We start from the raw sequence: 46,248 nt of genomic DNA on the forward strand, positions 1-46,248 counted from the left end.
AAGCCCTTCTTCAGGGCCAGCTCGCGGACCGCCGCGTACGAACCCGCGAAGCCGATACCGGCGATGACGACCGCGCCGGCCACGACCACGCCGATCAGAATGCGGTGCATCCGAGTCAGCTGCATTGGCGCGGCCACCTGTACCCCCTTCCTGCTTGGTTGTGGAGTGATGTGGCTGTTCGGCTGCAGACGTGCACCCGGGGGTGCGCCGGGAGTCGCGGGGCTGTGGGGGTCTCTGTGCTCATCCGGCTACCGGACCTTGCGCGCTGGGCTGCCCGAGCCGTCCAGTAGTGCCTGGATGAGCTGTTCGGTTTCCGTCTCCAAGGAGCAGTCCAGTGCCCGGTTGACCTGCTGGACGCGAGTGATGGCGGTATGCAGCCCTTGCCGGTTCCCGGCCGCACTTTCAATCCGCAGCCAGTCGCGGTAGAGGAGTTCAGCGGTGTGGTCGACATCAAGACCGGTCACGATGGCGCGGCGGGCGGCGTTGAGGTCGTGACCTGGTCCGTCGGCGGTGCGGTAGGTCGCGACGGTGTGCGCCACGTCGATGATCCGCGTGATCATCTCCTGCTGGTGGGGCAGGGCCCAGGGCAGCGGCGAGCCCCCGAACGGCTTGCCGCGGACCAGGGTCAGCGCCTCCTCCAAATCAGGAAGACCAGACGGGCCCTGAGGCAGTGCGTGTTCGACGAGTTGGAGGAAGCGGCTCCAGTCGCATCGCACTGCGGGGGAGAGCCTGTAGGGGTCTTCGCCGGATTTGCGGCGCGGCACGTAGGGGTTGCCGGCCGGATCGCTGCCGAGGGAACGGCGCAGGCCTTGCATCCGGGCGTTGAGGGTGCTGAACTCCCAGGGACTGACGGGGTCCATGTCCGTGCAGACGGCGTCCGCGCTTCGCCCGGGGCGGAAGAACAGCAAAGCAGCGAGTTGCGCCATCCGCGGGCCGTGGCCGGTGCTGTCCACTCCCGTGACTTCGACCGGGCCGAGAACCCGGATCTCCGGCGCATGCGGGTCGTGTGCCGCGCCCTCAACCGCCTCCACCACCACGGCCTGGCGTTCTTCGGCGGCGTTCTCGGCGTCAGTGTCCTCGGCTGCCGGCGCCCCTTGGGCCGTGGCCACCGGCGTCTGGTCACCCGTGGCCTGGTTTTCCTCGGCCTGGGGCGCCGGTGGGATGGGCAGGAGGGGAAGTCCGGTCGGGTCGGTGGTGGCGGCGAGCAGGGCCGGGAAGACGTTGCCGTTGACGTCTGCGGCCTCCGTGGCCGAAGGGCTTATGCCGGTATCGGCCGCGGGCGCGGCTGGCTCCTGGGGCTGGGGCTGGGGTTGCAGGCTGCCGGGTTCTTGTGGGACGTCCTGCCACGGGCCGTCAGCGGGGTGAGCCGACTGCGCGGATACCTTCAGGGCGGTGGTGATCTGCAGGTATGCGGCGTGCTCCAGGCGCTGCACTGTGATGTGGGTGCCGGTGGAGTCGAGTGGCTGCGGGGTGCTGAGTGAGGCGTTGAGGATCTCCGCCTCGGGGAAGTGCGCGGCGGCGGTAGGTGCCGGGGCGATGAGGGTGACGGGAAGCGTGCCGGCCTTGTCGATGGCCTCTGCGAACTCCCAGGCGGTGTCCGGGTCCAGGGACGATGCGCACAGCAGTACGTAGGGTTGGTGACTGGTTTCGGGCATCTGGTGGGCCTCCAGCAGTCGCTCGCTCAGGTCGCGCAGCGCATGGGTGGCGTGGCGCATGTGGGCGATCCGGGCGGTGGGCAGCAGGTGCGGCAGCTCGTCGCCGAACCCGATCGTCACCACTTCGACGTCGCTTGCCCACGGGCTCATCCCCAGTTCCAGGGCGAGCGAGGTGCACACCTCGGTGATGTGGACCGGATTGCCGTCCAGCAGTACGGCGGGCGTCCGGGGGAGGTTGAGCAGCAGCAGGTCACCGGCAGTGGTGTGGCCGATGGTGACCAGCCCCGGATACGGCGCCGGCACTTTGCCGGCGGTCTCCTCGTCCAGGACGACGGCGCCGGAGTCCAGCACCCACCAACCGGCCTTGCCGGCCACGAAGGGTGCCGGCGGTTCCTGGACCAGGTCGTCGGGCAGCACCTCAACGGTGCGGGCACCGATCCGTGCGGCCCTCAGCGTCGGCAAAGCCGCAGCGTCATCCCGTTGGGCCACTTCGCGGGCCAGGGTCCTCAAAACCGTGTCCAGACGGGCGGCACCGCCCGGTTCGGCGGCCGCCGCCAGCTTCGCCTCTGCCGGGGAAGTCTCCGGCGCGATGGCGATCTTTTCGCCCGGCTTGCGGCGGCGTCGCTGCAGCGTCCGTCGCAGGGCGAGGGCGCTGGTGATGGCGGCGGCCAGCAGCGCGCCGGCGCCCAGAACAGTACGCCGTACCAGCGGACTGTCGGCCGGCGTCGGAGCCGGCGTCTGGGACGCCGTGGCCGCAGGGGAGGAAGCGCTGCCGTTCTGTTCGGCCGACGCCGACGGCGAGGCAGCCGAGGAGGAAGGGCTGGTGCTGGGCTGCGGCGCCGCGGAAGCAGGAGCGGAAGGAGAACTCTCTAGGTTGGGTTGCTCGGCGGGACGGCTGCTCGGTGCGCGGGGAGTTGACGACGTCGGCGCGGGCGCGGGCGTCGTGCGCTGGCCCGGCGCGGGCGCCTGTCCGTTGCTGGTGTCATCGCCCGGCTGCCGGCCACCGTCCGGTGCCTGAGTAGCCGGGGGAGTGGTCCCCTGCTTGTCTGCCTTGCTGCTGTCGCTGCTGTCGCTGCTGTCGCTGCTGTCGCTGCTGTCGCTGCTGTCGCTGCTGTCGGCGTTGTTGCCGCTGTTTCGCGGTGTCGTCTGCTGGTCAGGCGGAGCGCCCGGTACCGTGACCTGCTGTCCTGCGTAGATCACGTTGGGGTCGGTGATGGCGGGCAGGCCGTGCGGTTGTGGCTTGCCCTCGCTGGCCGCGAACAGCTCGGGCCACTTGCCGCCGTCGCCGAGTTCGTTCTCCGCGATCTTCGACAGGTAGTCGCCCGAGTGGACGGTGAGGGCGTGCTCGCTCTCCCCGGCAGAGGCCGTACGGCCGTCTCCTAGCTGTGTACGGACGCCACCAGTGCCGGCGTCGGTGTAGGGCATCTCCAACTGCCAGCCGGGCTGCAGAAAGCTGTTGGCGTGAAAGATTTGCCCGTCGGGCATGGTCCGGCCCTCGTTCAGTTCCGCGATCTGGCGCCATCGCTGGCCGTCGCCCAGTTCCCGCTCGGCGATGCCCCACAGGCTCTGCGCCGGCCGCACCTCGCGCACCGTGTAGGGGGCGGGGGATGCCGGCGTGCTCGCGGTGGAGGACGGGGAGGCATGATCGGCGTCGCCGCCATGCGCGGCCCCAGCCTCCTGGCCGGGAATGCTGGGGGCCGTGGCCGGTGCGGCCTGGGCATCGGAGGCCAGCGCCGAACTCGTCGGCAGCAACACCAGGATGCTGCCGATCAACAGTGCGGCAGCGCGATGCGAGGCACCCATTCCTCGCGGGGCATGCCAGTTCCTGCCCCGCAGCTGCGCGAACAGTTCGCGAATCGCGCAGTAGCTGAACTGAGCCCATCCGATCCAGCCCACGCAGGCGAGCAGCAGCAGAAACGTCCCGCCGGTGTCCTGCCGGTCCAGCAGATGCGTGAGGTCGTCGTGGGTGGAAGCCCAGATGACGGGGGTGACCCAGGCCAACAGCAACGGAAGCCCCACGATCACGGCCACCAGGACGAGCAGGCTCAAGCTGGCCCTGAGAACACGGGCCAGGGTGCGGCCCACCGCTGCGGCGGGGGAGTGGGGGGTGCGCATCAGGTTCCTTCGGGAGCGGTGACGCCATGCAGAAGGCTGGCTGCGGCCTGGCCGGTTACTGACAACGAGCCGATCCCGACCGCCGACAGAAACTTCGTGTCGTAGGTGCCGGTGACGTGGACGGTGAGGGTTTTGCCGTCGCTGGACACGCTGACCGTGCCGGTGGCGCCGGCCGAGCGCAGGTAGGCCTGGGCGGCGGCCTGCGCGGCCTGCGGGTCCACGACGATCGCGGTGCCGTTGATGGCCTCGGCGGGGTCGATGGCCTGCCCGCCGGCCCGCGCTGCTTCGCCGGCGATGTAGTCGGCCCGCTCGATGGCGCGCATGGTGCTGCCGCCGTCGACGGCGACGCCGATGATGCCGATCAGCGCGAAGACGCACACCGCGACGAACACGGTGACACCCCCACGATCGTCACACCGAGCCGACCACCGCCCCGTCCGCTGCCGCAAGATCATCGGATGCCCCCGTCGCACACGGCAGGGCGGCAGAAAGGGGCCACGCCCGGCTCTACGGCATCGACCTTGCCGATCATCTTGGCCTTACTGGTTGCATGCCGCCGAGGCGACCAAGACTCGTCTCGCCAGGCGCCGGGCCGGTCGGCTGCTGCCGTAGTCTCACGGCCATGCCCGCCGTTCCTACCGCCTGCCACTGTGTCGTCTGCCAGGACCTCAACGAACTGGATTCCCGCACTCAGGCGAGCGTCGACACCATCCATCGGCACGGCTGGCAGGTCATGATGATCCCCGCCGACGACCTGGGACCTGGCTGGGCCTACACCATCGGCCTGTGGCACCAGCACCGGATACCCGAGCTGGCGATGTTCGGCCTGGACATCTCGCGGATGCAGACCCTCCTCAACGACCTCGCTCGGCAGGCTGTCGAGGGCCGACTCCTGGAAGCCGACCAGGAACTGCACGATCTTGCGGACGTCCCGATCGTCCTCAAGCGTGTGGACTACCGCTGGTACAAGGCGTTCTTCGGCACTGCGATCGGCTACTACCGCAAGCCGCCGTTCCCGTTCCTTCAGGCCGTCTGGCCCAACCGTGACGGAGTCTTCCCCTGGCAGCCCGGCGGAGAAGACCTCCTGGACAGCCAGCCCCGGCTGGCGCTGTGTCCCGACGAACACCCCGCCGGAATTTGGACGCAGGACCTGTGAAGAGACGACCGCTGCGCCGTCGCGGACAATGACGTCATGACGCGCTGGTTTCGCAGCTACTGGGCCGACGAAGACCTCTGGTACTACTTCGAGGCCGACGCCGATGGCCAGGTCACCCGCCAGGTGGAACTGCACGGACCACTCGAGAAACCCGTCGTCGCGGCCGCGTCGACCGAATGGGAAGTCGCCCAGGAGGCCGGAACCCTCGCGGACTACGAAGGCACGTTCGGCGCCACGGCCGAGACTCCTGTGCATGAGTGGGATCCGCACGAGCCGCAGGACCTCACCGCCGAAGAATTCGAAACCGTCTGGCTCACAGCACGAGCAATCTGCCAGGCACGAGCCCGAGCACGCGTGAGGCATGGAGCGTGAATCCGAGCCTCCTTGTGTGCTCACGGCTCACCACCCGCCCTTCGGCTTGCACGACTCCACGGCACGTGCGCGAACCCAAGGGCTCTCTGCCGGTATTGGTCCACCACCGAGGTAGCCGTCGACGTGAGCGTCCGGGCTCCGGGTACACCGGGCAGGAGCAGGTCTGAGAGGTTGACTGTGCAGGTCACGGTCGCGGTGACTGTGCCGACCTGCCCGACCGGCACGCTCAGGCCGCCGGTATCAATCCGGACGGATGTCGACGCGCACGTGATGCCCTGATCGTTCAGGGATTCGGCGGCCGCCGCCTGGGCGGCGCTCTGTGCGGAGGCGGCGGTGCGGTGGATGGAGGCTTCCCGGGCTGCGTCCTGGGCAGCAGAGTCGATCTTCGCTCCTGACGTGACGAGCCGGCCACCGGCGATCGCCAGACACAAAAACATGATCAGCGACGGGAGGATGATGGCGGCTTCGATCGCGGTACTGCCTTCATCGCTGCGGAGCCTGCGAGCCCAGTGGGCCATGATGCGGATGGTGTTCATTCTCCCGGGACCGTCCAGCGCTCCACCGGCCCGGACGCGGACTGCGAAACCTGCAGGCCCAAGATGCCTGGAATCAGCGAGATCGCATCGCCGGTGACCTCTACCCGTACCCGCTGGCCGTTGCTGTCGGCGGATACGCGGTAATCGCGCAGGCTGTCGCCCGCGGTGCGCTCCAGCACGCCCCGTGCCTGGGCGGCGCCGTCGGCCGGGTCTGCCTGGTAGGAGCGGGCGGCCGTGGCTCCCTCGCGGGCAGCGGTCAGCGCGATCTGCCGTGCGAAGTACCACATGGAGGCCTGGATGACGGCGAGGGTGGCGAGCAGTACGAACGGGAAGACGATCGCCATCTGGACGGACGTGTCGCCGCGGTCCTCGCGCCACCGTCGCCCCTGCCACCAGTCCTGAAGCTGTTTGGTGGAAGCCATCACAGGCCGCTGAGCTTGCCGTTGTACTTGCCGATCACAATGGCGATGGTCCCGGCGATCAGGACGGCGCCGGTGACGGCGGCCACCCAGATGATGACGGTGGTGGTGCTGATATCCCCGCGCTCGGGCCGGCGCTGGGCCTCCTGAAGGCTTTCCTGCAGGCGAGTGGTCAGCCAGTGCACCGCACGGTAGGTACGGGCCGCGGTGTGTTGCATGATCTGTACTCCTCCTTCAGCGGTTCACGGTTCAGCGGCTTACGGTTGAGCGGGTTGAGATGGTCTAGACGGTGAGCATGCGGATGACCGCGGGAAAGGCCATCAGGAGCATGACCAGAACGGCGAGCAGGGCGCCCGGAGCGGTCATTTTCTCGCTGGCGGTATTCGCCTCCGCGGCCTGATCGGCAAGCAGTTCGGCATTGAGGGCGCTCGTGCGGGCCCGCAGCGCCTTGTAGACGGCGGCGCCGTCGGTGGCCGAGCCGCGCATGATGTCGGCGACGTCGGTAAGCACCGGAAGGTCATACTCATCAGCGAGGTCTGTCAGCGCCTGGTAGGGCGGAATCTTCTCCATACGGGCCCGGCGCAAAGCCCCCTGCAGATACAAAAAGGGCCAGCCGTCGCCGACTACGGCGGCCTTCTCCAATGCTTCCGCGGGGCCGGCGTCGGCAGCCCGCTTTAGCGCGACCAGGTCGAGATAGGCGGACAGGGCGTGGGCGAACTCCTCCCGCGCCCGGTTGGCCTGGTCCCGCACCGCGAGATCCGGGGTGATGAACAGCAGCCCCGCGATGAGGACTCCGACACCGCCAGGTACGTAGAACGGCAGGGAGACGCCCGCGATGATCCACGGGATCGTCGCGATGACCGGGCAGAGCAGGCCGCAAGCGGCCAGTGTCGTCTTCTTCAGCATGAACTGGCCCGGACCCTGTCCGAGCAGGGCCAGGTCGGTGGTGGGGATCCGGACACCGGGCAGACGCTCGAGGCGGGCCAGCAGCCACCGGCCCCACCGCTCCTCACGGTCCAGTTCCGGCTCAGGCATGGTCAGGCCGGCCGGGGCGCTGCGCGCGAGAGCGGCCCCCAAGGCGGGCTGCGGGGAAAGGAGTTCACGCACCAGCATGGCCAGGCCGGCACCGATCGTGCCACCGCTTGCCACGACGGGAAGAAGGTTCACGAGCTGACTCCTTCCGGCTCACGGCCGGCGACCGGGACGTCCGGCTCCCTCACGGGCACGGCAGGCAGGCGGACCGTGCTGGACGGGTCAGAGATCAAGAAGCGGGGGATGCGGCGGAAGGAACCCAGCTGCCGCATCAAGGCGAGGACCCCGATGAAGCCGGCCGTCAGGAACGCGAGCACCAACTGCCCCAGAAGGGTCGAGTACGGCTTCGTGTAGGACGGCACGAAGAACCCGGCCACCACCACACCCACGGTCATGATGGTCATCCACCGCACCGTGGTCCGCGGCTTGGCCCGGTCGGCCTCGATCGACCGTTTGCGGGCTACCTCGTCACGGACGGTTCCCGCGAGATCCTCCAGCGCCTGGGCCAGGCCGGGACCGCGGTCGCCCGCAGACAGGATGAGCGCGGCGATCACCTTGTCCGCGGTGACGTCGTCGAGCTCCTCGGCGAACGCGCGCAGCGCTGCCTCCGGGCGCCACCCCAGGCGCAGCCGGTCGGACAGGTTGATGATCTGCCCGGCGAGCTCTTCGGGCGCCCCCTGACGGCTGGTGATCATCGCCTGTTCCAGGCCCATGCCGAGGCGGAGCAGGCCGGCCAGCCGCTGCGTCCACTCGCTCAAACCCTCCAGCTGGCCGATGCGTTCCTGCGCCATGTGCGCGGGAGTGATCAGCCAGGGCACGCCGACGACGGCCGCACCCAGCAGCGCGCCGCCCACGAAATTCCCCGAAATAAGCCACACGCCCGCGAAAACCACGACCGCCGCGACGGTGAGGGTGCGCCGGCGTAGCCGCACGTCCTGGCTCTGCTCCTTCCCAGCACGCACGGCATGCCACCGCTGCCGCAGCGCTGCCCCGCGCGGCGCCGTGGTGCCCACAAGACCCGCGACGACACCCATCAGCCCGCCGATGACGGCCATGCCACTGAGCAGCCCCCATAACAGGATCATCGGCGCACCCCCGCTCCCACCTTCAATGGCAGCGGCGCCTGCCAGGCCCCGTAGGGCTGCCGCAGCAGGGCGGAGTCGAAACCGACGCGGCGCAGGTCATCGATGCAGCCCGGATCCATCCGCGGCACCGCCCGCAGCTCACCGAACTCGGCACCGGGGGAAAAGACTTCGTTGGTGGCGGGACGGCCCGACTCGCCGATCCCGGTCAGTTCCAGAACGTGGGAGACGTAGCGGTGGCGGCGGCCGCCGATCTGCGTCTCGTCCGTCATGTCGACGTACACGATGAAATCCAGACCGTTCGCCGTCTGCCGGTAGGCCAGCTGCTCGGACAAGTTGTCCTGGGCGAGCGCATACAGCTCGGCGATCCGGTCGAAGATGATGTCCGGACGGCGGGCGTGAATGGTGCACAGATTGCCGCCCGAGCCGTTCGTCAACGCCTGCATCATCGCGACGACTTCCGGACCGCGGACCTCACCGACCACGATCCGCTCCAACGACATCCGCAACGCCGGATGCATCAGATCCAGGAGCGTGACCTCACCGGCACCGCGCCCGGTGACGTCCTTCTCCCCGTTGGACTCCCGGCCCACCAAGGAGACGACCTGGCGGTGATAGCCGTTGGTGTGGGCGAACAGTTCGTCCTCGGTCTGGATGGTGGCAAACCGCGTCTCCGGGTCGAACTCCTTGAGCAACGCACGCAGCAGCGTCGTCTTCCCGGCCTTCTGCTTCCCCGCGATCATGATGTTCTTCTCCGCGCGCACACACGCGCCCAGGAACTCCCGCAGGACCCCGTCGATCGTGCCCAGCCGGACCAGGTCGTCCAAATCGGCGTGGGAGACCCGGTGGCGGCGGATGACCGCATAGGTCATCGGCCCAAGACCGGTGATGGCCTGTAAGCGGGAGCCGTCCTGCAAAGCCAGGGCGAGGGTGGGGTTCGCAGTGGAGATGGTCCGCTCGCTGTGCCCGGAATCGCGGGCCAGCTCCCGCAACAGCTCCAGGAGTTCCTCCTCCGAGTCCGCGATCGGCCCGACCATCCGGCGCTGGCCGTCGCCGTAGTCGAGCCACACCTCGCTCGGCCCCTGAATGATGATGTCCTCAACCCGGTCATCGTCCAGATACGGCTGGAGCCGCCCGGCACGAAACAGCAGGTCGTAGACACCGCGGCGCAGGGCTTCGTCCTCCTGCGGCGCCATTGCCTGGGCATCCGACCACAGGGCGACCGCCTCATTGATCCAGTCCAGACAGCGCTGCTCCTCGCTCGCCCGATCCATGTCGGGCGTGGTCTTCAGCAGCTCCTCGCGCTGCTTGGCCACCTGGCCCGCGATGTGCCGGGCAACCTTGTAATCGATCGTGACCTGAGGCGCCATCGCGCTCAGCACGCGCGTACTCGACACGCCGCCGGCAAGGTCGGAGGCGGGGGCGCCGTTCGCCTGAAGCGGCCGCGCCCGCTGCGGGCGGCCGGGCCGTGCAGCCACGACGGGCTCGGTGTGCAGAGGCCTACCGCGCACGGGTCACCGCCCCTCCCACAGCACCCATCCTGCCTGGATCAAGACGGGCGCGGCGCACCGCGGCCCGCTGCACCAGCAGCGTGCTGCTCGTTCGGGCCGCCTTCATCAGCGCCGAGTTGATGAAGTGACGCGGCTGCTCCGCCCCGTCGGACAACACCTTCGCGTCCCTCGGCGCATACGGCAGGGTCGCCACCACTGGCACCTGAAGCACGCGCTGCACTTCACCTGCGGGATACGGACCCTCGTTGATCATCAGCACACCGACGTCACCGACCCGCTCCTGCAGAGCGCGCACCCGGCCTTCGGCTGCCTGCAGACAGCGAAGGGTGTTGCGCACGACCACGAACACCGCGTCGGCCTGCTCGGCCAGGACACCACAAGGGCCGAACGCCCCGCGCCGGCCGAGGTCGATGAGGACATCGTGTCCGTGTTCAGCGTCGATACCGCGGAACATCTGCGACAGCGCCTTCCATACCGCTCCCAGGCTCGCCGCCTGCGCGGGATCGGTGATCCCCGGCAGCAGCAGCCGGTCCCGCGGCGACTCCTTCTTCCCGTCCTCGCCGCTCAGGTCAATCAACTGACGCCAGAATGCGTCCCCGAGGGCGCCCTGCCGGGCAGCGACCGAAAGGTTCCGCAGTCCGTACCGGTCACCGAGCGTGCCCTGCAACAGCCCGTGCAGCACAGCGCTGCCGTCCGGATCGCACTCCGCCAGGATCATCCGCCGCCCCGCCTCCAACGGCCAAGACAGCAGCAACGCGAGAGCACTCGTGGTCACCCCCGGCGCACCGCTGCAACCTGCCAGCGCGATGACAGCCATCAGCTACCGTCCGGCGCAGCGAGAACCAAGCGCAGCGCGTCGGCCGCCACCCAAGCCGCGGCCACCGGGCCCTCCGCGGCAGACGTGGCGACGTCGACCACCACGACCCCCGTACCAGGCGCAGCGCTCGAGGCCTTCTCGACGCGTCCGTCAATCGTCTGCGGCACGGCCTCGGACGTCTTACCGGCATCCGCCCCACCCTGAGCCGGGACATGCACCAGCTCCACCCTCTGACCCGGCACCAGAGCCGTGGCCGGGATCTGCTTGGGCTCCAAACCGACCGGCACCAACTGCTCACCGGCCTTCACCAACGAGTCCCTCGTCACCTGCGACGGTGCGAGCAAAGAGCCGGGCCTCAGTTCCACAGCAGCCCGCTTGCCCACCACCGAGTCCAAGTCGTCACTGCGCACTGACTTGACGGCCGGATCCAGGGCGATGGACGCCTTGCCTAAATCGCCTTCCCTCAGGACCTGGCCCACTTGGACGTCACGGACCACGGTGACCACCTCGGTGCGGTCGCCGACCTGCAGCAGCAGGACAGCAACACCAGCGCCCCCGGCGGCAATCAGAGCCAATGACAGGGCGATGACGCCCGGGCGGCGCCGGCGGGCGGAGACCCGCGGTGGAGTCACCGCAGCGGCCACCTGCCCCAGCGCGGGCGAGGGCGTGCGTTCTACCGTTTTACTCAACGCTTCATCCTTTCGGCGCCCTACCTGACGACCTGAACTTCGCCCGTCGTCACGTGCATTTGAGACTGCTGGGTCTGGGTGAGCTGGCCGTTCTGCCCACCGCCGCCGGCAGTGACCTCCCAGTTGATCGCCCACGTCGACGTCGCGGTCAGCTGGTACCTGCCGCCCTGCGCCGCAGCCGACGTCTTGCTGTAGACGTGCCCGCAGGTCGGGGACTCCGACATACCGACAGACGCTCGATAGACCGTCCCTGGCCCGCGGCACGTCACCGTGGTGCCGTCACCCATTCGCCAGACGATCTGAGAGACCTTGGCCGTGGCGGTGACGGTCACACCGCCGGCGGATGCCGACGCGGACTGAGGGCCGTATGTGGTCGCCTTCTGGTTGACCCACATCCACACCGGCACACCCACGGTGTACTTCCCCGCCGCCCGCGGGCTGGCGATGTCCGGACCCCGCAGCCGCATCTTCCGCACAGCCTCCCGAGCCAGTACCTCCGGATCAACGGCCGCGCCTCCGCCGGGCGGCTGGGCGAACCACTGCGAGGTCATCTCCGGGTTGTCGGGGCAGTAGGAGTCGAAGACCGTGCCGTCGTCCGGATCATGGCCCTCCCAGCGCGGATCACCTGACGGTGGTTGGGGGTCGGCCTGCTTGAAATAGCAGTTGCGGCCGTTGACCCAGTCGCCGAAGTCCTTCAGGTTGCAGGGCACTGGGTGGTGGCCGACCCGGTCGTCGTAACACGCGGGCTTGGCAGTCTCGCCGGTCGAGGCATGCTCACCTCTCCCGCCCTTGCCCGAGGTGGTGGCGGTGTCGTCCGCTACAACACGGCACAGGCCTTTTTCGTTGCAGACGACTTTGCCTCCCGCGTACGCGACAACTTCCGTTGCCCCCGAGATGACCAGCGAAGCCAGCACTGCGCCTGCCACGAGGCGCCAACTCAGCATGTCTTCTCCTTGTCGGCCTTCTCGTCGGTGACCAGCCACCGCGAGTACTGCTTTTGGAGATGAGCAGTGATGGTGTAGCGCTTGATCTGGTTGGGCGGGACTACGCTCTTGCCGGTCTTCTTGTTGATTGACTCCCACGTGTTCAAGTCGAAGCACACGGTGAGGATGGCTCGCGTACCGGAGGCATCGAGCTCTACGTCGTCCTCCGAGGCCGCCGCCTTGGGTTCACCTCTGACGACGATGCCGTTCTGCATGTTGACGAAAACGGTGTCCTTCGCATCCCGCAGTGCATTGCCTGTGGCGTACTTGGTGATGTTGCTGCCGGCGAATGAGGACTTTGCATACGCCTTAACCTCTTCAACGGTCATGCCCTCGTATGCGGCGATGACGGCCTTGCGAGCCTGGGCCTCGTCTGCGGACACGGTTTTCGTCGGAGCCGTAATGCTGGGAGTGGGTGAATGGTCGTCCTTGGGTTCATCGCTGGAGGAACAGGCAGCCGCCGTGGCGATCGAGGCAAGGGCAATTAGCGCTGTGGATACAGTGCGCCGAGGTGTGACGCGAACAGTGGTGGGCTTTGCCGTGCTGCGGTGTTCTCGTGTCACGTTGTCTCCCCGTGCGAACGCGCTGCGTGACGCTGGACGCTCTGGGCCCGGCGGTGCTGCGATCCCGCGCGGGGTGTGTTCCAGCTGCAATGATTCGTTTGCGTAGTGGCAAGATTACGCATATGCCAGTCGTCCTCTTCGATCCCTTGTTCGTTCACTGGGTCAACTCCAGTCACTTTTCGACCTGATCTGGTGCGAGTCGGTGGGGTGAGTTCGCTGTCCTTGCGGGTGCTGGTACGGGGGTGTGTCCTGGCTTGAGGTGTGATGGTGAGTCAGTTTTCGCCGAATCCGGCCGTCCTCTGCGGGTGTTGCCACGCCAAAGTGGCCAGTTGTGACATGGCTGAATTACCCCCTCTGGAACGGGTCGGACGTTCTGATTCCGCGCTGCTTCGCTATGTGTGAGAGCGGCGGGAGTTGATCGTCTCGCCGGCTGCGGTGGCCCACCGGTTGGTGGTCGGTGACGTTCACGGCCGGGTGCGTGGCGGTGTGCAGCATCCGAAGTCCTGTGGGTGAGGGACGGCATCTTGCCGCCCTTGGACTGGTTTGCAGGGCTCGTGCGGGACGGCGTCTGACAGTGTGCAGAAGTAAAGTAGCGATTCGCGTGAGCAAACTTCAATGCTTTTGGTGAAGGATGGAAAGTTGGCTGGTTGGGCCGGTGGGGCCTGCAGTTGGTGGGTGGGAGCCCAGTTGGGTCCAGGGGCGTGGGTTGCCGCCGGTCAGAGGCGTCCACACGTGAGCGGTGGGCCCGTGGAGCTCGAGGTCGTCCAAAACCGCGGCGCCGAGTGGCACCTGTCGGGCCAGCGTGGCTACGAGTGGGTGTTGGGCGACCATGCCATGCAGGTCGCTGATCCGGTTGTTCAGCACGTACTTGGAGGCCCCAGTGAGCACGAACAGGATCCGGGGATATACGGGATACCAGCGCAGCCAGACCGCGCCGGGAACGGCCGACTGCCGCGGGCGTTGGCGCCCCATGGGCTGCGGCTGGTAGGACCACAGCCGCGCGTACTCGATCAGCTTCGACGCGAGCCGCTCGCTGCTCATGGTCGTGCGGTCGACCTCGACGAACGCCTTGAGCTTCGTGCGCTGATCTGCGCCGATGACCGTGTAGTGCATCAGCGCATCCGCGATGATCTTCTCGCCGTCGTTGAGCGGATGACAGACCTCGGGCGTCCAGTCCAGGTGCCCGTGCTCGTCACCACGCCTGCGGGCATTGGTCACGAACGCCAGATGAGTGCGGACCACGGTCAGGGTGTGCGGCGTCTTGAGCGAGGCAGCGGTGGCCGAGGTGATCGGATACGGTGGCCGGCCCCGCAGTGCGGGGAAGTCCCGGACCAGTCGGGCTCCCTGGCCCGTCAGGTACCAGGCGCGAGAGCGATTGGATGCCGGCAGCACCGTGTAGTCCACGAGGCCATCACGGCGCAGCTTGTTCAGCGGCGTGGAGACGGTCTGCCGCGCAGTGGCGGGCCGCAGCAGGATGTGGAGCTGGTTCGTGGTCGCCATGCGGTGCTGCCCCAGCACGGCCAGGAGTTGATGCGGCAGCGGCTCGACCGGGCTCGGAGCGTGACCGGAGGACGCGGTTTTGAAGGTGATGGTCACTCGTAACCCTTCTGCAGCCGTGCGGCCGGCGGGGTGGGCGGGGCGAGTTGGGCGAGGAAACGGTTCACACGGTCCAACTGGTCGGCGGCGTGGGTGGTGAGCTGGCTCAGAGGCTCGGCGCCGGCCATGGCGCGGGCGGCGCGCTCCAGCGCTGCCGTCTGGCGGGGGCGTGCGTAGTTGGCGAAGACCTCGTCGAGGTGCGGGCCGGTGATCTGGACGGGCCCGACGCGACGGCCTGTGACGGTCAGCGACATGTAGTGCTCGAAGCGGTCCAGGGTGGCGACGAGGCCGGGGCCGGGGTTGTCGCCCCATTCCGCAGTGATCGGGGCGATGGCGGACTGTGAACCGGCAGTGGACGCCAGCGTGGACGCGTTTTGGATGAGGGACAGCCGCACCGGCAGGGGCAGGCGTGCCAGCAACTGGGTCATGCCGTGGACGTGGACTTTGTACTTGCGGAAGTCCTCGAACATGCTGGCGATCGTTTCCGCGGCTGCTCCGGTCAGGGTGATCAGCTCGTCGAAGTAGGGGCGGAACGGGACCCGGTGGGCTTCGGGGATGTCGCGGCGAGAACGCACGGCGCGCAGCAGGTCACGGGCGAGCAGTGCGGTGATCAGCCGGTCGGTGGGTCCGTTGCCGCCCGGGCACACCCACACGATCATGCGGGTGTCCATGGCGGCGCGGATGTTGTAGCGGCCGGCGGGCTGGCCGAGGAAGGCGCGGGTGATGGGGTTGGCGGCGAGTCGGGCGATCGGGTTGAGGATCACGGCGAAGGAGTCCGGCGGCAGGGTGGGGAACACCCTCTGCCACCAGGAGCGGGTCTCCTCGTCCAGGCGCCCCTGAACACCGGCGAGCGCTGCAGCGCGGAAGACCGGATCGGTGAGCAGCGACCGCATGTGGAAGATCGTGGCCTGGTCCTCGGGCCGCCCGGCCTGGCAGGCGGCTTCGTTGACAGCCACCAGCACCGCCAGCGAGGCGGTGAGAATGGTCAGAGCGCGGGGGGTGCTGGCATCGTCCCAGCCGAGCGCGGAGACGTAGGCGTCCGCGGTGGCCTCGACGACCTCGTGCGCCACCTGGCCCTGGTGCATGCCCAGCGGGTTCCATGAACCCACCTGCGCGGCGGGACCGTGGGCGTTGAGGTCCACGAGCGCGATCCGCTCCATCAGCGCGTCGTGAGCCAAAAAAGGCAGAGCGCGGGGCCAGGAATCGCGGTGCGGGTCGAGGAACATCAGCCCGCCGCCGGAGTGAGCCCAGCCGATCGCCTGCGCCAGGGCGCGTTCGGTCTTGCCACCGCCCGCCTTGCCCACGCCGACCTCGAACAGGGTCTCCTCGGCGTAGCTGGCGACCAGGCGCCGGCGGCCGTCGGGGCTGCGATAAATGCCCTGCAGCAGCAGTTTGGGGTTGTCGAACTCGAAGGTCGGCAGGTCGTCGGCGAGCAGCGGCAGCCGGCAGTGCACCGTGGGCGGCTTGAGCAGGCCGGTCAACTCCTCCAGGCGCACCCAGTTGGGGCGGGGCGGCCGGCATTGACCAAGCCGCCAGCGGCGCTCGAAGCTGCGCCGGCTGGGCCAGCGATCCGCCCCCAGCCGCCACGGGCCGATCCGCCATCCGCGCATCGCCCACCGCGAGCCGCCGCCGAACACGTCGAACGCAGCCTGCAGCTGGGCGAGCCGGGCCTCGGAGCGGCCTTCCACGTTCGAGGCGCACATCACCAGCAGCTGCACCCGCACGAGGTGGTCGTCATCGGCGAGCTTGCCCAAAGCCTCCGCAGCCTCCACCCGGCGGGGGACGGGCGGCATGACCAGGCGGCGGCCACCGGCGCTCTGCTTGCCACTGACCAGCTGCTGCAGCTGCCAGGCGATGGAGTCCTCCATGCCGGTGGCGTCCTGCCGCACCCACCGGGCCGCCCGCTGGGTCTCGCGCCGTTCCCTGCGCCGGGCGTCCGCCATCAGCTGCAAACGACGGGCCCGCAGCGCCCATTTGGGGGCCCGCTGGATGTCGAGCCGGACCTCGGCCAGGTCCCCCAGCTCTGCCCGCAGATCGGAGACTGCGTCGATCAAAGGCTGCAGCGGGTCCGGTTCCAGCGGCACCTCCCGCAGCGGGGCCGTGGGCTTGCCGCGAAGGATGAACTCCGCCCGCACCGCGTGCTCCCGCGGTGTGTCGAGGAGGGGACGGGCCCGCTGCACGGTGACGGCCGGCCCGAACGGCGTGATGGACAGCAGGCGTTCACCCCCGGCGGGACCTTCGATCCGGTAGCGCAACGGGCTCGAGCCGTCGGCGCGCAGCCGGATCTGCACCGTCTTCGACCGCCGGGGCGCCCACCACGGCATGCTCGTCGAGGCGCGGGCAAGCTGGACCCCGCGGCGGAAGATCTCCTCCAGGCCCGGATTGAAATGCCGCGACGGCACAAGTTCCAACGCCATCCGCTCGGCCGAGGCCTTCCGCGCCAGACGGCGCACCACCATCTCGCCCACGGCCCAGCCCGCGGCGCCGGCCGCCACAGGCACCCACCAGTAGGCGATCAGCCAGCCGGCGGCATCGACCAGGCCGGCCAGCCAACCCAGGATCGGACCGGCCGCCACATGATCGGCCCGGTCGGTCAGGTACGGGGCTGAGGCGTCCACGTGGATGCCCCTTTCGATGGTGCACGGGTGAAGTACCAGTCGGTGATGCGCCGGTCGGTGTAGCTGCCGCCGCGATCCACGCCCGCCCACACCAGGTGCACCACCGCCCGGTCCGGGCGGCCGTCCCGGCGGGCAACGACAGCCTGGATACGGAAGCGGGCGGTAGCGAACGCCGGCGCGATCGCCCGGCCCGGGTCGCCGAAGAACGCCGGCCAGTTGGCGCGGCCGATCCCGGTGGCGTCCGCCCGCAGCAGGTCCCGGCCGGCCGCGAGAAGCTCGTGTTCGTCGCTGATGGCAAGGTCGGCGGGCCAGGCGTCATCGAGCGACTGCTGGATGGCGCCATCGCCGGCCATGCCCTCGCCGTGCGGCGGCAGCGCGGACACGCCGGCTGGCTGCATCGACGCGCTGAAGGCCGGAGCTGGCCCGGGCGCCGCGGGCTGTGCAATGCCGCCGTCTGAAGCGGTCGCAGCAGGGTGCGCCGTGGGGGCGCTCTCGGGCGGTGGAGGCGAGGCAGCGGGTGCGCTTGGCGCATGCGACACCCTCAGCAGCATCACCCCGGCCACGACCAGGACCACGGTGGCGATCAGCAACAGGTGGGGCGAGCGCGCCGGGGAGGCGGTCACAGCAGGCGGGCCCCTCCCGCATAGCCCGGCATCGCGTTGACCGCATCCAGGCGGACCACAGCACCAGGCCGGGGCGCGTTGACCATCTGCCCGCGGCCGAGATAAATCCCGACGTGATAGATCGTGGCGTCATATCCGGGAGCGTCGGCGTAGAAGACGAGGTCGCCAGCCTTGAGCGCGCCGGTCCCCAAAGCGGCTGGGATGCGCCTGCCGACGCCGGCCTGCGCGGCCGCGGTACGCGGCAGGCGGATGCCGGCGGTGGCGTAGGCGAACGTGGTCAGCCCCGAGCAGTCGAAGCCCTTGATGCTCGCGCCGCTCTTGCCGCTGGGGGAGCAGCACACCCCGAACGAGGTTCCGGCGGCGTTGCCGCCGCCCCACGAGTAGGGCACACCGCGCTGGGAGAGCGCCGCCTCGATCACGGTGTGGAGCTTCCCGGACACGTTTGTGAGGTCCGGGTCCTTGGCGGCCGCCGTGTACTGGTCGATCCACCCCAGCACGTTCGCCACGTAGGCACGGGAGTGGTTGTACTGCCAGATCGCGGCCTTCAGCTGCGCCCGCTTGTTCAGGTCACGGCCGCCGCCGCAGAGATAGACCGCGGCGCCGAGCGCGGCGTCGTCGGCGTTGTGCGGATCGGCGGTCTTGTCCCCGTTCGCGTCCTTCCCGACGCCCTCCCAGGTAGACGGCAGAAACTGGAACGGGCCGACCGCGCGCTCCCCGCTGGCGGTACCGTCCCACTCGCCGTGGTCGGTGTCGGGGAAGGCGGTGGTGTTCCCGCCGGCTCCGCTGCCGCTCAGGAGCACCCCGTAGATCTTCGGGCGGATGTCGCCGCCTGTGGCGATGGTGCGGCCGATGGCGTGGTTCGACTCGACCTTGGCGATTCCGGCGAGGATCGGCCAGCGCATGCCCCTACACCTGGGCACCTGCCGGCCGACCAGCTGGACGGCCTTCTTGTAGGCGCTGAGCATGCGCACCGGGATGTCCGCCGCGCTGCCGTCGGCGATCCCGCCGTCGTCACCCGCATTCGCCTGCAGCGCCACGTAGGCACTGATCGCGTTCGACACCGGCGCGGCGCAGCACACCGCCGACAACAGCAGCAGCACGCCCACGCATCCCCACCGCCCCAGGCGGCGCCGCGACGCCCTCACTCCTCCTCACCGTGCTCGTTTCGCCACTGCTCCCGCATCTGGCGCAGCCGCTCGGCTTGGCGTTGGCGTTCCGCCTCGGACGCGTTGCGCCTCAACCGGTCCCGCATCTGGGCGTGCGCCTCATCGCGCGGAGTGCTGCGGGCGCGCGCTGCGCCGGGAGGCGACGGCCGGTCCGGCCCGGCACCTGAGGGTGTGCCGGTGCGGTCTGTGGGTTCCATGCGGGGCAGATACACCCGCTCCCCGGTGGAGGCGGCGCGGCCGTCGTTCCTGGAGGGTGGCTGGCTGGGCCGGGGAGCGGGGGGACGCGGACGGGGCCGGACGGGGAGATCACGGGCCCTGATGGAACGCGCGGGCGATGGTGCGACCGGGGGAGCCGCTGGGTGGGCAGCAACCGGCGGTGGGGTGGTTCCAGGAGGCTCCGCTGGCGGGGTGGCAGGAGTGGCCGGCAGCCGGCCGGGCCGTGCCGGGCTGGCGCCGTCTGTGCTGCCGGTGTGGTTCTGCCGGGCGGGGGAGATGCGGCGGGTGGTGGCTGCCCAGGCCCGGCCATCCTCGCTGAGGGTGTTGCCCCACACCCGTACCTGCTGGCGGGCGTCCTGGGAGAACCGCGATCCGCCGGCGCGGACCCGGCCGACATTGGCCGGCAGGCCGACCGTCGCTCCATAGGCGAGGCGGCCGCCGCGGTTCAGGATGCGGTAGCCGCGCAAGCGCACCAGACGGTTGTGGGCGCGCGTCGACAACAGCGTGCGGTCAGAGTTCTGGTCGTGCAGTACCTGACCCGAGTGACGGTCGACGATCTGACCGTCCTCGTCACGGTAGCGATCGGACGGACCACCAGGACGGCGCGGCCCCCCACCGCCGCCGCCCGGGCCGTCGGACGGGCCACCCGCATCCGGATCACCGTCCGCCGTGGGCTTGCGCCACTTGGCCAGCTGCTCCCGATCCGGACGCCGGCCGATCAACAGCCAGTGGGAGCCCTTCACACCCAGCCGCGCCCCGGCCCCGCCCACAGCAGCCGCCGCCGTCAGCGGAGCGAGACCGCGTCCTGCTTCGGCCGTGGCGTCGGCGAGCATCCGGCCGGTGTCCACCGGCATGCCCGCCCCGTCAAACAGCGACGTCAGTGCGCCCATCAGGCGCTGCCGGGTGCCGAGCAGCCCGAACCGGCCACCACCGCCGCCGGTGAACGCACGCAAGCCCCCGCCATAACCACCCAACGCGGTCGGGGAGTTCATGGCGAGCGCGGCACCGAGCTCGGAGGTGTCGCCGGGCATGTGGGTGCCGCCGACTTTGGCGTAGCGCATCCGCATGGCCATGCGCCGGCCGAAAGACGTGACCGAGGTCAGCAGGCGACGGTGGCCGGCCGCGCCTGCGATGGCGAGGACATCGATCAGCAGGATCCGTTCGACCATCAGGTCGGGCCCGTCAGTGACGGTGGCGTCGATGGCGATGCCGAAGAACGGCACGAAGGCACAGATCCCCACCACGGTCAGGACCGAGATGCCCCAGATCGACAGCCATTTCCACACGCTCTGGCGCGCAGGCCCGGGCAGCATGCCCGCGACGAAGGTGACACCGCCCGCGGCCGCGGCCGCCGCACAGATGCCCTGGGTGCCCAGCAGCACGATCGCGCTGGACAGGAGCATGCCGCAGATGAACAGCGCGGCGATCAGCAGCAAGGCGCCGCCCCCGACGCGCCACCAGGTGGGCTTTGCGGCATAGGCGGCGCACGACTTTCCGACCGGGCCGGACTTCTTCATATCGGCGAGGAACGCGGCGAACGCCTGGTCCTCGTCGGTGACGATCGCCTGGGAGGCGTCGAGGAGCTCGCCTCCGGGCGTGAACGTCGGAAGCTCGTCGCTGCTGGGCGGCTTGCCGTCGACGCCCCGCTCGCAGTACTTCTTGCCCGGCCCGTGGACCAGGCTGCAGGCGTCCTTCGCCTTGTCCGACGGCGTCGAGCTGGGCAGGTACCCGCCGGTGACCCACTTCAAATGGACGGCGTAGGCCTTGCGGTCGGCAGGCTTGGCCGGATCGAGGATGCGTCCGTACTGAAGGAGCATGTACGGCTTGACGATCAGAGCGTTGGTGATCGAGTCCTGGATGGGGCGGGCCACCTCTGCTGCGGAGACCGGCCCGTCGCCTTCACTCTCCTCGCACCGGAGTTCGGCATTGCCGGCCATGCCCGCGCACGGGTCATCGCTGGTGAGTTTGCCGCCCCAGTCGTAGGAGTTGACGGATCGCTGGGCGACCTCGGCGGCCACCTGCTGGGACTGCCCCAGCGGCCCGTCCTGGGCCAGCAGGGTGTCGGGGCGGATGAGAGCTGATGCGGCGATCGCCCCGATGAGCAGGGTGAGGAAGATTTCGCCCAGACCGCGGCCCACCCGGCCACGCACGATCATGAATCCGGCGAAGACGAACGCCCAGGCCAGCAGCAGTGCTTTCAACCCCAATGTGTCGACGACCACGGTGTCGTAGGCGTCGGCGGCCTTCTGTGCCGGCCGGGTGAGGAGCTTCAGCAGCGGGAAGCGGAAAGCGACCTCGATCGCCCACCCAGCCAGGCCCACCAGGAGCCGGATCAGGGTGAACAGCCCGGACAGGGCGAAGGCCAGGGCCTGCGTCTTGAAGGCGACGATGGAACCGCCCTCGGCGCTCAGCTCATACCCGTTGATCGGCACACCCTCGGACGAGTAGATGTTCAGCGGGGCAAGCAGATCTCCGGTATCACTGGTGCTGCCGGCCGCATACACGACCTGGCTGTTCACCATGACGAACACGCCAGTGAGCAGAACGACGAAGCCGGCCGAACGCAGGGCCGCGCGGTCTGGACGCAACACGTCAGCGCCGCCTCTGCCCAGCGGCGTACCGCAGCCGCCACACCACCAGGGCAGCCACACCCGCACCGGCGGGTACCAACCTGGCCACGGCACCGGCCATGTCCTGCTGGCCGGCGGCGGTGGTCGTGGCGCCGCGCCCGCAGTACACCTTGGCCGGGCCGACGATCAAGGCGCACGGATCCCGGTGCGCGGCGTCGGCGGCGAAGGCCCGTCCGATGTGCGGCCACCACGCATCCGGCAGGCCCACCCCGAGGGTGAGAATCACCGCGCCAGCGACGACGGCGATCACGGTCAGGATGCTCGCAGCCACGGCGGCGCACCGGGAGCGGCCCCAGAAAGACATGGTCATCAGACGTGCTCCCTCGGACAGGCATCCACTACCTCGCCGGTACCAGGCACGGACGGCGGGACGACGCTCATGCGGCGCCCCGGCGTGGTGGTGATGGAGGTGGTGATGCGCTCGATGCGGGGGATGGAGACCTTGATACGGCCGGTGTTCTGCCGCGGGCAGGTCAGCAGGAACTCGCCCTCCCGGCCCTTCATGCCGACAGGGGACAGACCGGTGGTCACCAGCCGCAGCAGCTCGCCGTCGTGCGGATCGAGCCCGACGAACTCCAGGCCACGGCGGGCACGTTCGCGGTCGGCGGTGCGGGCGAGTGCGCGGTAGGCCATCAGGCCTCGGTCGGGACCGAGTTCCTCGGCATCGTGGGATCCGGCGATCAGGCCGGCGCCGTGCTTGCGGCCGTCGTGGAGGATCTCGTGGACCAGGGCGGTGCCCTCGGCGGACGAGGTGAGCCAATACAGCTCGTCCAGGACCACCGCGGTGAACCGCCCGGGATCCTCGAACGCGGTCTGCCGGGCGATCGCGGCGATCAAGTAGAGCACCGCCCGGCCGATCAGCGCCTCCAACGGCTGTTGGTGCAGGACCTCGGGGTTGGCGAACGCGGCCTTCGGGGGCAGCTTCAGCCCCGTGGTGGTGATCACGATCATGTCGGAGGCGCTGGAGGCGTCAAGCCGCACCGGAGGCAGCGCCGGATCGAAGACCATCCGGGCCAGGGAATTGCTGGCGACGACGCGGATGAGGCCGGCGAGGGTGGCCGCCGCGTCCTGTCGTTTGCCCACCTCGCTCGCGGCCATCTCCTCGAGGACCTCATGGACACGGTGCATCGACGGCTCCGGACCGGCGGCGGCCTGCTCGACGGCGTGGTGCAGGACCTCGCCGCTGGTGCTCATCGGACCGATGCCGAGCTGCAGGGTGAGGTAGGACAGGGCGTAATGCCGTCCCTCGTGCCCGGCGAACATCCGCAGCGGGTCGATGGACACCTCGGCCTGCGCAGCGTCGATGATCTGGACGCGGCCCTTGGCAGCGGTGCGGGCAAAGGTCGCCCACTCGCGCACGGGGGTGCGGTCGATGCAGATCGCGCAACCGCCGCGCGCCCACACCGCCTCGGCGATCAACTTCTGCAGCACGCTCTTGCCCGCGCCAAGATCCCCGACGAGGCCCATCGAGGCGGAGGCGTCGACCTTGGGCGCATCCGCCACGTTGATCATGACGGGGCGGGTGGTGCCGCAGTCCAGGTCGATGCCGAGGAACATGCCGTTGGGGTCGCCGACCTCCGCAGCGGTGAAGGCCCCACCCAGTGCCCAGTCTTCGGAGATCTGATGCTGGGTGAACTCCCGCACCACACCGGGCCGCACGGTGCCGGGCAGCCCCAGAGTGAACAGGGCCTCCTGCAGGCCGGCCGGACGCACCACCCGGTAGTCGGCGCCGCCGAGCAGCGACGCGAGGGCGCGGGCCCGGGCGTCGCATACGGCGGCGGTCGGACCCCACACCGTCAGCACCGTGACGGACTGCACCTCGACCTCCACGCTGGTGCGGGAGAGACGGGCATCCAGCTCGCCAAGGTCGCGGGCGGCCTCGGCCAACGACGCGGGCATGCCGGTGGGGCGGGCGTCGTACTGGTCGGCCTGGTCGATGAGTTCGTTCTTCTTGCGCCGCACCTGGGCTCGGGCCTTCTCCGCGGGCACGAGCATCAGGTCGACGGTGTAGTCGACGGGAAAGTCCAGCGTCTCCAGCTGGGCGAACAGGTCGGCGGCGTCCTGGCTGACTGCAGGCGGGCACTCGGCCAGCGCCAATTGCGCCTGATAGCCGGCCCCGGCGTCCGTTTCGACCTGCAGCCAGCGCCGCCCGAGCGGTGACCCGGTATTCACTCGCCACCAGGCATTGCGGCCCGACCGCGTGATCTGGCCCGCGCTCTTGAGCTCGTCCACGTCGTCGAGTTCGGGGTCGATGCCGCCTTCCTGCAGGCGCACTTGGCCCAGATCGGCGTAGCTGGGGGAGCGCAGCACCCCGCCGCGGAGCTGCCCGCCATACATCTCACTGGTCTCGGCCTCCGCCAGCAGCGGCTCAGCAAGGCCGCGGTGCAGGGCGTGCTGGATCATCCACACGATCTCCGCCGGGCGGGCCGGGCGGAAGGCGATGCCGCCGGCGAGTGTGGCCTCAACCCGGGAGGCCTGCTCGCGATACGCGCTCACCTCGCGGCGGGTTACCGGCGCCGGCCGCATGCCTAGCACCGGGGCGAGTTCGGCCCACGCCGCGCCGAGGGTCTCCGACACCTGCAGGCTGCTTGCTTCGGTCTGCAGGGGTATGGCCAACCACAGGGTGCGGCGATGCATCTCCTGGTCGTCCAGCAGGTCGAAGGCGGCCTCGACGTTCTCGACCCACGGGTGCCGGCGCGCACCGGGTGCCTGTTCAGCCGGTTCGATGCCCTCGATCATTCTGAGGGCGATCTCACCCGGGTCGACCTGGGCACACATGCCGTACAGGCGAGGAGCTCCGGACAGCGAGCGCACCAAGTGGGTGATCTTTAACAGTTGTTCGTCGCGGACGGAGGCGGGCACGTAGGTGCCCTGGACGGCTTCCTCGCGACGGCCGTGCGCGTCGGGGCCCGGGTGCAGGCGGTAGAGCGCCCAGACGCTGCCCTGCGTCGACCACACCAGGTGCCCGGCGATGTGACGGATCGGAACCCTCACCGCGCACCCCCGCCCTGCCCGGTGAGGGCGAGTAACTGCTGCACACCCGACACCGGCCCCGCCGTTGGTGCGGGAACAACTGGCTGTGTGCGGCGGGGTGTGGACGAGCGGTCTGCGGCCGGGCTCGGGTGCGGCGCCCGGACCGGACACCGCCGCACAGCATGGGAGGGTGCGGCCTGCACAGTAGGGCCGGGCGCGGGCGTGTCCTCGATGGTGAAGCCGCCGAGCAGCGGGTGCGCGGTCCGGTCGCGGGCGGCCCGCCCACCGATCCGCCCACCGCGGGGCTGCCAGCCGAGCAGCACCCAGCCCAACGCGGCCTGCATCGGGGCACGGCCCCGGACCCTCGGCCGGCGCACCACCCAGATGACCAAACCCCACCCGATGATGGGGACCGGCCCCATCCACGACCACCGGCTGATCGTCTTGACCAGCAGGAAACCGCCGCCGACGGCGACCGCGATCTGCGCGGGCGTGTACGGGCCGAGCGGAATGCGCCAGTCGGCGACCTTGCCCAGCACCCACGGGTGGCGGCGGGCGGCGGTGTAGAAGCGGCTCACCCGTGCCGCGCCTGTCGCGCTCACAGCCAGCCTCCCACGCCCGGCGAGTGGTCACGCGAGGCCGGGAGTTCGGACCGGACGATCCCGGGGGCGGCGGGCGCGCCCTTGGATGGGTTCTTCACCTCGTCGGTGAACATGTTCGCGAGGTCGTTGCGCGAGTTGTACAGACCTAGCGCGATCACCATCAGGAGCAGGGCGCCAATCCCCGCCTTCAGAGAGAACTTCTGGATCATGATGACGACGACTAGGCAGATCAGACCGGCCTGGAGGGCCTTGGTTGCCCACTCCTTGAACATGTTGATCCACGAGTTACCAAGATCATTTAGCTGTCCGGCGAACATCAGGCTGTGCGCGGTGTTCATCGGGCACCCCCGTCCTGGGCCGTGCCGGACTGAAGCGCGGCGACTTCCCACCGGTCCGAGCGGGCCTTGAGTGTGAGCTCGTATGCCAGCGGCCACCGGCCGGTCACGTCACGGGCTTCCACCGAAGCGAGGACCCGCACCGTCGTGCCGTCCGCCGGCACTTGCTCGGCGGCCGCGGTCTCCTCGACGGCGGACACCTCCTGGACGGCGACCCTCGTGTACGGGGCGGGGGAGACGGCGGTGAGGTTCACGCCAGGCGCGAGGTAGCGGTCGACCTCTCCGGCACCCGTCAGGTAGGCGGCGAGGAATTGCCCGACTGCGGACGGCAGATCACCCTCCGGGACGGTCACGGCATACGACGACTTCGCCACCCCGGCCCGGGCCGGGCCGGCCACCACGCCGGGCGCACCGGTCACCGTGATCGAGGAGCCCGTGCTGTCGGAGGCCAGCGGCACGGCGTAGTACCGCACCGATCCGCCTGCGTATTGCGCAGCCACGGTCACCGACCACGCACCGGCACTGCGCTGCGCACTGCGCACCGCGGTCACCGACTGGGGTGCCGATTGCGCACCAGCGGCCGGGGCAGGCAGTTCGACGTCCGGCGCCATCGACTGCGCAAGCCGCGCCTGCGCGCTCGTCGCGTCGTTCGCGCTGCTGCGCAGCCACGCCCCGATGAACACCTGCGCATAGCCGCCCGGGTCGGTGGCGGATGTCGTGGCGCGCACGGCGGTGGGCTTGGTCGCGGGGGCTGCCGCGACCGTGGTCGGAGTGGAGGCGACGGCGACGCACAGCGCGATGGGGCCGGCCGCGACGACGGCCCAGGCTGCTACGCATGTGAGGCGTATGCGGCGGCGCATCGCCTCCAGCCGGGCGCCGGCCGCCATCGGAGCAGCGGCCTCGCTCTGTGAGGCCTGCTTGCCAGGGGACATGGTCAAACTCCCAGGTCAGGAACGGACGTTGCCGACCTTGAGAAGACCCGGCGACCCCGACCTGACCACCGACCACGAACCCCCGACCATGGTCACGATGAGGAGACGAAGTCCATGGTCGGGGTTATGGTTTGCCCGACCATGGGTTGCGAGCCGGCGGCGGGCCATCGCGTCCGACGCGCGTTGCCCGGACCGGCGACCGCCGTGCGATCACGTTGCTGCCAGGTCACAGGGCGCGGACACCGCGCAGACGGAAGGCCGGGCCGCGACAGAAGCTGCGCAATGCTGGCGACAGACCTGTGTAAAAAGGAGATCAGGAAGTCCGGACGTACTGCGCAGCCGCCCCAGAACAACTCGACTGCGCAGGATCCCTAGACCGGCTGCGTAACTGGCGTTTGCACCCCGTCCGCAGCTGCGCAATCACTGAGCGACCGCCGTGGTCGGCCCGACCATCTGGGTTCTAGCGATCGTTGCAACACCTCGGCTCAGAGGTGGCGATGGACGTCGAATTTCGTGAGAAGCGAAGGCCCCAGGGCAACAGGCCGTTGCTCCAGGAACGGGAGACATACTTCCTGCTTGTGGATCAAGGAATGAGCTTTGCCGAGGCCGCCAGGGCCGTCGGTATCAGCACCCGCACTGGCGAGCGGTGGCGCAACGGACGAGGGGCTTCGGGTCGGTTCAAGGCAGCACCACCGCTCAATGCGGCACCCGTCGATGTACCGAGTGATCCCTCGCGCTACCTCCGTGAGGCCGACCGCGTCCACATAGCCGACCGGCTACTGGAGAAGGCCACCATCCGGACGATCGCCGCCGAGCTGGGCCGAAGCCCATCGACGATCAGCCGCGAAGTCCGCCGCAACGGCACCGTCCTGGCCGACGGCCGCTGGCACTACCGGCCCTACACCGCCCAGCGCCGCGCTGACGCCCGCCGGCCTCGCCCCAAGATCCGGAAGATCAGCCAGAACCCGGAACTGCACGAGTTCATCCAGTCGCACCTGAGCCTGCGCTGGAGCCCAGAGCAGATCTGCCACGCTCTGCGCAGACGCTTCACTCATCGGCCGGACATGCACGTGAGCCACGAGACCATCTATCAGGCGCTTTACGCCCAAGGCCGCACAGAACTCCGCCGCGAAGTGACTCAAACTCTGCGCACGGGACGTGTCAGACGGCTCCCGCGCCGCCTGGCCGATCGACGGCGCTTCCGGGCAGTCAAGGACAAAGTCATGATCAGCCAACGGCCGCTGGAGGCAGCCGACCGGGCCGTCCCGGGGCACTGGGAAGGCGACTTGATCTTCGGCCGCAAGAAGCACTCCGCGATCGCCACCCTGGTCGACCGCAGCACCCGCTACCTGATGCTGGTCCACCTGCCCGACGGCTACAACTCCGCAGCCGTGCGCGACGCCCTCATCGCCACCGTCAACACCCTGCCACCTGACCTGAAACGGTCACTGACCTGGGATCAGGGCACTGAGATGGCTGCTCATCGCGGCTTCAGCATGGCCACCAACGTCCCGGTCTACTTCTGTGACCCCGGCAGCCCGTGGCAGCGCGGCTCGAATGAAAACACCAACGGCCTGCTCCGCCAGTACTTTCCCAAGGGCACCGACCTGTCCGTCCACACTCGCGAACACCTGACCGCGGTCGCCGCCGAACTGAACAGCAGGCCCCGCAAGACGCTCGGCTGGGAAACACCGACCGAGCGCCTGTCTACACTGCTCAAGGCCCAACAGAGCCGGTAGTCGGCCTTCCGTCGACACACGGCAGAACCGCGGCAGGGGGAGCGGTGAGAGTACCTGCGGAGCTGGTCGGCACCCGTGTCACACGCACAGCTTTCGACCACCAGGTCCGGATCAGCTTCACCGATCACGCCCCAGACGGCCGCATCCGTGTCGAGGGCGAGCTCGTCATCGAGACATCGTTCACCCTCACGGACTCCTCGGGCCACCAGGCCCAACTGACGCCAGCCTCTGGACCGTCCTTGGCACCGGTACTCGGCCTGTTCGCCAAGTGCGTCACCGAAACCGAGGTCACCGGGCAAGGCACCTTGTCCCTCGGCTTCGACGACGGCACGCGGCTCAGCATCGAGCCAGACCCCGACTACGAGTCGTGGAACCTCACCGGTTCAGGAATCGATCCCACCCTGGTTGGCCCAGGCGGCGAAACCGACTGGCAACACTGATCATCGCCGCAACCGACACCGTTGCGGCACTCACCCTGTTGCAACGACCGCTGGAATCCGCCCCATGAGCCCGACCACGGCAGCTCAAGGCTCCGTTGGCGGATCGTAACCGATGGTCGGGGCTCGTGGCCGTCAGCCTGGTCGGGGGTGCCGGGTGAGCTGACGGAATGGATCTCGCTCACGTCACCGCACACAGTGGCCGCGATCACCTCGCTCCCGCACGTCCGCTCCAGGGCGTCGGCGGACGCGCGGAACTGGCGCGCGAGGAAGCACGATGAGCCGCTTTGGAGCGGAAATCCGCCGTGGGGCGATGGCGGCAGACCAGTTCACCCAGATTGCCAACGGCCTGTTCCGTGACCCCAGGCTGTCCTTCAAGGCGAAGGGAATCTTCGGGCTCATCAGCACCCACCGCGCCGGCTGGCACGTGACGGTCACCAACCTCGTGCGCGCCGGACCCGACGGACGCGACGGCGTACGCGCCGGCCTGAGCGAACTGCAGCAACGCGGCTACCTCATCCGCGAACAACTGAGGTGCAGCGACGGGACGCTCGGCGAGATCGTGTACTCGATCACCGATCGCCCCGCCCCCGCCGACCTTGCCGCGGCGGCCGTCTCTGCGCCGGCAGGTCAAGCGGCGCCCGGTTTTGGGGCGGGGATCCGCCGTGGAGTGATGGCGGCAGACCAGTTCACCCAGATCGCCAACGGCCTGTTTCGCGATCCCAGGCTGTCCTTCAAGGCGAAGGGAATCTTCGGGCTCATTAGCACGCACCGCGCCGGCTGGCGGATGAGCGTCACAGATCTGGCGCGCCGCAGCCGTGACGGCGAGACGGCCGTCAAAAGCGGCCTCAAGGAGCTGGAGAAGCACGGCTTCCTACTCCGGGAACGCGAGCGCCGCCCCGACGGCACCCTCGGTGTGGTCGCGTACTTCATCACCGATCTGCCCAGCCTGCAAACCAGCAGGTCCGAGCCGATGTCGGGTTTTCTACCTGTGGACAATCCGACATCGGTCAACCGCCCCACTAAGAACAACAGCCGAAAGAAGACGAACAAGCAGAACACCAGCACCGTCCCTCCGCGTGACCGCAGCGGCGCCGCGCGCACACCTGAACGGGTGGATCAGCCGGAGATACCGGCGGCGTTCCCGGCGGATGACATGCATCCAGGAATCCAATTGCTGCTCGAGATCGGAGCGAGCCGTCCAGAACTGCTACTGACCGGGAAGGCGCTGACCGATCAGGGCCGCGTGGCCACGATGATGCTGGAGGCCGGCTGGAGCCCGGTGCAACTGCGTCACATCATCGCCGACAGGCCATTGCCGCAGCCGGTGCACTCAACGGTCGGTGCGATCATCGCCGCCCGCCTGCGGGCTGCCAGGGCCTATCCACCGCCCGCCACGCTGGACGGCCGTCACCACCACCGCGGCGGCGACGTGATGGAAGACGAGCCACAGGGGCAGCGGTCGCCCACGCCGTCTGCCGCACGCACGGTGACCGAGGCCCTGACCTACCGGGCGCTCGTCGAATGCGCCGGCTGCGGCGTTCCCACAACCGCCCTGGGCGAAGACCTCTGCCCGGCCTGCCTCGGGTGGCCGCTGTGCCGAACCTGCCCCGGCCCCACCCCCCGCCGCGCCCACCCCGACGGCGACGGCCGTTGCACCACCTGCGCCACTACATCGATCAACCCGCTGAAAGGAATCACGGTATGACCATCCCTGCATCATCGGCGGCCCAAATCCCTCAGTGGCTGCACCCCTTCCGCCGGCAGCCGCACAGGTGGGAGAGGAAGCGCTCCCGTGCGGTGCGCGGCGGGCATGTCTGCTGCGGCCCGGCCTGTGCGGCCGGCTGCGAGCCCGTCCTGATCCGTGAACGCACCGCATGGGGGTGGATCGACTGGAGCATCCCGGCAGACGGCAGCCTGCCCCAACAGCCGTCCCGGATGGCCGTGTTCACCCCGTACGCGACTCGCTCGCAGCGCCTGGCCCTGCACTGGCTAGCCCGGCGTCCCACGCACCGGTACCGCATCGCCGCAGTGACGGTTCGACCGACCACAGCTGTCATCACGGCCCTCACCCTGGTGGCGGCCACCCTCGCGTACCTGCACGGCATCCCCCTGAGCATTGTGGTGCCGGCGGCCGCTTTGGTCCCGCTGGTCGTGGAAGATTTGCCGGCACACTTCGATGCCCGCGCTCGCGCTCACGCCCGGATCGTCGAGGCAGAAGCCGCCTGCCGCTACCTGCAGCGCCTCGCCGCTGTGCACGCCGACCTCGTCCAGGCGGCCACCGTGAGCGATGCGTGGGAGGGGCGGCGCGCCGTCGAGGTCGGCCACAGTCTGCTGTTCGACGCAGCTGACCTGCTCCAGTGCCACGACACGCGCATCGCCTCCAGCGCGCTCATCGCACGAGAGCGGCTGATGCTGCACCTCGCCGCCCACATCGGGCAGATCACCGCGTCAGCAGCCGCCGCATCCTTCGGCCAGGACGGACGGCTCGACCAGCAGCCGCCACCCGGCCACCACCTGCCCAAGCCTCGCCGCCCAGCTCAACTTTCCACCGACCACACGAGCCCCCACTCGCCGAAGGAGGAACAGTTCATGCCCCATCCGCAGGACAATCCTGAACAAGCCCGCGCCGTGTATCTGCTGTTCGCGCACGAGGCCTACTACACGGCCGCCTCCCAGGAGATCAACACAACGCTCGTAGCCGCGGCCTCCCTGCTGCACCCCCGTGTCCGCCAGCCCGACGGCGCGCGCATCTATCAACGCCTCACCCGCGGCCGACGCCAGTGTGAGATCGTGCCGCTGTCCACACTCACCCATGAACTGGACGGCGGTATACGCTGGCCGGAGGTCGGCGACTGGGAGGCGGTCACAGCCGACCTGCTCCAGCTCATCCAGGACCGTGCCTGCGATGCCCTCAGCCTTCGCCTGCCGGACCTCGCCCGCGCCCTGGTGTGTTCCGGCCCGCACACCCGGGTGCGCATTTACGACCCGGTGTCCGGGCGGTACCAGACGTACGGGCCCGCCGACCGCATCGAGGTTCTGATCGAGGTCGGCAGGCAACTGGCCACGGCAGAAGCGGGGCAGGCTCTGTGGCCGGGCGACGGCCTGCTGCCTTCCCCCAACCCCACCATGTAGTGCTCGGCTATGAAACGCTATAGACCGCTCATCCCGAGCCGTGCGGATCCCCACCCGGACGTCAGCATCTGCCGTGTCGCGGTCGGGGAGCACGCCATTCGCCTATGGCAGCGGGGTCGGTGGGACCATCCCACGGGTGCGGGGAGCAGAGGTCGTATTGCTCGGTCAGGCGCATGGCGCAGGGACCATCCCCACGGGTGCGGGGAGCAGATGTCGTCGCTGATGCCGCTCTCGGCGCCGAAGGGACCATCCCCGCGGGTGCGGGGAGCAGTGGTTCCGCAGTGGCGGTGTGCCGCCGGGCCGGGGACCATCCCCGCGGGTGCGGGGAGCAGACTGTCTGACCTGCAGGTTTATATCCTCGCGTGCAGGTTTTTATGCACTTTCGGGAATTCCGGCAAGTGGGGCATATGGGACTTCATTCTTAGGTGAGTGGTAGTAAACGGGTCACCATACGGCTTGGGTGTGCCTGCCTGGAGTTGTATGGCCAGATCTGCTGCAGATCGAGTCTGTTTCTTTGATTCAGCCTGCTGGGGGCTGGTTTGCGTGTAGGCATTCTGCATGAAGAGTGGGGGAGCGTCCCTCTCTGGCTTGCTGTCGCGGCTTGGGGCTGCAGCGCGGTCGGTGTGGGCAAAGCATGATCGTGATGCAGACGGTTGGCTGCCGCTGTGGCGGCATATGGAGGACAGTGCCGCTGTTGCCGGCCTTCTGTGGGACGAGTGGCTGCCTTTTGGCGTGCGGTGGTTGATCGCTGAGGCGTTGCCTGGCGGTGAGGCGGACGGGCGCAGGCTTGTGGTGTGGCTTGCGGGGGTGCATGACATCGGTAAGGCGACACCGGCGTTCGCCTGTCAGATTGATCAACTTGCTGATGTCATGCGGGAGAAGGGGTTGGAGATGCGGTCTCGTCAGGCAATGGGACCGGATCGTCGGCTTGCGCCGCATGGGCTGGCAGGTCAGGTGTTGCTGGGGGAGTGGTTGGAGGAGCGGCAGGGGTGGGCGGCCAAGCAGACGGGGCAGTTCACCGTGGCGGTGGGCGGGCATCATGGGGTGCCGCCGGAGAGCGGTCAGGTCAAGGCCCTGTGGGGGCATGAGGAGTTGCTGCGTACTCCCGGCCGCAGTGGTGGGGTGTGGCGTCAGGTTCAGACGGAACTGCTCGATGCGTGTGCGGAGTGTTTTGGCGTAGAGGATCGGCTTGCGGCGTGGCGGGCGGTGAAGCTGCCGCAGCCGGTACAGGTGTTGCTGACCGCGTTGGTCATCGTCTCCGACTGGATCGCCAGCAATCCCGACCTTTTCCCGTACTTCCCCGATGCCGCCTCTCATGGCAGTGAGAAGCGGCTGGCCGCGGCCTGGCGTGGGCTGGATCTCCCGGGGGCGTGGCGGGCGGCAGAGCCTGTCGGCGATGCACAGGAGTTGTTCCTGTCGCGATTCGGGTTCAAGCAGGGGGCGAAGGTCCGTCCGGTTCAGGAGGGGGCGCTGGTGCTGGCCCGGGAGATGGATGCGCCCGGGTTGATGGTCATCGAGGCTCCGATGGGGGAGGGCAAGACGGAGGCGGCGCTTGCGGTGGCTGAAGTCTTCGCGACGCGTTCGGGCGCGGGCGGGGTGTTCTTCGCGCTGCCGACGATGGCGACGGGAAACGCCATGTTCCCGCGCTTGCTGGAGTGGTTGAAGCGGCTTCCGGATGACGGCAGGCGCCAGCACTCTGTGCATCTTGCTCATTCCAAGGCGGCTCTTAATGAGGACTTCATCGGGTTGCTGGCCCGTGGCGGGCGGGTGGCGGCAGTCGACGTTGATGCCCCGGTGTCTACGCCGCGGCGGCTTGGGGAACCGGCCTGTTCTGCAGGCGCCGAGCTGGTGGCGCACACGTGGCTGCGGGGCCGTAAAAAGGCGATGCTGGCATCCTTCGTGGCAGGCACCGTCGATCAGCTGCTGTTCGCCGGTCTGAAGAGCAGGCACCTGGCTCTTCGTCACCTGGCAGTGGCGGGCAAGGTCGTTGTGATCGACGAGGCGCACGCCTACGACACCTACATGAGCGTCTACCTGGACCGTGTGCTGGCCTGGCTGGGCGCCTACCGGGTTCCTGTGATCGTGCTCTCTGCGACGTTGCCTGCCCCGCGCCGGCGTCAGCTGGTCGAGGCGTACGCGGGGGTGTCCGGTATACAGGCCGACAGTGCTCCGGCGGACGGGGTGTATCCGTTGCTCACCGCCGTCGTGCCAGGTGGCCGGCCCATGGTGCGCCATCCAGCTGCGTCGGCCCGGAGGACGGACGTCCAGGTTGAGCGCCTCCAGGACGGTCTGGGTGTGTTGGCCGACCGGCTGGAAACGGAGCTGGCGGACGGCGGGTGTGTGCTCGTCGTGCGCAACACGGTCAAGCGCGTGCTGGAGACGGCCCGCGTGCTGCGCGAGAGGTTCGGCGACGACGCCATCACGGTGGCGCATTCGTGTTTCGTGGACGTTGACCGGGCGGCCAAGGACCGTGATCTGTTGGAGCGCTTCGGTCCGCCGGGCAAGACCACGCGGCGGCCTGGGGGCCGGCACATCGTGGTGGCCAGCCAGGTGGCCGAGCAGTCCTTGGACGTGGACTTCGACCTTCTGGTCAGCGATCTGTGTCCTGTGGACCTGCTGTTGCAGAGGATGGGCCGCCTGCACCGCCATCAGCGCGGTGAATGCCAGAGCGAGCGGCCCGCGCGGCTGCGGGTGGCACGCTGCCTGCTCACCGGCGCCGACTGGGAGTTGGACATACCCGCGCCGGTGAGGGGGTCAGTCGCGGTGTACGGGGCGCATGCGCTGCTGCGGTCGGCTGCGGTGCTGCTGCCCCACCTCGACGGCGGGCCGCAGCGCCCGGTGCGCTTGCCCGCCGACATCAGCCCTCTCGTCCAGGACGCCTACGCCGATGCCCCGGTCGGGCCGCAGCACTGGGCCTCGGCACTGGAGGAGGCAAAGGTGCGGTTCGAGCGGCACCGATCCGATCAGGCTGAGCGGGCGGCCGTGTTCCGCCTGGGCGAAGTGGGCCGCGCGGGACGGCCGTTGTTCGGCTGGGTGGCGGCCGGCGTCGGCGACGCCGACGACACGCGCACCGGTAGGGCCCAGGTCCGCGACAGCCGGGAGAGCCTGGAGGTCGTCGTCGTACAGCGGCATGCCGACGGCACCCTCACCACGCTCCCGTGGCTGGAAGCCGACAGGCAGGGCCGCCGGCGCCGGGGATTGGAGCTGCCGCGCGATCAGGCGCCCACCTCGTTCGCGGCCCGTGCGGCGGCAAGTTGCGGGCTCCGGCTGCCGCTTCAGTTCTCCTACGCCGAAACCCTCGACAAGGCCATCGCGGAACTGGAGCAGCTATACGTCCCCGCCTGGCAGGGCAAGGACAGCCCGTGGCTGGCTGACCAGCTGATTCTCGCGCTCGATGAGGACTGTCAGACCCTCCTGGCAGGCTATGCGCTCCACTACAGCCCTTCCGACGGCCTGGAGGTGATCCGTGACGGAGTCGACCGATGACCGCACGGCCCATATCCCGTTATTCGACCTGACCGCGCGGCCGTGGATCGGGGTCCTGCACAGTGACGGTACGCAGGAGGAACTGTCGCTTCGGCAGGTCTTCACACAGGCCGCAAAAGTGCGGCGCCTTGCGGGAGAGGTGGCCACCCAGGAATTCGCCCTGCTGCGTCTGCTGCTGGCCGTCGCGCACGACGCCCTCGACGGTCCCTCTGATATCGAGACCTGGGGTGAACTGTGGGCCGACCCGGAGTGCTTCGCGCCGGTCGGCACATACCTGGACCGGCATCGAGAGCGCTTCGACCTCTTGAACCCGAGCGCCCCCTTCTTCCAGACCGCGGGGCTGCGCACGGCGAAGGACGAGGTGTTTTCGCTCAATCGGATCGTGGCCGACGTGCCCAACGGGGAACCCTTCTTCACCGCCCGGATGCCCCCCGTCGAAAAGCTCACCTTCGCCGAAGCGGCCCGCTGGGTCGTCCACACCCACGCCTACGACACCTCCGGCATCAAGTCCGGCATGGTAGGCGACGACCGGGTCAAAGGCGGCAAGGTGTACCCGCTCGGCACGGGGTGGGCGGGCGGACTCGGCGGGGTTTTCGCGGAAGGCAACACCCTGCGCGAAACGCTGCTGCTGAACCTGGTGGCGGCCGACACCGACGCTCTGGAATTCACTGCGCACGACCATCCCGCCTGGCGGCGCGAACCGTGCCTTCCCGGCGGTAGCGAACGTATGCCGACCGGGCTGCGCGACCTGTATACGTGGCAGTCGCGCCGGCTGCGCCTGCACCATGATGCCGAGGGCGTTACCGGCGTCGTCCTCGGCTACGGCGATCCGCTCACGGCGCGCAACATGCACCGCCGGGAGCCGATGACCGCGTGGCGGCGCAGTACGTTCCAGGAGAAGAAGTTGCGGCAGCCGCTGATCTATCTGCCCAGGGATCACGACCCGGCACGCGCCGCCTGGCGGGGTGTTGCTGCACTGGTCGCCGACCGGTCGGAGGCCGCCCAGGGCGCGGAGGCCGCCCCGTATCTGCGGCCGGGCATCCTGGAGTGGATGGCACGGCTGGTCACCGAGGGGGAACTGCCGCGGAACTTCCTGGTCAGGGCCCGTGTCGTCGGCGCGAAGTACGGGACTCAGCAGTCCGTGATCGACGAGGTCATCGACGACCGTCTCATCATGCCGCTCGTACTGCTGCACCGTCAGGACCGTACATGTGCCCAGCAGGCGATCGGCGCGGCCGAGGACGCCGATCAGGCGGTGTGGGCGCTCGGAGATCTGGCCACCGACCTGGCCCGCGCGGCCGGCTCGGAGGGGCAGCAGCGGCGATCGGCAGCGCGTGACCTCGGCTTCGCTGCGCTGGAGGACCCCTATCGTGCCTGGCTCGCAACCCTCACAGACGCCGGGGAGGCGTTCGAGCGGCGACGTTTGTGGCAGCGCGAGGTGCACGGCCTGATCAGCCGCCTCGGTGATCGCCTCATCCAGAACGCCGGGAACGCGGCCTGGCAGGGCAGGACCGTCTCCCTGGCCAAAGGCGGCACGCAGTGGCTCAACACCGGGCTGGCCGACCGGTTCTTCCGCAGCCGCCTGGCCAAGGCGCTGTCAGAACCGTCCACAACCAGCCCACGACAGGATCCGCCGCAGTGATCCGGCACGTCCTCTCGGCGCGCCTCCAGCCAGCCCAACCCCGGCACTTTTTACGACCGACCTGAAGGTGCTCGCATGACGACCGCAACAGCCCCGCCGACCGGCCGCTCACGGCTTGCCGAGCTCGCCGCAGCACAAATCAACAAGTGGCAGGAGGGCTACCTGCGCGACAGCCCCAAGGACATAGCCGCCCTCGCCCGCCTGCGCCGCGGCGCAGGCCGAGACGCCGGCGACCTGCCCGACCTGTGGACACTGGTCGACACCACGCCGCTGCACGCACACCGGGAGGGCGGGCGCTCACTCGGCGAGGAGGAACTCGTACGGGCGGAGAACGCCCTGCACGCAGCTCTCACCCTCTGGGCGCTACACCAGCAGTCCCGCAGCACCCGCATGCACCGCCTCCACACCCGCAGCCGGCCAGCAGGACTGGGCGCAGCCGTCCGCCGCCTGATGCCACCCGACGGCATCGATGAGCCCGTCCGCAAGCGACTGGTCCGCGCCGGCACCGCACCCGACCTGACCGCACTGTCGCAGCGGCTGCGAGACCTCGTTGTCCTGCTGCGCCGCGCGGACGTCCCGCTCGACTACGGCCTGCTCGCCGGACAGCTCTACACCTGGCAGTGGCCCGGCGGATCCGACACCGTGCGCCGCGAGTGGGGCCGCTCCTTCCACGCCTGGCAGGAACCGGCCGCCCTTGGCCACAGCCCGGCCGACGACACCCTCAACATCTCAGACAGCGACAAGGACGCCTCGTGACCCGCATTTTCCTGGACGTGCACGCCCTGCAGACCGTCCCACCCAGCAACCTCAACCGTGACGACACCGGCGCGCCGAAAACGGCCGTGTACGGGGGCGTGCCGCGGGCCCGGGTCTCCAGTCAGGCATGGAAACGGGCGACCCGCACCTACTTCGCTGACGAACACCTCCTGGAGCCGAGCGAGCTCGGCGTGCGGACCAAGAAGATCGTGGAAGTGCTCGCCGAGCAGATCGCCTCGCTCGATGAATCACTGCGCGAGGAGGAGGCGCTCACACTCGCCGACGAGACAGTGAAGGCGACGGGACTGAAGACGGAGGTGCCCAAGCGGAAGGCCGACGCCGCCAAGGAGTCCGGCGCCACCCCGGCACCAGAGGCGAAATACCTGGTCTTCCTCTCCGCCCGCCAGATCGAGGGCCTGGCCCGCCTCGCCATCGACGGCGCTGGTGACATCACGGCCTTCTTCAAAGTGAAGGCGAACAAGGATAAGGCCAAGGAGATCGCGGACAGCCGCCACTCCGTCGATGTCGCCCTCTTCGGCCGGATGGTCGCCGACGCCGCCGACTTCAATGTCGACGCCGCAGTCCAGGTGGCCCACGCCATCAGCGTGCACCGGGTCGAAATCGAGTCCGACTACTACACGGCCGTCGACGACAAAAACACCGAGGAGGAGACAGGCGCCGGAATGATCGGCACCATCGACTTCAACTCCGCCACCCTCTACCGCTACGCCGCTCTCGGCGTCCACCAGCTCGCCGCCAACCTGGGCCAGGGCCTGCGTGACGACGAGCCGCGCACCAACCCCGTGCGGCGCGCAGTCGAGGCGTTCATCCACGGCTTCGCCGCCTCCCTGCCCACCGGAAAGATCAACACCTTCGGGCACCACACCCTGCCCGACGCGATCGTCGTCAAGCTGCGCACCACCCGCCCGATCAGCTTCGTCGCCGCCTTCGAAGAACCCGTCCGCGGCGACCAGGGAGGCCACGTCCGGGAAGCCTCCGACCGCCTCGCCGCCTACGTCCCCGACATCGAACGCGCCTACGGCGACGAACAATCCACGCTCACATGGGTGCTGCGCGTCGGCCCCAACACCCTCAAGCTGGCCGGCCTCGGCACCGAAGCCGACACCCTGAACAGCCTGGTGGCAGCCGTCGGCAGCGCCATCGCCGAACGGCTGGAGCAGCCCGCATGAGCAGCGTGCTCGTCCTGCGGCTGGCAGGCCCCCTGCAGTCCTGGGGGGCCTCATCCCGTTTCACCCGCCGCACCACCGAGTCTGCACCCACCAAGAGCGGCGTCATCGGCCTCCTTGCTGCCGCAGCCGGAATACAACGCGACGACGACGCGAGACTGTCCTCGCTGGCTGACCTGCGGTTCGGCGTTCGCATCGACCAACCGGGCACCCGCATCCGGGACTTCCACACCGCCCACCACGCTGTCACCGGTAAATCCATGCCGCTGACCGAACGCTTCTACCTCGCCGACGCCATCTTCGTCGCCGCCGTGGAAGGTGAACACACACTGCTCGCCGCCCTGCACACCGCACTCAGGACACCGGTATACCCGCCGTTCCTCGGCCGCCGATCCTGCCCACCAGCCCAACCCCTCGAGCTCGGCCTCAGCGAAAACACCCAACTGGAAGACGTCCTTCGAGCAGTGCCCTGGCAGGCGTCCGCCTGGTACCGCAGACAACCCCGCCACCAAAAGCACCAAACGCTGACCGTGCTACGAGAAGCAACCGCCAACGAACACGGCACCGCCGACACCCTGCGCGACCAACCCATCAGCTTCGCCGCCGCACACCGCCGCCACGCCCTGCGCACCATCGTGACCAGCACCGTGCCCCTGCCCGCAGCTATGGCCGGCGCCCCACGACACGACCCGTTCGATGCTCTGGAGGATGAGAGCAGCTGATGTTCCTCTCCCGCTTCCGCGTGAACACCGCACGCCCCGGCGCCAGGCGACTGCTGTCCTCGCCTCAGACCATGCACGCGGCCGTCATGTCCTCATTCCCCGGCCTGCTGCCCACCGACATCCCCACACCCAACTCGCCGCGAGTGCTATGGCGCCTGGACCACCAGGCCCGCGCCGAGGTGCTGCTGTACATCGTCAGCCCCGACCGCCCAGACCTCACCCACCTGGTCGAGCAAGCCGGCTGGCCGGCAGCAGCCGAACCGCAGACGCCCGGCTGGCAGACCCGACCCTACGCCCCCTTCCTCGACAAGCTCTCCACCGGCGACCGCTGGACCTTCCGACTGACCGCCAACCCGGTCCACACCATCCGCCGCACCCCCAACGAGCCCCGCAAAATCACCGCCCACCTCACCCCCATCCACCAAATGGCATGGCTGCTCGAGCGCCAGGAACGCAACGGCTTCCGCATCCTGGAGAAGCCCGACGACAAACGCCTCCTGCCCAGCGGCACCACAAACCAAGGCAAACAAGAACACCACGGCGACCGCTACGAGTTGACCGTCCGCGACCACACCAACCGCACCTTCGACAAGAGGTCCACAGACACCGCCAACAAAAGCAAACCCGTCACCCTCGTCGCCGTCACCTTCGACGGCCAGCTCGAAGTCACCGACCCCGAAACCCTGCGCCGCACCCTCACCCAGGGCATCGGCCGAGCCAAAGCCTACGGCTGCGGCCTGATCACCCTGGCACCCGCACCCCCCACCACACCCTCACAGCAGACGCCATGACCACGATCTCCCACCACGCCGCACTCACCCCGCGACAACTCACCCGAACCGCAGAGCGCACCTCCTTCATCTACCTGGAGCGGTGCACCGTCCACCGCGACGCCAACGCCATCACCGCACAAGACGCCGAAGGCACCACTCACATCCCCTCGGCCACCATCGGGACCCTCCTCCTGGGCCCCGGCACCCGCATCACCCACCAAGCGATGAGCGTGTTGGGAGAAACCGGCGCAGCCGTCTGCTGGGTCGGAGAACGCGGCGTGCGCTACTACGCCGCCGGCCGCGCCCTCACCCGCTCCTCAGCCCTCATGGAAGCCCAGGCCCGGCAATGGGCCAACACCCGCAGCCGACTCGCCGTAGCCCGCGCGATGTACCGACTGCGCTTCCCCGACGAAGACCCCGCCGGCCTGACCCGCCACGAACTCCTGGGCCGGGAAGGACGCCGCGTCAAAGACTGCTACCGCGCCCAGGCCGCCCGCACCGGCATCACCTGGCACGGCCGTCAGTACATTCCCGGCAACTTCACCGCCGCAGATCCTGTCAACCAGGGCATCACCGCCGCAGCCCAGTGCATGTACGGCATCGCCCACGCCGTCGTCACCTCACTGGGCATCAGCCCGGCTCTCGGCTTCGTCCATTCCGGACACGAACTGTCCTTCGTCCTCGACATCGCCGACCTCTACAAAACCGAGATCGGAATTCCCCTCGCATTCGACGTCGCCGCGCAGGAAGAAGAGGACGTCGGCCCTCGCACCCGCCGCGCTCTGCGCGACCGAATCAACGAAACCTCCCTACTGGAGCGATGCGTCGACGACATCAAGAGTCTGCTGCTGCCAGCAGACACCAACTCCGCTGACCTCGGCGGAGACCGGAATGTAGTCACCCTCCACAGTGACGGCGGCCGGGAAGTTCCCTCAGGCCACAACTACGACGGCGCTGGCGACTACGAACAGGTGGCCTGGTGACCGTCATCGTCCTCACCAATTGCCCAGCAGGACTCCGCGGCTTCCTCACCCGCTGGCTGCTGGAAATCTCCGCAGGTGTCTTCGTAGGCAACCCCTCTGCCCGCATCCGCGACGCGCTCTGGCACGAGGTCCAGCAATACGCAGGCCAAGGACGCGCCCTGCTCGCCCACACCACGAACAATGAACAGGGTTTCACGTTCCGCACCCACGACCACGCATGGCACCCCATCGACTATGACGGCGCCACGCTCATCCACAGGCCGGCCACGAAACGTCCGTCGCAAGAGGCAAGCCAACAGCGAACGGCTCCTGCTGGATGGAGCAAGGCTGCTAAACGCCGACGCTTCGGAAGAACGTAAAAGCATGTTTGTGACATGTGGGTGAATTGTCCGCTTCGGAGAAAGTGCTCCAGGATCCGTGATCCCCCGGGTAAAAGACCAGGTCAATCAGTCTGCTCCCCGCGCCCGCGGGGATGGTCCCAGGCCGTGGAACTGGGCGTCCCGGGGGTCGTCCCTGCTCCCCGCGCCCGTGGGGATCGTCCCAGCGGGTCGGAGTCGACCGGCGGGTAGTAGTCCTGCTCCCCGCGCCCGCGGGGATGGTCCCGTCGAGATGGCGCCTGCCGAGTCGAGCAGCGATTGCTCCCCGCGCCGCGGGGATGGTCCCCAGTTCCAGCTGACGAACGTCGGCAACGAGCAGGTGTGAGAAAGGGACCCCGCGCGGGCGGGGCGCCCGGGGTCAGCGCTCGGGCTTGGGGGGCCGCTGCATCAGGGTTGCCGCAGCCTCGTCGAGTGTGACCTTGGCGTGCAGCAGGGCAGAGATCACTTCCGTGATCGGCATTTCGACGTCGTGGGCGCGGGCCAGGGCGAGGATCGCTTCGGCGGACTTGACGCCTTCGGTGGTCTGCCGGGTGGCGGCCGTCGCGTCTACGATGCTCAGCCCTTTGCCGAGGTGGGTGCCGAAGGTGCGGTTGCGGGAGAGCGGGGAGGAGCAGGTGGCAACGAGGTCGCCCAGGCCGGCCAGTCCGGCGAGGGTGGCCGGGTGGGCGCCTATGGCCACTGCCAGGCGGGTGGTCTCGGCCAGTCCGCGGGTGATGAGCATGGCCTGCGCGTTGTGGCCCAGGCCCATGCCGGAGGCGATGCCGATTGCGAGGGCGATGACGTTCTTCACTGCGCCGCCTAGTTCGCAGCCGGTCACGTCGGTGGACGTGTAGGGGCGGAAGTAGCCGGTGTGGCAGGCCTGTTGGAAGCGGTGGGCGGCGTCCTCGTCGGCGCAGGCGACGGTGGCCGCAGCGGGCTGGCCTTCCATTGAAAATGGTTACTGATGATCTCGGCGTCATGTCGCCGGACGGTCGACGAGGTTCCCACCTCGGAGGCTCCGTCGTGGCATGACATCACGCCCGGAATCTCAGTAGCCGACCGGCGGCCGCCTCTTCAACCGTAGTCCTCGCCGCTGACCGCCGGCGGTGCAGCGACCGGGGGCCAGCCATTGGCCGGGCAGAATTGCTGCTCCTGAGATCAGCTGGTCAGTGTCGCCGTTCTGGTGACCGGCAGACGGATCAACGGCGGGCCGTGGCCCGGTCGCTGTGGGAAGGAAGACAGCGCCGGGGCATCGGTCACCACTACCCTGGGTAGCGCGCGCAATGGGGCGCTAAATCGGGGGGATTCATGGCCGCGGTAGTGCTGGTACACGGGATCTGGAACCGACAGCGGGGGCTGTCGGCCACGGCGGCTGCCGCGGAGCTGGCCGCTGAGGGGCGCAAGCGGCTGCGGTACGGTCTGGTAGGTGCCGGGCTCGGTCACATTCCCCTGCCGACAGTGGCGATGGCGTACTACGCTGACTTGCTGGCCGATGAGCAGCCGCAAGAGCCGCAGTCCGGTGATGGCGGGTTGGAAGACCTGACGCCGGACCAGTTGGCCGAGGCATGGCAGTGGCTGGTCGCGGCCGGAGTGCCGCAGGAGCCGGAGGCCCAGGCTGGATGGCTCGCTCCAGTGCGCCAGGGACTGGGCTGGCTGGTGCGCCACCGGTCCGCACCCAGCCTGACGGCACGGGCACAACGGCAGCTCACTGAGCGCCTCGGCCGGCTGGTCGTGGCAGTGCTTCAGGACACCGACGCCTACCTGTCGCGTCCCCAGCGGCGACAAGCCGTTCGTGACGTCGTGGCCCGCGCGGTGTCCGACACCCGTCCGCAGGTGCTGGTGGCGCACTCCTTGGGGACTGTCGTCGCGTATGAGGCTCTGCACGCCTATCCGGAACTGCGCCTCGATCTCTTCGTCACGGTGGGTTCACCGCTCGGCCTGCCGGCCCTCCTGCGCAAATTGGAGCCCGAGCCCTGCGGCCTGCGCGGCACGCGGCCTCCTGGTGTGGCGCACTGGATCAACATCGCCGACGCGGGGGATCTGGTAGCCGTCCCGCCCGAATTGGGGGGCGCTTTTCCCGTCAACGCGCATGCGAGCACCGAGATCGGCTTGTTCGACCTCCACACCTTGGGCGGGTATCTCGCCAACGGGGTGACGGCGGCCGCCATCGCTCCCTACCTGGTGTGAGGAAGCGGGTGTCGGTGGTGGTTCAGTCGCTGGTCATGGGCGCCGGCGGGTTCCCGCCGCGCGCTGTGTCCGAGGAGGAGCGCGCCGCGGGTCGGGCGCCCTTCGCACCGCTGCCGAGCGTCGCCGGTGCCGTCCGGGAGGTTGCTCAGGCGCTGGGACGGGCGGGGGTGTCGGCCAGTCCTCCGCTGCTGGACCCTGATCGTGACGAGGTGCTGACCGCCTGGAAGCAGGCGCAGACCACGGCAGGGGAGCAACCCTTGATCGTGCACTTCAGCGGACACGGTGTGCCGGGCGCGGCAGGCGGCCTGTATCTGGTGGTTCGCGGCACCGAGCCGGCGGCCGAGCGGGTACGGGCCACGGCCGTGGAGGTGGACGCCATGCTCCGGGATGTGGAGGACGGCGCCGGCGGCCCGGTGCTGTTCCTGCTGGACGTGTGCGGTGGTGGGCGGGCGCTGGCCTCGCAACTCGCCCACCAGATCGCGGGACGGGACCGGCGCACATGGGTCATTGCGGCATGTGCGGCCGACGAGAGCACTCACGGGGCCCGCTTCAGCCAGGCCACCGCCAGAGTGCTGAACCGGTTGGCCAGAGGCTGGATGGACATCTCACCCGCGCTCGCGTACGTGCCGGTGGACGCCCTCGCCGCGGAGATCGACCGCGAACTCGCGCGCGGCGACGGCCAGCAGGCGGTGTTGGACCAGACCGTCGTTCGGACGCCGTACGAGGAAGCGGTGCTGGCGCCGCCTCCGTTCTTCGCCAACCCCTCCCACGCGGGCGACGCGGTCAGCAACTTCATGGCCAGGACCGACGCCGCGCTGCGCCAATTCGCGGTGGAGAGCGATCCGGGCCTGGATCTCATGCACTTCGCCCTGCGCGCCGCCGGCACCCGGCACGCCGAGGCCAGTCTCTTCAGCGGACGCCGTCCGCAACTCAAGCGGCTCGCGGAATGGCTGGACTTGGGCGATGAAGAGGGTTCCCGTAACCGGCTGCGGGTGGTCACGGGAGGGCCCGGATCCGGCAAGTCCGCGATCCTGGGTGTCGCCGTGTGCGTCACCCGTGCCGCTGCAGAGCCGTGTCCTCAGCCGTGTGCGCGGCTTCCGGCCCCGTCCGCGGGCTGCCGTGCTCGCCGTTCACGCCCGTCAGCTCACTACCCGGCAGATCGCCGACTCACTCCTGCGTCAGCTGGCCGAACAGCCATCGCCCGGCGGTGGCGCCGCGTACGTCGACGCCGCGCGGGACGACTACTCGGCCTCGATCCGGATGCCCGATCATCCGGAGGGGGCCGTACCGACCGGTGATGTGTTTGCACGGCTGCGGCGGGCGGGGCCGGTCGTCGTCGTGCTCGACGCCCTTGACGAGGCCGAGGACCCCGCAGCGGTCCTGCGGGACCTGCTCCTGCCCCTGTCGGGCACGGGACCGACCGACCCGGTTCCCGGCTGCCGGGTCCTGATCGGTACCCGACCGTGGTGGGATGCCTTTCCGGACCTGCGTAACGTGACCGAGAACCGGCCGGACATGCTGGAGGATCTCGACACCCAAAGTCCTGGGGAACTCGCCCAGGACCTTGCCGAATACCTTGGCGACCTGCTCTACCCGCACTACGCGCAGACCACGGCCGATGCCATCGCCGACCGGCTCGCCCGTACGTCCGAACACGGCGCCTTCCTCGTGGCTGCGCTCTACGCAGACCATCTGCTGACCCAAGCGGCCACCGGACGCCCGGTACCCGACGAGAGCATCGTGTCCGAGATGCCGACGACCATCACGCAGATGTTCGACCTTCACGCCACCTCTCTGACCCGCAAGAACCCATGGGTCGGGCCGGTGCTGGACGTACTGGGTAGAGCGCGAGGGCAGGGCATTCCTCTGGAGATCCTCCACACGGTCGCCCTTGCCCACGCCGCCGAGTTCGGCAACCGCCCCTTGCCGCCCACCCTGGAGGACACACGTGAGGCGCTTACCCACGCCTACTTCTACCTGCGTACGGCCACCGCGGCAGACCCCGAGCAGCGCACCCTGTACCGCTACTTCCACCAGGCACTGACCGACCACACCGCGCGAAGGGCCGATCCCGCCTGTCAGCGGTCGCGCAATTCCCCACGATCACCATGATCAGCGTCACGTAATTCGGCTCTGTCGCTGATCTTGTGATCGGGGCTGTTGTCGGTGGTGCCTGCGATCGTGTCCCTGGTGTACTTCGCGAAGTTTCGAGGCGCTTCTGCCT

At 69.1% G+C, this 46,248-nt stretch carries 40 protein-coding genes and 1 pseudogene; 17 read left to right on the forward strand and 24 right to left on the reverse strand.

Annotated features, from left to right (window positions below):
• The 3 genes from ABZT03_RS31090 to ABZT03_RS31100 all read right to left on the reverse strand — a co-directional run.
• Positions 1-137: DUF2637 domain-containing protein (locus ABZT03_RS31090; protein ID WP_356045642.1), on the reverse strand; the 137-nt coding region annotated here is incomplete at its 3' end.
• Positions 138-248: 111 nt separating this feature from the next.
• Positions 249-3,770: a hypothetical protein gene (locus tag ABZT03_RS31095; RefSeq protein ID WP_356045576.1), complete on the reverse strand. Its 3,522-nt coding sequence runs from the start codon at positions 3,768-3,770 to the stop codon at positions 249-251.
• Positions 3,770-4,225, reverse strand: coding sequence for a pilus assembly protein TadG-related protein (locus tag ABZT03_RS31100; RefSeq protein WP_356045578.1), 456 nt, complete (start codon positions 4,223-4,225; stop codon positions 3,770-3,772). Before ABZT03_RS31100 ends, ABZT03_RS31095 begins: the two co-directional genes overlap by 1 nt.
• 167 nt (positions 4,226-4,392) lie before the next feature.
• On the opposite strand from ABZT03_RS31100, the gene ABZT03_RS31105 reads away from it, so the two are divergent.
• Both ABZT03_RS31105 and ABZT03_RS31110 read left to right on the forward strand, forming a co-directional pair.
• A complete protein-coding gene (locus ABZT03_RS31105; protein ID WP_356045580.1) occupies positions 4,393-4,926 on the forward strand; it encodes a DUF4262 domain-containing protein in 534 nt (177 codons plus the stop codon).
• Positions 4,927-4,962: 36 nt separating this feature from the next.
• Entirely contained in the window at positions 4,963-5,298 is a 336-nt protein-coding gene (locus ABZT03_RS31110; protein ID WP_356045581.1) for a hypothetical protein, read from the forward strand.
• A 20-nt stretch (positions 5,299-5,318) separates the two neighbouring features.
• Here the strand turns inward: ABZT03_RS31110 and ABZT03_RS31115 are convergent, their stop codons facing one another.
• The 20 genes from ABZT03_RS31115 to ABZT03_RS31210 all read right to left on the reverse strand — a co-directional run bounded on the left by ABZT03_RS31115 (position 5,319) and on the right by ABZT03_RS31210 (position 26,621).
• Positions 5,319-5,816: a TadE/TadG family type IV pilus assembly protein gene (locus tag ABZT03_RS31115; protein WP_356045644.1), complete on the reverse strand. Its 498-nt coding sequence runs from the start codon at positions 5,814-5,816 to the stop codon at positions 5,319-5,321.
• Between the two features lie 14 nt (positions 5,817-5,830).
• The gene (locus ABZT03_RS31120) at positions 5,831-6,256 is read right to left on the reverse strand and encodes a TadE family protein (RefSeq protein ID WP_356045583.1); all 426 of its coding nucleotides are present in this window, start codon (positions 6,254-6,256) and stop codon (positions 5,831-5,833) included.
• Positions 6,256-6,471 (reverse strand): hypothetical protein, encoded by a 216-nt coding sequence (locus ABZT03_RS31125; protein ID WP_356045585.1) that lies wholly within the window; start codon positions 6,469-6,471, stop codon positions 6,256-6,258. The genes ABZT03_RS31120 and ABZT03_RS31125 overlap by 1 nt, the downstream gene beginning before the upstream one ends.
• A gap of 64 nt (positions 6,472-6,535) precedes the next feature.
• Positions 6,536-7,420, reverse strand: a complete 885-nt coding sequence (locus ABZT03_RS31130) for a type II secretion system F family protein (protein WP_356045587.1) — start codon at positions 7,418-7,420, stop codon at positions 6,536-6,538.
• Entirely contained in the window at positions 7,417-8,370 is a 954-nt protein-coding gene (locus tag ABZT03_RS31135) for a type II secretion system F family protein (RefSeq protein WP_356045589.1), read from the reverse strand. Before ABZT03_RS31135 ends, ABZT03_RS31130 begins: the two co-directional genes overlap by 4 nt.
• On the reverse strand, positions 8,367-9,737 hold the full coding sequence (locus ABZT03_RS31140) for a CpaF/VirB11 family protein (protein ID WP_356045646.1): 1,371 nt from the start codon (positions 9,735-9,737) through the stop codon (positions 8,367-8,369). The genes ABZT03_RS31135 and ABZT03_RS31140 overlap by 4 nt, the downstream gene beginning before the upstream one ends.
• 130 nt (positions 9,738-9,867) lie before the next feature.
• Positions 9,868-10,695 (reverse strand): hypothetical protein, encoded by an 828-nt coding sequence (locus ABZT03_RS31145; RefSeq protein WP_356045591.1) that lies wholly within the window; start codon positions 10,693-10,695, stop codon positions 9,868-9,870.
• Entirely contained in the window at positions 10,695-11,339 is a 645-nt protein-coding gene (locus ABZT03_RS31150) for an SAF domain-containing protein (protein ID WP_356045648.1), read from the reverse strand. The genes ABZT03_RS31145 and ABZT03_RS31150 overlap by 1 nt, the downstream gene beginning before the upstream one ends.
• 65 nt (positions 11,340-11,404) lie before the next feature.
• The gene (locus ABZT03_RS31155) at positions 11,405-12,328 is read right to left on the reverse strand and encodes an ATP/GTP-binding protein (RefSeq protein ID WP_356045592.1); all 924 of its coding nucleotides are present in this window, start codon (positions 12,326-12,328) and stop codon (positions 11,405-11,407) included.
• The gene (locus ABZT03_RS31160; RefSeq protein ID WP_356045593.1) at positions 12,322-12,930 is read right to left on the reverse strand and encodes a hypothetical protein; all 609 of its coding nucleotides are present in this window, start codon (positions 12,928-12,930) and stop codon (positions 12,322-12,324) included. Before ABZT03_RS31160 ends, ABZT03_RS31155 begins: the two co-directional genes overlap by 7 nt.
• Before the next feature lie 612 nt (positions 12,931-13,542).
• Positions 13,543-14,526: a replication-relaxation family protein gene (locus ABZT03_RS31165; protein ID WP_356045595.1), complete on the reverse strand. Its 984-nt coding sequence runs from the start codon at positions 14,524-14,526 to the stop codon at positions 13,543-13,545.
• A complete protein-coding gene (locus tag ABZT03_RS31170) occupies positions 14,523-17,144 on the reverse strand; it encodes an ATP/GTP-binding protein (protein ID WP_356045597.1) in 2,622 nt (873 codons plus the stop codon). The genes ABZT03_RS31165 and ABZT03_RS31170 overlap by 4 nt, the downstream gene beginning before the upstream one ends.
• Complete coding sequence (locus ABZT03_RS31175; protein WP_356045600.1) at positions 17,120-17,767, reverse strand: hypothetical protein; 648 nt, start codon at positions 17,765-17,767, stop codon at positions 17,120-17,122. Before ABZT03_RS31175 ends, ABZT03_RS31170 begins: the two co-directional genes overlap by 25 nt.
• The gene (locus tag ABZT03_RS31180) at positions 17,764-18,867 is read right to left on the reverse strand and encodes a bifunctional lytic transglycosylase/C40 family peptidase (protein ID WP_356045602.1); all 1,104 of its coding nucleotides are present in this window, start codon (positions 18,865-18,867) and stop codon (positions 17,764-17,766) included. The genes ABZT03_RS31175 and ABZT03_RS31180 overlap by 4 nt, the downstream gene beginning before the upstream one ends.
• A gap of 41 nt (positions 18,868-18,908) precedes the next feature.
• Entirely contained in the window at positions 18,909-21,740 is a 2,832-nt protein-coding gene (locus ABZT03_RS31185) for a hypothetical protein (RefSeq protein WP_356045604.1), read from the reverse strand.
• Position 21,741: 1 nt separating this feature from the next.
• The gene (locus ABZT03_RS31190; RefSeq protein WP_356045606.1) at positions 21,742-22,089 is read right to left on the reverse strand and encodes a hypothetical protein; all 348 of its coding nucleotides are present in this window, start codon (positions 22,087-22,089) and stop codon (positions 21,742-21,744) included.
• A complete protein-coding gene (locus ABZT03_RS31195) occupies positions 22,089-24,773 on the reverse strand; it encodes an ATP-binding protein (RefSeq protein ID WP_356045608.1) in 2,685 nt (894 codons plus the stop codon). Before ABZT03_RS31195 ends, ABZT03_RS31190 begins: the two co-directional genes overlap by 1 nt.
• Positions 24,770-25,354, reverse strand: coding sequence for a hypothetical protein (locus tag ABZT03_RS31200; protein WP_356045610.1), 585 nt, complete (start codon positions 25,352-25,354; stop codon positions 24,770-24,772). The genes ABZT03_RS31195 and ABZT03_RS31200 overlap by 4 nt, the downstream gene beginning before the upstream one ends.
• Positions 25,351-25,692, reverse strand: coding sequence for a hypothetical protein (locus tag ABZT03_RS31205; protein WP_356045611.1), 342 nt, complete (start codon positions 25,690-25,692; stop codon positions 25,351-25,353). Before ABZT03_RS31205 ends, ABZT03_RS31200 begins: the two co-directional genes overlap by 4 nt.
• Complete coding sequence (locus ABZT03_RS31210; protein ID WP_356045613.1) at positions 25,689-26,621, reverse strand: conjugal transfer protein; 933 nt, start codon at positions 26,619-26,621, stop codon at positions 25,689-25,691. The genes ABZT03_RS31205 and ABZT03_RS31210 overlap by 4 nt, the downstream gene beginning before the upstream one ends.
• 497 nt (positions 26,622-27,118) lie before the next feature.
• Between ABZT03_RS31210 and ABZT03_RS31215 the strand changes: the two genes are divergently transcribed.
• The 12 genes from ABZT03_RS31215 to cas2e all read left to right on the forward strand — a co-directional run bounded on the left by ABZT03_RS31215 (position 27,119) and on the right by cas2e (position 41,840).
• The gene (locus ABZT03_RS31215; protein ID WP_356045614.1) at positions 27,119-28,360 is read left to right on the forward strand and encodes an IS30 family transposase; all 1,242 of its coding nucleotides are present in this window, start codon (positions 27,119-27,121) and stop codon (positions 28,358-28,360) included.
• A 44-nt stretch (positions 28,361-28,404) separates the two neighbouring features.
• A complete protein-coding gene (locus ABZT03_RS31220; RefSeq protein ID WP_356045616.1) occupies positions 28,405-28,800 on the forward strand; it encodes a DUF6188 family protein in 396 nt (131 codons plus the stop codon).
• A gap of 274 nt (positions 28,801-29,074) precedes the next feature.
• On the forward strand, positions 29,075-30,505 hold the full coding sequence (locus ABZT03_RS31225) for a hypothetical protein (RefSeq protein WP_356045618.1): 1,431 nt from the start codon (positions 29,075-29,077) through the stop codon (positions 30,503-30,505).
• Entirely contained in the window at positions 30,502-31,932 is a 1,431-nt protein-coding gene (locus ABZT03_RS31230; protein ID WP_356045620.1) for a hypothetical protein, read from the forward strand. Before ABZT03_RS31225 ends, ABZT03_RS31230 begins: the two co-directional genes overlap by 4 nt.
• Before the next feature lie 675 nt (positions 31,933-32,607).
• Entirely contained in the window at positions 32,608-35,418 is a 2,811-nt protein-coding gene (gene cas3, locus ABZT03_RS31235; protein WP_356045623.1) for a CRISPR-associated helicase Cas3', read from the forward strand.
• Positions 35,399-37,060, forward strand: a complete 1,662-nt coding sequence (gene casA, locus ABZT03_RS31240; RefSeq protein WP_356045625.1) for a type I-E CRISPR-associated protein Cse1/CasA — start codon at positions 35,399-35,401, stop codon at positions 37,058-37,060. Before cas3 ends, casA begins: the two co-directional genes overlap by 20 nt.
• A 75-nt stretch (positions 37,061-37,135) precedes the next feature.
• A complete protein-coding gene (casB, locus tag ABZT03_RS31245; protein ID WP_356045627.1) occupies positions 37,136-37,816 on the forward strand; it encodes a type I-E CRISPR-associated protein Cse2/CasB in 681 nt (226 codons plus the stop codon).
• Positions 37,813-39,006, forward strand: coding sequence for a type I-E CRISPR-associated protein Cas7/Cse4/CasC (gene cas7e / locus ABZT03_RS31250; RefSeq protein ID WP_356045629.1), 1,194 nt, complete (start codon positions 37,813-37,815; stop codon positions 39,004-39,006). Before casB ends, cas7e begins: the two co-directional genes overlap by 4 nt.
• A complete protein-coding gene (cas5e, locus tag ABZT03_RS31255) occupies positions 39,003-39,725 on the forward strand; it encodes a type I-E CRISPR-associated protein Cas5/CasD (RefSeq protein WP_356045631.1) in 723 nt (240 codons plus the stop codon). The genes cas7e and cas5e overlap by 4 nt, the downstream gene beginning before the upstream one ends.
• The gene (cas6e, locus tag ABZT03_RS31260; RefSeq protein WP_356045633.1) at positions 39,725-40,516 is read left to right on the forward strand and encodes a type I-E CRISPR-associated protein Cas6/Cse3/CasE; all 792 of its coding nucleotides are present in this window, start codon (positions 39,725-39,727) and stop codon (positions 40,514-40,516) included. Before cas5e ends, cas6e begins: the two co-directional genes overlap by 1 nt.
• The gene (cas1e, locus tag ABZT03_RS31265; RefSeq protein ID WP_356045635.1) at positions 40,513-41,481 is read left to right on the forward strand and encodes a type I-E CRISPR-associated endonuclease Cas1e; all 969 of its coding nucleotides are present in this window, start codon (positions 40,513-40,515) and stop codon (positions 41,479-41,481) included. Before cas6e ends, cas1e begins: the two co-directional genes overlap by 4 nt.
• The gene (gene cas2e, locus ABZT03_RS31270; protein WP_356045636.1) at positions 41,478-41,840 is read left to right on the forward strand and encodes a type I-E CRISPR-associated endoribonuclease Cas2e; all 363 of its coding nucleotides are present in this window, start codon (positions 41,478-41,480) and stop codon (positions 41,838-41,840) included. Before cas1e ends, cas2e begins: the two co-directional genes overlap by 4 nt.
• 376 nt (positions 41,841-42,216) lie before the next feature.
• Here the strand turns inward: cas2e and ABZT03_RS31275 are convergent.
• Positions 42,217-42,777, reverse strand: a pseudogene (locus ABZT03_RS31275) (NAD(P)H-dependent glycerol-3-phosphate dehydrogenase); the annotation flags it as partial.
• A gap of 368 nt (positions 42,778-43,145) precedes the next feature.
• Between ABZT03_RS31275 and ABZT03_RS31280 the strand changes: the two are divergent.
• From ABZT03_RS31280 to ABZT03_RS31290, 3 genes are read left to right on the forward strand one after another with little or no spacing between them, the layout of a single operon-like run.
• On the forward strand, positions 43,146-44,024 hold the full coding sequence (locus tag ABZT03_RS31280; protein WP_356045637.1) for a hypothetical protein: 879 nt from the start codon (positions 43,146-43,148) through the stop codon (positions 44,022-44,024).
• 14 nt (positions 44,025-44,038) lie between these two features.
• Positions 44,039-45,322 carry a hypothetical protein gene (locus ABZT03_RS31285; RefSeq protein ID WP_356045638.1) on the forward strand — a complete coding sequence of 428 codons (1,284 nt, stop codon included), beginning with the start codon at positions 44,039-44,041 and terminating at the stop codon, positions 45,320-45,322.
• On the forward strand, positions 45,285-46,136 hold the full coding sequence (locus ABZT03_RS31290; protein WP_356045640.1) for a hypothetical protein: 852 nt from the start codon (positions 45,285-45,287) through the stop codon (positions 46,134-46,136). The genes ABZT03_RS31285 and ABZT03_RS31290 overlap by 38 nt, the downstream gene beginning before the upstream one ends.
• Positions 46,137-46,248 lie beyond the last annotated feature (112 nt).

It is taken from the genome of Streptomyces sp. NPDC005574 (genome assembly GCF_040605435.1).
Classification (GTDB): Bacteria; Actinomycetota; Actinomycetes; order Streptomycetales; family Streptomycetaceae; genus Streptomyces.

Coding starts and splice junctions, on each gene's coding strand:
- ABZT03_RS31110 (WP_356045581.1), top strand. CDS start 4,963: ATGACGCGCTGGTTTCGCAGCTACTGGGCCGACGAAGACCTCTGGTAC.
- ABZT03_RS31100 (WP_356045578.1), bottom strand. CDS start 4,225: ATGATCTTGCGGCAGCGGACGGGGCGGTGGTCGGCTCGGTGTGACGAT.
- ABZT03_RS31290 (WP_356045640.1), top strand. CDS start 45,285: ATGCCCGATCATCCGGAGGGGGCCGTACCGACCGGTGATGTGTTTGCA.
- casB (WP_356045627.1), top strand. CDS start 37,136: ATGACGACCGCAACAGCCCCGCCGACCGGCCGCTCACGGCTTGCCGAG.
- ABZT03_RS31095 (WP_356045576.1), bottom strand. CDS start 3,770: ATGCGCACCCCCCACTCCCCCGCCGCAGCGGTGGGCCGCACCCTGGCC.
- ABZT03_RS31155 (WP_356045592.1), bottom strand. CDS start 12,328: ATGCTGAGTTGGCGCCTCGTGGCAGGCGCAGTGCTGGCTTCGCTGGTC.
- ABZT03_RS31105 (WP_356045580.1), top strand. CDS start 4,393: ATGCCCGCCGTTCCTACCGCCTGCCACTGTGTCGTCTGCCAGGACCTC.
- ABZT03_RS31190 (WP_356045606.1), bottom strand. CDS start 22,089: ATGACCATGTCTTTCTGGGGCCGCTCCCGGTGCGCCGCCGTGGCTGCG.
- ABZT03_RS31115 (WP_356045644.1), bottom strand. CDS start 5,816: ATGGCCCACTGGGCTCGCAGGCTCCGCAGCGATGAAGGCAGTACCGCG.
- ABZT03_RS31135 (WP_356045589.1), bottom strand. CDS start 8,370: ATGATCCTGTTATGGGGGCTGCTCAGTGGCATGGCCGTCATCGGCGGG.
- ABZT03_RS31120 (WP_356045583.1), bottom strand. CDS start 6,256: ATGGCTTCCACCAAACAGCTTCAGGACTGGTGGCAGGGGCGACGGTGG.
- ABZT03_RS31205 (WP_356045611.1), bottom strand. CDS start 25,692: ATGAACACCGCGCACAGCCTGATGTTCGCCGGACAGCTAAATGATCTT.
- ABZT03_RS31280 (WP_356045637.1), top strand. CDS start 43,146: ATGGCCGCGGTAGTGCTGGTACACGGGATCTGGAACCGACAGCGGGGG.
- ABZT03_RS31215 (WP_356045614.1), top strand. CDS start 27,119: ATGGACGTCGAATTTCGTGAGAAGCGAAGGCCCCAGGGCAACAGGCCG.
- ABZT03_RS31210 (WP_356045613.1), bottom strand. CDS start 26,621: ATGTCCCCTGGCAAGCAGGCCTCACAGAGCGAGGCCGCTGCTCCGATG.
- cas6e (WP_356045633.1), top strand. CDS start 39,725: ATGTTCCTCTCCCGCTTCCGCGTGAACACCGCACGCCCCGGCGCCAGG.
- ABZT03_RS31125 (WP_356045585.1), bottom strand. CDS start 6,471: ATGCAACACACCGCGGCCCGTACCTACCGTGCGGTGCACTGGCTGACC.
- ABZT03_RS31145 (WP_356045591.1), bottom strand. CDS start 10,695: ATGGCTGTCATCGCGCTGGCAGGTTGCAGCGGTGCGCCGGGGGTGACC.
- ABZT03_RS31230 (WP_356045620.1), top strand. CDS start 30,502: ATGACCATCCCTGCATCATCGGCGGCCCAAATCCCTCAGTGGCTGCAC.
- cas5e (WP_356045631.1), top strand. CDS start 39,003: ATGAGCAGCGTGCTCGTCCTGCGGCTGGCAGGCCCCCTGCAGTCCTGG.
- cas1e (WP_356045635.1), top strand. CDS start 40,513: ATGACCACGATCTCCCACCACGCCGCACTCACCCCGCGACAACTCACC.
- cas3 (WP_356045623.1), top strand. CDS start 32,608: ATGGAGGACAGTGCCGCTGTTGCCGGCCTTCTGTGGGACGAGTGGCTG.
- ABZT03_RS31140 (WP_356045646.1), bottom strand. CDS start 9,737: ATGGCGCCTCAGGTCACGATCGATTACAAGGTTGCCCGGCACATCGCG.
- ABZT03_RS31225 (WP_356045618.1), top strand. CDS start 29,075: ATGAGCCGCTTTGGAGCGGAAATCCGCCGTGGGGCGATGGCGGCAGAC.